Annotated in this window: 50 protein-coding genes (1 of these 50 only partly in view); 27 read left to right on the top strand and 23 right to left on the bottom strand. The window is 64.1% G+C overall.

Annotated elements, in window-relative coordinates; translation table 11 throughout:
* Positions 1-648, bottom strand: partial view of a translation elongation factor 4 gene (gene lepA / locus V3C85_RS04080; RefSeq protein ID WP_331793799.1) — the 5' end (the start) only. The gene continues 1,152 nt to the left of window position 1, outside the view; the window shows 648 of its 1,800 coding nt (coding positions 1-648); the start codon lies at positions 646-648; its stop codon lies off the left edge, out of view.
* A gap of 250 nt (positions 649-898) precedes the next feature.
* Here lepA and V3C85_RS04085 point away from each other — a divergent pair, with 250 nt between their 5' ends.
* Both V3C85_RS04085 and V3C85_RS04090 read left to right on the top strand, forming a co-directional pair.
* Complete coding sequence (locus tag V3C85_RS04085) at positions 899-1,210, top strand: hypothetical protein (protein WP_331793800.1); 312 nt, start codon at positions 899-901, stop codon at positions 1,208-1,210.
* A 106-nt stretch (positions 1,211-1,316) separates the two neighbouring features.
* Positions 1,317-2,021: an NAD-dependent deacylase gene (locus V3C85_RS04090; protein ID WP_331793801.1), complete on the top strand. Its 705-nt coding sequence runs from the start codon at positions 1,317-1,319 to the stop codon at positions 2,019-2,021.
* Between the two features lie 129 nt (positions 2,022-2,150).
* Here V3C85_RS04090 and V3C85_RS04095 read toward each other — a convergent pair whose 3' ends face one another.
* From V3C85_RS04095 to V3C85_RS04115, 5 genes are all read right to left on the bottom strand, one after another.
* Positions 2,151-2,675 (bottom strand): copper chaperone PCu(A)C, encoded by a 525-nt coding sequence (locus V3C85_RS04095; protein ID WP_445941975.1) that lies wholly within the window; start codon positions 2,673-2,675, stop codon positions 2,151-2,153.
* 42 nt (positions 2,676-2,717) lie between these two features.
* On the bottom strand, positions 2,718-3,071 hold the full coding sequence (locus tag V3C85_RS04100; protein WP_331793802.1) for a hypothetical protein: 354 nt from the start codon (positions 3,069-3,071) through the stop codon (positions 2,718-2,720).
* Positions 3,072-3,181: 110 nt separating this feature from the next.
* The gene (rpmB, locus tag V3C85_RS04105; RefSeq protein WP_331793803.1) at positions 3,182-3,469 is read right to left on the bottom strand and encodes a 50S ribosomal protein L28; all 288 of its coding nucleotides are present in this window, start codon (positions 3,467-3,469) and stop codon (positions 3,182-3,184) included.
* A 156-nt stretch (positions 3,470-3,625) separates the two neighbouring features.
* Positions 3,626-6,046 (bottom strand): ATP-dependent helicase HrpB, encoded by a 2,421-nt coding sequence (hrpB, locus tag V3C85_RS04110; protein ID WP_445941976.1) that lies wholly within the window; start codon positions 6,044-6,046, stop codon positions 3,626-3,628.
* A gap of 55 nt (positions 6,047-6,101) precedes the next feature.
* Positions 6,102-6,848, bottom strand: coding sequence for a DUF3108 domain-containing protein (locus V3C85_RS04115; RefSeq protein WP_331793804.1), 747 nt, complete (start codon positions 6,846-6,848; stop codon positions 6,102-6,104).
* A 119-nt stretch (positions 6,849-6,967) separates the two neighbouring features.
* On the opposite strand from V3C85_RS04115, the gene meaB reads away from it, so the two are divergent.
* The 3 genes from meaB to V3C85_RS04130 all read left to right on the top strand — a co-directional run bounded on the left by meaB (position 6,968) and on the right by V3C85_RS04130 (position 9,844).
* Complete coding sequence (gene meaB / locus V3C85_RS04120) at positions 6,968-7,945, top strand: methylmalonyl Co-A mutase-associated GTPase MeaB (protein WP_331793805.1); 978 nt, start codon at positions 6,968-6,970, stop codon at positions 7,943-7,945.
* A gap of 264 nt (positions 7,946-8,209) precedes the next feature.
* Entirely contained in the window at positions 8,210-8,425 is a 216-nt protein-coding gene (locus tag V3C85_RS04125; protein ID WP_331793806.1) for a DUF1127 domain-containing protein, read from the top strand.
* Between the two features lie 213 nt (positions 8,426-8,638).
* Complete coding sequence (locus V3C85_RS04130) at positions 8,639-9,844, top strand: MFS transporter (RefSeq protein WP_331793807.1); 1,206 nt, start codon at positions 8,639-8,641, stop codon at positions 9,842-9,844.
* Here the strand turns inward: V3C85_RS04130 and V3C85_RS04135 are convergent.
* The 3 genes from V3C85_RS04135 to V3C85_RS04145 form a co-directional block, all read right to left on the bottom strand.
* On the bottom strand, positions 9,841-10,332 hold the full coding sequence (locus tag V3C85_RS04135; protein ID WP_331793808.1) for a DUF1993 domain-containing protein: 492 nt from the start codon (positions 10,330-10,332) through the stop codon (positions 9,841-9,843). The genes V3C85_RS04130 and V3C85_RS04135 overlap by 4 nt on opposite strands.
* Before the next feature lie 133 nt (positions 10,333-10,465).
* Entirely contained in the window at positions 10,466-11,392 is a 927-nt protein-coding gene (gene argF / locus V3C85_RS04140) for an ornithine carbamoyltransferase (RefSeq protein ID WP_331793809.1), read from the bottom strand.
* Between the two features lie 75 nt (positions 11,393-11,467).
* Positions 11,468-12,658, bottom strand: a complete 1,191-nt coding sequence (locus V3C85_RS04145; RefSeq protein ID WP_331793810.1) for an aspartate aminotransferase family protein — start codon at positions 12,656-12,658, stop codon at positions 11,468-11,470.
* 334 nt (positions 12,659-12,992) lie between these two features.
* Between V3C85_RS04145 and V3C85_RS04150 the strand changes: the two genes are divergently transcribed.
* Together V3C85_RS04150 and V3C85_RS04155 are read left to right on the top strand one after the other, a co-directional pair.
* Positions 12,993-13,616: a GcrA family cell cycle regulator gene (locus V3C85_RS04150; RefSeq protein WP_331793811.1), complete on the top strand. Its 624-nt coding sequence runs from the start codon at positions 12,993-12,995 to the stop codon at positions 13,614-13,616.
* 230 nt (positions 13,617-13,846) lie between these two features.
* Entirely contained in the window at positions 13,847-14,845 is a 999-nt protein-coding gene (locus tag V3C85_RS04155) for a cytochrome-c peroxidase (protein ID WP_331793812.1), read from the top strand.
* 51 nt (positions 14,846-14,896) lie between these two features.
* On the opposite strand, the gene V3C85_RS04160 is transcribed toward V3C85_RS04155, so the two are convergent.
* Positions 14,897-16,900 (bottom strand): AsmA family protein, encoded by a 2,004-nt coding sequence (locus tag V3C85_RS04160; protein WP_331793813.1) that lies wholly within the window; start codon positions 16,898-16,900, stop codon positions 14,897-14,899.
* Between the two features lie 196 nt (positions 16,901-17,096).
* Here V3C85_RS04160 and rimO point away from each other — a divergent pair, with 196 nt between their 5' ends.
* Positions 17,097-18,485 carry a 30S ribosomal protein S12 methylthiotransferase RimO gene (gene rimO / locus V3C85_RS04165; RefSeq protein ID WP_331793814.1) on the top strand — a complete coding sequence of 463 codons (1,389 nt, stop codon included), beginning with the start codon at positions 17,097-17,099 and terminating at the stop codon, positions 18,483-18,485.
* Between the two features lie 31 nt (positions 18,486-18,516).
* Here the strand turns inward: rimO and V3C85_RS04170 are convergent, their stop codons facing one another.
* Positions 18,517-20,688: a primosomal protein N' gene (locus tag V3C85_RS04170; RefSeq protein ID WP_445941977.1), complete on the bottom strand. Its 2,172-nt coding sequence runs from the start codon at positions 20,686-20,688 to the stop codon at positions 18,517-18,519.
* Between the two features lie 131 nt (positions 20,689-20,819).
* On the opposite strand from V3C85_RS04170, the gene fsa reads away from it, so the two are divergent.
* Positions 20,820-21,473, top strand: coding sequence for a fructose-6-phosphate aldolase (gene fsa, locus V3C85_RS04175; RefSeq protein ID WP_331793815.1), 654 nt, complete (start codon positions 20,820-20,822; stop codon positions 21,471-21,473).
* Positions 21,474-21,525: 52 nt separating this feature from the next.
* Here the strand turns inward: fsa and V3C85_RS04180 are convergent, their stop codons facing one another.
* Entirely contained in the window at positions 21,526-22,374 is an 849-nt protein-coding gene (locus V3C85_RS04180) for an asparaginase domain-containing protein (RefSeq protein WP_331793816.1), read from the bottom strand.
* A 152-nt stretch (positions 22,375-22,526) separates the two neighbouring features.
* Between V3C85_RS04180 and V3C85_RS04185 the strand changes: the two genes are divergently transcribed.
* Genes V3C85_RS04185 through V3C85_RS04195 form a run of 3 tightly spaced genes read left to right on the top strand, consistent with a single transcriptional unit; the run spans position 22,527 to position 24,877 of the window.
* Positions 22,527-23,219, top strand: coding sequence for a DUF484 family protein (locus V3C85_RS04185; RefSeq protein ID WP_331793817.1), 693 nt, complete (start codon positions 22,527-22,529; stop codon positions 23,217-23,219).
* Entirely contained in the window at positions 23,216-24,136 is a 921-nt protein-coding gene (locus V3C85_RS04190; RefSeq protein WP_331793818.1) for a tyrosine recombinase XerC, read from the top strand. Before V3C85_RS04185 ends, V3C85_RS04190 begins: the two co-directional genes overlap by 4 nt.
* A 39-nt stretch (positions 24,137-24,175) precedes the next feature.
* Positions 24,176-24,877 carry a CDP-alcohol phosphatidyltransferase family protein gene (locus V3C85_RS04195; RefSeq protein ID WP_331793819.1) on the top strand — a complete coding sequence of 234 codons (702 nt, stop codon included), beginning with the start codon at positions 24,176-24,178 and terminating at the stop codon, positions 24,875-24,877.
* Here the strand turns inward: V3C85_RS04195 and V3C85_RS04200 are convergent.
* Both V3C85_RS04200 and V3C85_RS04205 read right to left on the bottom strand, forming a co-directional pair.
* Positions 24,874-25,710: a DMT family transporter gene (locus V3C85_RS04200; protein WP_331793820.1), complete on the bottom strand. Its 837-nt coding sequence runs from the start codon at positions 25,708-25,710 to the stop codon at positions 24,874-24,876. The genes V3C85_RS04195 and V3C85_RS04200 overlap by 4 nt on opposite strands.
* Before the next feature lie 124 nt (positions 25,711-25,834).
* Positions 25,835-27,337 (bottom strand): bifunctional metallophosphatase/5'-nucleotidase, encoded by a 1,503-nt coding sequence (locus V3C85_RS04205; protein WP_331793821.1) that lies wholly within the window; start codon positions 27,335-27,337, stop codon positions 25,835-25,837.
* A gap of 166 nt (positions 27,338-27,503) precedes the next feature.
* Between V3C85_RS04205 and V3C85_RS04210 the strand changes: the two genes are divergently transcribed.
* The 4 genes from V3C85_RS04210 to V3C85_RS04225 all read left to right on the top strand — a co-directional run bounded on the left by V3C85_RS04210 (position 27,504) and on the right by V3C85_RS04225 (position 31,867).
* Positions 27,504-27,842, top strand: coding sequence for a DUF952 domain-containing protein (locus tag V3C85_RS04210; RefSeq protein ID WP_331793822.1), 339 nt, complete (start codon positions 27,504-27,506; stop codon positions 27,840-27,842).
* Positions 27,839-28,897: a quinone-dependent dihydroorotate dehydrogenase gene (locus V3C85_RS04215; protein ID WP_331793823.1), complete on the top strand. Its 1,059-nt coding sequence runs from the start codon at positions 27,839-27,841 to the stop codon at positions 28,895-28,897. The genes V3C85_RS04210 and V3C85_RS04215 overlap by 4 nt, the downstream gene beginning before the upstream one ends.
* A gap of 165 nt (positions 28,898-29,062) precedes the next feature.
* Complete coding sequence (locus V3C85_RS04220; protein WP_331793824.1) at positions 29,063-30,448, top strand: aspartate aminotransferase family protein; 1,386 nt, start codon at positions 29,063-29,065, stop codon at positions 30,446-30,448.
* Positions 30,449-30,472: 24 nt separating this feature from the next.
* Entirely contained in the window at positions 30,473-31,867 is a 1,395-nt protein-coding gene (locus tag V3C85_RS04225; protein ID WP_331793825.1) for a glutamine synthetase family protein, read from the top strand.
* A 20-nt stretch (positions 31,868-31,887) separates the two neighbouring features.
* Here the strand turns inward: V3C85_RS04225 and V3C85_RS04230 are convergent, their stop codons facing one another.
* On the bottom strand, positions 31,888-32,505 hold the full coding sequence (locus V3C85_RS04230; RefSeq protein WP_331793886.1) for a response regulator transcription factor: 618 nt from the start codon (positions 32,503-32,505) through the stop codon (positions 31,888-31,890).
* Positions 32,506-32,621: 116 nt separating this feature from the next.
* Here V3C85_RS04230 and V3C85_RS04235 point away from each other — a divergent pair, with 116 nt between their 5' ends.
* On the top strand, positions 32,622-35,273 hold the full coding sequence (locus tag V3C85_RS04235; protein WP_331793826.1) for a hybrid sensor histidine kinase/response regulator: 2,652 nt from the start codon (positions 32,622-32,624) through the stop codon (positions 35,271-35,273).
* Here the strand turns inward: V3C85_RS04235 and V3C85_RS04240 are convergent.
* From V3C85_RS04240 to ade, 4 genes are all read right to left on the bottom strand, one after another.
* Positions 35,233-35,952 (bottom strand): sirohydrochlorin chelatase, encoded by a 720-nt coding sequence (locus V3C85_RS04240; protein WP_331793827.1) that lies wholly within the window; start codon positions 35,950-35,952, stop codon positions 35,233-35,235. The two genes, V3C85_RS04235 and V3C85_RS04240, sit on opposite strands and share 41 nt — an antisense overlap.
* A 41-nt stretch (positions 35,953-35,993) precedes the next feature.
* Positions 35,994-37,130 carry an aromatic ring-hydroxylating oxygenase subunit alpha gene (locus V3C85_RS04245; protein ID WP_331793828.1) on the bottom strand — a complete coding sequence of 379 codons (1,137 nt, stop codon included), beginning with the start codon at positions 37,128-37,130 and terminating at the stop codon, positions 35,994-35,996.
* Positions 37,131-37,222: 92 nt separating this feature from the next.
* Complete coding sequence (locus V3C85_RS04250; protein WP_331793829.1) at positions 37,223-37,987, bottom strand: SDR family NAD(P)-dependent oxidoreductase; 765 nt, start codon at positions 37,985-37,987, stop codon at positions 37,223-37,225.
* Positions 37,988-38,076: 89 nt separating this feature from the next.
* Positions 38,077-39,789, bottom strand: coding sequence for an adenine deaminase (gene ade / locus V3C85_RS04255; RefSeq protein WP_331793830.1), 1,713 nt, complete (start codon positions 39,787-39,789; stop codon positions 38,077-38,079).
* Positions 39,790-39,929: 140 nt separating this feature from the next.
* On the opposite strand from ade, the gene V3C85_RS04260 reads away from it, so the two are divergent.
* The gene (locus tag V3C85_RS04260) at positions 39,930-40,850 is read left to right on the top strand and encodes a DMT family transporter (RefSeq protein WP_331793831.1); all 921 of its coding nucleotides are present in this window, start codon (positions 39,930-39,932) and stop codon (positions 40,848-40,850) included.
* Positions 40,851-40,860: 10 nt separating this feature from the next.
* Here V3C85_RS04260 and V3C85_RS04265 read toward each other — a convergent pair whose 3' ends face one another.
* Entirely contained in the window at positions 40,861-41,469 is a 609-nt protein-coding gene (locus tag V3C85_RS04265; protein ID WP_331793832.1) for a nucleoside triphosphate hydrolase, read from the bottom strand.
* A gap of 361 nt (positions 41,470-41,830) precedes the next feature.
* On the opposite strand from V3C85_RS04265, the gene V3C85_RS04270 reads away from it, so the two are divergent.
* The 8 genes from V3C85_RS04270 (at position 41,831) to V3C85_RS04305 (ending at position 51,195) form a co-directional block, all read left to right on the top strand.
* Positions 41,831-44,704, top strand: coding sequence for a monovalent cation/H+ antiporter subunit A (locus V3C85_RS04270; protein WP_331793833.1), 2,874 nt, complete (start codon positions 41,831-41,833; stop codon positions 44,702-44,704).
* Positions 44,704-45,057, top strand: coding sequence for a Na+/H+ antiporter subunit C (locus V3C85_RS04275; RefSeq protein WP_331793834.1), 354 nt, complete (start codon positions 44,704-44,706; stop codon positions 45,055-45,057). The genes V3C85_RS04270 and V3C85_RS04275 overlap by 1 nt, the downstream gene beginning before the upstream one ends.
* A complete protein-coding gene (locus V3C85_RS04280) occupies positions 45,057-46,565 on the top strand; it encodes a monovalent cation/H+ antiporter subunit D (protein ID WP_331793835.1) in 1,509 nt (502 codons plus the stop codon). The genes V3C85_RS04275 and V3C85_RS04280 overlap by 1 nt, the downstream gene beginning before the upstream one ends.
* A 1-nt stretch (position 46,566) precedes the next feature.
* Positions 46,567-47,058, top strand: coding sequence for a Na+/H+ antiporter subunit E (locus tag V3C85_RS04285; protein WP_331793836.1), 492 nt, complete (start codon positions 46,567-46,569; stop codon positions 47,056-47,058).
* Positions 47,058-47,327 carry a K+/H+ antiporter subunit F gene (locus V3C85_RS04290; protein WP_331793887.1) on the top strand — a complete coding sequence of 90 codons (270 nt, stop codon included), beginning with the start codon at positions 47,058-47,060 and terminating at the stop codon, positions 47,325-47,327. Before V3C85_RS04285 ends, V3C85_RS04290 begins: the two co-directional genes overlap by 1 nt.
* Positions 47,328-47,333: 6 nt before the next feature.
* The gene (locus tag V3C85_RS04295) at positions 47,334-47,756 is read left to right on the top strand and encodes a Na+/H+ antiporter subunit G (protein ID WP_331793837.1); all 423 of its coding nucleotides are present in this window, start codon (positions 47,334-47,336) and stop codon (positions 47,754-47,756) included.
* Positions 47,757-47,861: 105 nt separating this feature from the next.
* Entirely contained in the window at positions 47,862-48,851 is a 990-nt protein-coding gene (gene deoC, locus V3C85_RS04300; protein ID WP_445941978.1) for a deoxyribose-phosphate aldolase, read from the top strand.
* A gap of 4 nt (positions 48,852-48,855) precedes the next feature.
* Positions 48,856-51,195 (top strand): aldehyde dehydrogenase family protein, encoded by a 2,340-nt coding sequence (locus tag V3C85_RS04305; RefSeq protein ID WP_331793839.1) that lies wholly within the window; start codon positions 48,856-48,858, stop codon positions 51,193-51,195.
* Between the two features lie 72 nt (positions 51,196-51,267).
* On the opposite strand, the gene V3C85_RS04310 is transcribed toward V3C85_RS04305, so the two are convergent.
* Complete coding sequence (locus V3C85_RS04310) at positions 51,268-51,861, bottom strand: YqgE/AlgH family protein (RefSeq protein WP_331793840.1); 594 nt, start codon at positions 51,859-51,861, stop codon at positions 51,268-51,270.
* Between the two features lie 95 nt (positions 51,862-51,956).
* On the opposite strand from V3C85_RS04310, the gene V3C85_RS04315 reads away from it, so the two are divergent.
* Positions 51,957-52,757, top strand: coding sequence for a protein-disulfide reductase DsbD domain-containing protein (locus V3C85_RS04315; protein ID WP_331793841.1), 801 nt, complete (start codon positions 51,957-51,959; stop codon positions 52,755-52,757).
* A 39-nt stretch (positions 52,758-52,796) separates the two neighbouring features.
* Here the strand turns inward: V3C85_RS04315 and V3C85_RS04320 are convergent, their stop codons facing one another.
* Both V3C85_RS04320 and V3C85_RS04325 read right to left on the bottom strand, forming a co-directional pair.
* The gene (locus V3C85_RS04320; protein WP_331793842.1) at positions 52,797-56,144 is read right to left on the bottom strand and encodes an efflux RND transporter permease subunit; all 3,348 of its coding nucleotides are present in this window, start codon (positions 56,142-56,144) and stop codon (positions 52,797-52,799) included.
* Positions 56,145-56,157: 13 nt separating this feature from the next.
* Positions 56,158-57,621 carry an efflux RND transporter periplasmic adaptor subunit gene (locus tag V3C85_RS04325; protein WP_331793843.1) on the bottom strand — a complete coding sequence of 488 codons (1,464 nt, stop codon included), beginning with the start codon at positions 57,619-57,621 and terminating at the stop codon, positions 56,158-56,160.
* Between the last annotated feature and the right edge of the window lie 50 nt (positions 57,622-57,671).

Raw genomic sequence — 57,671 nt, forward strand, 5'->3', positions numbered from 1 at the left:
GATGACGCGGATCATGACGACAACGCCAAGATAGGGGTCATACCAGCTGTCCACCAGCATCGCCTTGAGCGGGGCATCGCGGTCGCCCTTGGGCGGGGGCAGACGGGTAACGATGGCCTCAAGCACATCGGGGATGCCAAGGCCGCTTTTGGCGGAAATGGCGATGGCCTGACTGGCGTCGATGCCGATCACGTCTTCGATGTTTTCCTTGACGCGCTCGGGGTCGGCGGCGGGCAGGTCGATCTTGTTCAGGACCGGCACGATTTCATGGCCCGCATCAATCGCCTGATAGACATTGGCCAGCGTCTGCGCCTCGACGCCCTGCGAGGCATCGACCACCAGAAGCGAGCCTTCCACGGCGCGCATCGAGCGGGAGACTTCGTAGGCGAAATCGACGTGACCGGGGGTGTCGATCAGGTTCAGGATGTATTTGTGCCCATCCTTGGCCGGATATTCGATCCGCACCGTGTTGGCCTTGATCGTGATGCCACGCTCACGCTCGATATCCATCGAGTCGAGAAGCTGTGCCTTCATATCGCGTTCGGCCACCGTGCCTGTCATCTGGATCAGACGATCAGCGAGGGTGGATTTTCCGTGGTCGATATGGGCCACGATGGCGAAGTTGCGGATGCGATCAAGCTGGGTCATGGGGCGCATATAGCCCGGAAAACACAGGCCGGAAAGGGGGCATGACACAAGGTGCAACGCTGCGCTGTGTTGGGCACGGGGGCGCATGTTGTTGGGGTGGGCTGACCGGCCCACAAGCTGTGGACAGGATTGGCAAATTCTTGCCGGAATGGCGGTATTGATTGATAATTGTCTCTCGAATCGGCACAATGTGTGACAGAAAAACGACCAGCGGCAGAGGGAAACCCTGCCCCCGGCAATGAGGCAGATGATGAAGAAATCCCTGAGCTTGGCCGTTTCGGCCGCCCTTTTCATGGCCGTGGCTGCCCCGTCTTTTGCAGGCCCTGTCGAAAGCGCCTGCCTGCGGTCTGATCGCAAGCAAGCCAGCCGCGCCCTGTGTGGCTGCATTCAGCAGGTGGCCGACATGACGCTGCGCGGATCTGACCAGCGCAAGGTGGCGCGGTTCTTCCGCGACCCCGATCAGGCACAAAAGGTGAAGATGTCGAAAACCGCGTCGGATGATGCGTTCTGGGAACGCTATCAGGCCTTTGGCGCGCAGGCCGAGGCGTATTGCGCCCGCTGATCCCCTGCGCCCCGGCGGCATGGGTGTGACGCGTCGGTGATCTGTTTGCCGTAATCTGGCACCTTCGCGCAGCAACTGGCGACGGCTCAGGTGGGTGGGGGCGCGGATGACCACGATTGTGATCTTGACCGGGGCCGGCATTTCTGCGGAAAGCGGCCTTGGCACCTTTCGCGACAAGGATGGCGTCTGGATGCGCCACGACCTTGCCGATCTTGCCACGCCCGAAGGCTTTGCCCGCAATCCGGCGCTGGTGCATGAATTTTATAACGCACGACGCGCGGCGGCCGCAGCGGCCCGCCCCAATGCCGCCCATCTGGCACTGACGCAGTTGCAGCGCGGCTATGCCGGGCGGGTGGTATTGATCACGCAGAATGTGGATGATCTGCACACACGCGCGGGCACCGCCGGGGTGATACAGATGCATGGCAGCCTGATGCGGGCGCTGTGCCATGGCTGCGGGCACCGCTGGCCCGCCCCTGCCCGGATGGCCCCGCAAGACCCCTGCCCTGCCTGCGGCGCGGCGCAGACACGGCCCGATGTCGTGTGGTTTGGGGAAATGCCCTATCGGATGGAGGAGATCTATCGCGCCCTTGCCGAAGCCGATCTGTTCGTGGCCATCGGCACGTCGGGCACGGTCTATCCGGCCGCGGGTTTTGTGGCCGAGGCCGCGCAGGCCGGGGCCGAGACGCTGGAGATCAACCTTGCGCCGTCGGGTGCGATGTTTGACCGGGTGCTGACCGGCCCCGCCGCGCAGGTGGTGCCGGACTGGGTGGCGGGCCTGTTGGGTGAACCGCCAGACAGCGGGGCCTAGGCCGCCAACGCCCGGCCCCTGTGCCGGGGCCGCATGGTGGGATGCGAAAAGGGGCGCGGACTATGGCATCCGCGCCCCATCTCTGTAGGCAATTGCCCGGCTTCAGGCCAGAGCGTTCAAGTGCTGGCGTCAGTTGCTGGGGGCCATCCCGTTGCCCATGCCGTGACCAGTGCCGTGGCCATGCTGCATCATCATGCCGCCAGGCTCTCCCTGACGGTCATTGTCAACGGTCACGTCCAGCGTGATTTCACCCGCCTTTTCAAAGACAAGCGTCAGCGGGAACTGGTCGCCGTTCTTAAGATCGGCGGTCAGGCCCATCAGCATGACATGGTCGCCGCCACGCGCCAAAGCATGCATGCCACCGGCAGGCACGGCAAAGCCTTCGGGCACATGCATCATCTTCATGACGCCATCGCCCATATCCTTGTGGGTGTGCAGCTCTACCTTTTTCGCCACATCGGCGCGGGCGTCGATCAGGCGGTCGTCGGCATCGGTCATGTTGTGCAGCATGAAGAACACGGCGCCCGATTTGCCCATGCCAGCGGCGCGGGCATAGGCATCATCAACCGTGATGCTGTCGGTTTGGGCTGCCAGCGGCAGGGCAAGGGTCAGGGTGGCGGCAGCCGCCGCAAGCAGGGTGCGAAACGCGATCATGGCGTTGGTCCTTGTGTAAGTGATCGGAATGGAAAAAGGGGATCAGATCACAATGGGGGGGCCGCGCGCCCGCGGGGCAAGGCTGGCATGGCCGCTGGGGGCGACAATCGCCACGGGCCAGACAGGCTGGGCCGGGGTGGCCGGGCGGCTGACCTGCGGCTGCACCGGCAGGGGGCCAAGCGTCAGCCCGGCCATGCAATCGGGGCACAGATGGACGGGCACCAGCGGGGTGCCAACCGGGCTGCCCGAGGCATCGATCGCAACGGTGACAACGCCGTAACCCGAGCAGATGGTGATCTGACCCACCGTGCGCGCCTGTGTGCGCGCCACAGCCATCGACACCGAGGCAAGCCCCAGTGCCACCGACAGGAACAGGATCAGCAATCTGCGCATCATGCCCACAGACTTAGGCTATGCCATGACAAAGGGAAAGAGGGCGAAAGCGCGCAAGCAAAAAGCCCCGATGGGGGGTTCCCACGGGGCTTTGCATCCGATGTGCGGAAAGATCAGGCGGCAGCCTGAGCCTTGGCAATCTCTTTCTTGATCTTCAGAGCGTTGGACGACAGTTCGTCATCCTTGGCCTTGGCAAGATAGCCGTCCAGCCCGCCACGGTGATCGACCGACCGCAGGGCCGCCGCCGAAATGCGCAGCTTGAACGATTGGCCCAGCGCGTCCGACATCAGCGTAACCTCATTCAGGTTCGGCAGAAAGCGGCGGCGGGTTTTGTTGTTGGCATGGCTGATGGTATTGCCGGACATCGGGCCCTTGCCCGTCAGTTCGCAGACGCGCGACATCGTCGTGATCCTTCAAAGTGAACGCCGGGTCAGGCGCAAATGTAAACGGAAGAGACCCCACCCCCAGGCGCGGCCCCGAATTCGATGGCTGCGTTTACGCGCATGCAGGCGGGCCGTCAAGCGATTCACCCAAGGTTGGCCGAAAAAAGCCGCCGGTCAGGTGCCGCGCGGCTTGGCGCGCAGGGTTGGGTCGGCCTCGGTCGGGTCTTCGGGCCAAGGGTGGCGCGGGTATTGGCCGCGCATGTCTTTGCGCACATCGGCGTAAGAGCTGGCCCAGAAGCGCGGCAGATCAAGCGTCACCTGCACCGGGCGCTGTGCGGGCGACAATAGCGTGATTCGCAGCGGCAGGCGGTTCGTGCCCACGGTCGGGTGGGTCTTGACCCCGAACATCTCTTGCAGGCGCAGTTCGATGGCGGGGTGATCGCCATCATAGTCGATGGGAATCCGGCGGCCCAGCGGGGTTTCGAAATGCGCGGGCGCCAGACGATCCAGCACCTGCTGCTGATCCCAGTCCAGCAGGTTGCGCAGGGCCTCGGTCAGATCCAGCGCGCGCAGGTCGGCGTCGGTCTTGCGGTTTGCAAGATGCGGCAGCAGCCAGTCTTCGGCGCGGGCCAGCAGGGCCTCGTCACTGACATCGGGCCAGGCGTCGGTTGCCACCAGCCGGATGCGGGCGCGCAGGCGGCGGGCGGGGGCGGCCCAGGGCAGGCCCAGTTGGCGCAGACCGTCCAGCGCGGCGCGGGCCACTGCCTCGGGCGGGGCATCGGGCCAAGGCCGGTCGGCCAGCACCAGCGCGCCCAGCCGTTCCTGCCGCCGGGCCAGAACCTTGCCGTCGCGGCGCGACCATTCGCACAGGTCAACCCAGTGGATGCGGTCGGCAAACAGGGCGCGAACTTCGGCTTCGCTGATGGCCACGGCCTGACGCACCTGCGCCTCGCGCAGATCGCCATCCAGATCGGTGGCCACAATCATCCGCGCCCCCGACAGTGGCAGGCCCGCCGCCATGGCCGCGCCCTTGCCGCCCGACAGCACCCAGCGCGGCGCATCCCCTGCCCGGCGCAAACCGATGCGATCAGGATAGGCCAGCGCCGCCATCTGGGCCGGGGACAGATCGGGCAGGCGCGGGGCCTTGACCTGCGCGGCCAGCCGCCTGGCCTCGGACCTGATCCGTTCGATCGTGGCGCGGTGGGCATCGGCGCCAGGGCGGGCGATCGCCTTCAGCCGCGCGACCAGATCGGGCGGGGTGCCGCGCAGCGGGTCACGCTCGGCCAGCAGGGCGGCAAGGGGCGCGGCCGCCGGGCCTGCCATCAGCAGCATGTGGCCAAGGCGCGGATGCAGCGGCAGGGCCGCCAGTTCGCGGCCATGGGCGGTGATGCCCCCCTCTGGCCCCAACGCGCCCAGATCGGCCAGCAAGGCCCGCGCTTCGGCCAGAACGCCGGGATGGGGCGGGGTCAGGAACGGCAGATCTGACGCCCCCCACAGCGCCAGTTCCAGCGCAAGGCCCGTCAGGTCGGCGGCCTCGATCTCGGCAGGGGGGAAGGCCTGCATCCCGCCCTCTTCACCGCGTGTCCACAGCCGATAGCAAATCCCCTCGGCCACCCGGCCCGCCCTGCCCCGGCGCTGTTCCGCCTCGGCCCGCGTGACCCGTTCGGTCACCAACCGCGACATGCCCGAAGGCGCATCAAACCGCGCCCGCCGCGCCCGGCCGCCATCCACCACCACCCGGATGTCGGGAATGGTCAGCGAGGTTTCGGCGATAGAGGTCGCCAGCACGATCTTGCGCTGATCGGCGGGGGCAAGGGCCAGACGCTGCGCGGCGAAATCCATCGCGCCAAACAGGGGGCGCAGGGTGCAGCCAAGCAGGCCTTGCAGCAGGTTTTCAACGCGGCGAATCTCGCCCTCGCCCGGCAGGAACACCAAGATGCCGCCCGACGTTTCCTGAACCGCCTGGCGCACCAGCGCGGCGACCGCCGCTTCGAACCGCAGCGAGGCATCGGGGGGACGGGGCAGCCAGCGGGTTTCAACGGGAAAGGCGCGCCCCTGCGAGGTGATCATGGGCGCATCGCCCATCAGCGCGGCCACCGGGGCTGCATCCAGCGTGGCCGACATCACCAAAAGCTGAAGGTCGTCCCGCAGGGCGCCACGAATTTCAAGGCAGAGCGCAAGGCCCAGATCGGCATTCAGGCTGCGTTCGTGAAATTCGTCAAAGATCACCAGACCGATGCCGGGCAGTTCGGGGTCAGACTGGATCATCCGGGTCAGGATGCCTTCGGTCACCACCTCGATCCGGGTCTGGCGGCTGACCTTGGCCTCGCCGCGAATGCGATAGCCGACGGTCTGGCCCACCGCCTCGCCCAGCGTTTCGGCCATCCGCTCGGCGGCGGCGCGGGCGGCCAGTCGGCGCGGCTCAAGCATCAGGATGCGGCCCGTGACCTGCCCCAACAGTGCCAGTGGCACGCGCGTGGTCTTGCCGGCACCCGGCGGGGCCTGCAACACCGCTTGCCCCGCGCGGGCCAGGGCGGCGCGCAGGTCGGGCAGCGCATCATCAATGGGCAAAGGGCTGGGCACGGGGCTTGTCATGGGCCGGGGTTAGGGCCTGCGGGCCGCACGATCAAGCCCCTGCGGCGGGGCAGTGTCACTGGTCGCGGGTCAGCCGGGCGGTGCCGTAAAGGCTGTCCAGCACCAGTTCGACCGGACGCAAGCGGCCATCGGGCAGCGCGGCATAGGTGATGGTAAAGGGAAATTCCCGCCGCTCGGCCAGATCTTCGGGCGGGTAACCATCGACGCGGCGATAGACGCCCTGACACACCAGCCCGTCGCCCTGGGGCCGGGGTTGGCCCAATGTCACACGCGTGGCGCGGTGGCCATCGAACACGTCAAGTTGCAAAGTGCAGGCGCTGTCGCGGTCGGTATCGCGCAGCAGGGCATAGGTCATGGTCAGCGGATCAACCTTGCCCGCCTGACTGGCCGGATCCAGAACCGGGGCGCCGGGGCGGGCCTCGGCCTCCATCTTCACCACCTCGGGCACGCCGGCGCGATAGACGATTTCAGCCCCCCGCCCGCGCCGCTCGCCCTCGGCCTGGGCTTCGTAGCGGTCGGGGCGAAACGTGCCGTTGCGTTCGGTGCCGCGCACCCGGCTTGTCACCTTGAACGAAGAAAACAGGCCCCCCAACCCCGCCGAGGCTGTCTGGCCGGTGACGGCATAGGCCGCGCCATCGCGGTTGACGGCCAAAGTGGTGCGACCTGCGGTGACACCAAGGATCGAGGCGGTAAAGCGCATCGTCTCGGATGTCTGGGCAAGGGCCGGGGCGCTGGTCATCGCCAGCGCAAAAGACAGGGCAAAGGCCGCGTTACGGGCGGGGCTGCGACGAATTGCTATCATAACCACTGGTCCTTGCGCGGCGATCGGGGTTTGCCGGGCTGGCATCAGCCCGCCCCTTACGTCTATGTAGGCACCGTGGCACCATATCAAGCCTTCGGACAGACAGGGGAATTTGCCGCATGGATGCGCAAGAGCTTGCCAACGCCGTGATTGCCGGGGATCGTCGGGCGCTGGCCCGGTCGATCACGCTGGTTGAAAGTGCGCGGGCCGATCACCGGGCCAAGGCGATTGAACTGGTTGCACTGGCCCGCGCCCATGGCCGTCAGGCATTGCGCATCGGGCTGTCGGGCACGCCGGGGGTGGGCAAATCCACCTTTATCGAAGCCTTTGGCATGCAGCTTTTGGCGCGGGGCCTGCGGGTGGCGGTGCTGGCTGTTGATCCGTCCTCGGCCCGGTCTGGCGGGTCTATTCTGGGCGACAAGACGCGGATGGATCGGCTGAGCCGGGAACCCGCGGCCTTTATCCGGCCCTCGCCCAGTCAGGCCCAGATGGGGGGCGTGGCGCGCCGCACGCGGGAGGCCGTGGCGCTGTGCGAGGCGGCGGGCTTTGACGTGGTGCTGGTTGAAACGGTGGGCGTGGGCCAGTCGGAAACCGTGGTGGCCGAGATCTGCGACCTGTTCTTGCTGCTGCTGGCCCCGGCGGGCGGCGATGAATTGCAGGGTGTCAAGCGTGGCATCATGGAAATGGCCGACATGATTCTGGTCAACAAGGCCGATGGCGATCTGAAGGCCGCAGCCACCCGCACCTGCGCCGATTATGCCGGGGCCTTGCGTCTGTTGCGCCACCGCCCGCAAGATCCCGAAGGCTTTCCCAAGGCCATGATGGTGTCGGCCGTGGCCGAAACCGGGATGGCCGAGGCCTGGGCCGAGATGAGCGCGCTGGCCGACTGGCGGCGGGCCAATGGCCACTGGGACAGCCGCCGCGCCACCCAAGCCCAGCATTGGTTCCGCGAGGAAGTGCGCCAGGGGCTGCTGGCGGTGCTGGACCGTGAACCCGCCAAGGGCAGCATGACCGCGCTTGGCGCCAAGGTATTGGCGGGCACCCTGTCACCCGAGGCGGCAGCGGCCGAAATGCTGGCGCTGCTGGGGCGCAGCTAACGCTAACGCCGCAGCGCAGAGGCGCGGCGCAGCGGGCCCCGATGGCGCGGATTGCGACGAAAAGGCTAACAAATCCTCACCAAGCTGTGAATTTTCGGCATAAGCCATGCGAGAAATGCATGGCGGCTTTCCCTTTTTCCGGGATTGTCGCCGCAGTGCAGCAAGCCCATGTTGTTGGCAACGGAAACGACGGATGGGCCGCCGTTTTCAAGGAAGGGGCGGATGGGCCGCCCAGACCACTACGAACAAGATGAGGATCGAGACATGGCATTTGTGAACTCCCACCGCGCTACTGGTCTGACCGCGACCGCATGGGTCGGGGACGTTCTGGCCAAATGGAACGAAGCCCGCGAGCGTCGCGCTGTCTATCTGAAGACGCTGGAAGAGCTGTCGTCGATGACCGACCGCGATCTGGCTGACATCAACCTGTCGCGCGTGCAGATCCGCGACGTGGCGCGTGAAGCGGCTTACGGCAAGTAAGATCAACTTTCCCTTTCGGCCCCCTCCTCCTCCCTGGGGTCGGAACACAGGCGGCGTCGGGTCCTCCCCCCGACGCCGCTATTTTTTTCACCTGCGTTACAATCCGTGAAACGGGGCCGCCTTCGGGGGGCTTCTGCCTGCGGGCCAAGCGGGATAAGGCTGGGCCCGTATGGCTTGGGCCCGTATGGCTTGGGCGCAGTGAGGCGGGGGCAGATGAACCAGATCGAGGCACGTCGCGGACGTTGGGCTGTTGCCGCCATGTTTGGGGCCAACGGGTTTGTCATGGGGGCCTGGGCCCCGCAGATTCCGCTGCTGCTGCCGCGCCATCAGATCACCGAGGCGATGCTGGGGCTGTTGATTCTTGTTCTAGGGCTGGGCGCAGTTGGCGCGATGCTGTTTGCCGGACGGTTGATTGCGCGCTTTGGGGCCGTGGCCATGCTGCGGGCCTTTGCCTTGTCGGCCTCGGCCGCGCTGCCGATGGTTGTCTTTGCGCCATCGCTGACGGTGCTGGCCCCGGCCATGGCGCTGCTGGGCGCGCTGATCGGCTGTATGGATGTGGCGATGAATGCCAATGCGGTTGAGGTCGAGCGCCGTCTGGGCCGGGCCATCATGTCATCATCGCATGGGTTCTGGAGCCTTGGGGGCTTTGTCGGGGGTGCATCGGGGGCTTGGGTCATTGCGCATTGGGGCGCGGCACCGCAGGCGGTGCTGGTGGCGCTGGTGTCGGCTGTGATCGTGCTGGCCGCGATGCCGTTTCTGCGTGGCGAGCCGCCCGAGCGCAGTGCTGCGCAAACCGATCTGCCACGCATGGGGCTGCTGCCACGCGCGCCGGGATTGTGGCTGTTGGGTCTGATGGCGCTGCTGTCAATGGTGCCCGAAGGCGCCGTGCTGGATTGGGCGGCGCTGTATCTGCAAAAAGAGCTGGGGTCTGATGTGTTTCGATCGGGCCTTGCCTTTGCGTTTTTTGCCGGGGCCATGGCGATCATGCGGTTTGCGGGCGATGGGTTGCGCAATCGCTTTGGCGCGGTGCGCACGCTGCGTGTTTCGGGCCTGGTGGCGGCGGCGGGCTTGTGCGGTGCGGCCGTGGCGCCAGATGATCTGACCGCCGTGGTCTGCTTTGCCCTGGCCGGGCTGGGCGTGGCCAATATGGTGCCGATCATGTTTTCAGCCGCGGGCAATTACCCCGGCATGGCATCGGGCACGGCCATTTCGGCGGTGACGATGGTGGGCTATGCCGGGATTCTGGTGGCCCCGGCCAGCATCGGCTTTGTGGCCGAGCATGTGGGGTTCCGGATCACCTATGCCGCCCTGTCGGGGTTGCTGGTGATCGTGGCGCTGCTGGCGGGCCGGGTGGCCGGGGCAGATGAGGTGCGCCCTATCACCGCCGACGCCCAGACCCACGGCAAAAGCCCGGCCTAGCCGCCCATGTAATCGCCCTTGCCCAAGGGCACCCCATTGTGACGCAGGATATTATAGGCCGTGGCAATGTGGAAATAGAACTGCGGCAGGGAATAGAGGTTCAGGAAATCCTCGCCCGTCATGGTGACATCCTGCCCACGGATCTTGATTGTGATCTGCCGGCTTTCGGCCCCGTCATAGCGGGCCTTGTCAAAGCCCGCCATGTAACCGCGCGCGGCCTTGATGCGGTCTTGCAGCTCGGCAAAACTGGTTTCGGTATCGGGAAAGGGCTTTGGCTCTTCGCCCGCCAGCCGCGCCGCAGCACGCGCCGCAAAATCGCAGGACAATTGCACCTGCCGGATGAACGGAAACATGTCGGGAAACAGGCGAAAGGTCAGCATCGCCTCGGGCGGGATCGCGCGCGCCGCGCAATGCGACTCTGCCTTGGCCACAAGCTGAGACAGGTTGTTCAGGAAACGATCATAGACGGCGACAGACCGGTGATACATGGCAGGCTTCCTTGGCTGATGCTTGCCAAGTGGTCGGCCTTTCGGGCCGTCGCGTCAAGGCCGTTGACGCAAGGGAAGTTACACCCGCCAAAGGGGCCGCAGGCCATGCCACAATGGCAAGGCCTGCCGCGGTTCATTTGCCCAGACACCAGCGCATGATCGCCTTTTGCGCGTGCAGGCGGTTTTCGGCCTCGTCAAAGATAACCGAATGCGGGCCATCCATCACGGCGCTGGTTGCCTCATCGTTGCGATGGGCGGGCAGGCAATGCATGAACAGGCTGTCGGGCTTGGCCCGCGCCATCAGTTCTTCGTTCACCTGATAGGCGCGCAACTGGTTGTGGCGGCGTTCCTTGGCCGATTCCGGATCATGCATGCTGACCCAAGTGTCGGTCACCACCAGATCGGCCCCCACAATGGCCTTGTGCGGATCACGCTCGATCGTCACCGGATGGCCGTTCTGCGCCGCAAAGTCGAGCCAGGCCCGTTCCGGATCAAGCGTTTCCGGGCCGGTGAAGGTAAGGTCAAAGCCAAAGCGGCCCGCCGCATGGGCAAAGCTGGCAAACACATTGTTGCCATCGCCGCACCAGACCACCTTTTTGCCGGTGATCGGGCCGCGATGTTCTTCATAAGTCATGACATCGGCCATGATCTGGCAGGGATGGGTGCGGTTGGTCAGGCCATTGATCACCGGCACGGTGGCATGTTCGGCCATCTCGTGCAGCGTTGCCTCTTCAAAGGTGCGGATCATGATCAGATCGACATAGCGCGACAGGACGCGGGCCGTATCGGCAATGGTTTCGCCGTGGCCAAGCTGCATCTCGCGGCCCGAAAGCACCATGGTTTCGCCGCCCAACTGGCGCACCCCCACATCAAAGGACACGCGCGTGCGGGTTGACGGCTTTTCAAAAATCAGCGCGACCATATGGCCCTTGAGCGGTTGATCATCGTCGGGCGAGCCTTTGGGCCGCCCCAGACGTGCCGTTTTCATGGCCCGGCCCAGTTCGATCATCTGCCGCAGATCGGCGGCCTGGGTGGTGTGGATATCGAGAAAATGTTTCATATCGTTTCGCTTTTCGGACCCTTTGGCCGGGGGCGCTGCCCCCGGACCCCCGGGATATTTATCAACAGATGAAGATCAGGCGGCCTGTTCCAGGGCCGTGGCGGCAGCATCGAGACGGCGCAGAGCCTCGGCGATGTCAGCCTCGGGGATGTTCAGGGCGGGCAAAAGGCGCAGCACGTTGTCGGCCGCCGCCACGGTCAGGATATGCTGGGCATAGCCGGCCTTGACCACATCGGTGTTGGGCACCTTGCATTTCAGGCCCAGCATCAGGCCCTGGCCACGCACAGAGTCAAACACCGTGGGGTGGCTGGCGACGAGGCCTTCAAGCCCTTGGCGGAACTGGGCCGATTTGGCCGAAACCGCATCAAGGAAGGCCGGGTCAGACACGATTTCGGTGACCTTGGCCCCGATGGCACAGCCCAAGGGATTGCCGCCATAGGTTGAACCATGGGTGCCCGCCACCATGCCCGACGCCGCCGTTTCGGTGGCCAGCACCGCGCCCAGCGGGAAGCCGCCGCCGATGCCCTTGGCCACCATCATGATATCGGGCGAGATGCCTGACCATTCATGGGCAAAGAGCTTGCCCGACCGGCCCATGCCGCATTGCACCTCATCAAAGATCAGCAGGGCGCCGGTCTGGTCGCACAGATCGCGCAGGCCCTTGAGGCATTGATCGGGCACCGGGCGGATGCCGCCTTCGCCCTGGATCGGTTCAATCATGACAGCAGCCGTCTTGTCGGTGATCGCGGCGCGGATGGCATCGTGATCGGCGGTGCAGGTTGGCCATTTCAAATGGGTAAAGCCCGGCATCAAGGGGCCAAAGCCCTTGACCATCTTTTCCGACCCTGCGGCCGCGATGGCGCCCGTTGAACGGCCATGAAAGGCGCCTTCGAACGCGATGATCTGAATGCGGTCGGGCTGGCCTTTGTCTGACCAGTATTTGCGGGCCATCTTGATGGCCAGTTCTGCCGCCTCGGTGCCCGAGTTGGTGAAAAAGACGGTATCGGCAAAGGTGCGGTCCACCAGCATCTCGGCCAGCTTTTGCTGTTCGGGAATGGTATAGACATTCGACACATGCCACAGCTTTTGCGCCTGATCGGTCAGGGCCTGCACCAGCGCGGGGTTGGCATGACCCAGCGCGTTCACCGCGATGCCCGAGCCAAGGTCGAGATATCGGCTGCCATCCTCGGCCATCAGCCAGCTGCCTTCGCCTTTGACGAAGGCGATGGGGGCACGATTATAGGTGGGCAGAACGGCAGAAATCATGGCAGGTGCCTTTCAATACGGGCGGCCGGGCGGAAGGGGTGATCACGAAAGCCCCAAAGGGAACCAACGGGATGCCTAAGCCGTAGCGGCTGGCCAAGGGGGGTGTCAAGGAAAGGGGTGTCCGGAGGATCGCCAGACAAGGGTGACCATGCGCCTAGCGGCGTCGGATACGTCGGATCTGATCGTATGAAATGGTCATTTCGATGGTTTAGGTCAGATTCCTGCCCCTGTAAATGCGAATCTTGCCGCTGCTTCCTTGATCTTGGCGACGGGCGCTTGTATCCCGTGCTGTCGCAGTTAGAATGCACCACAAGCCGGAAAAGCGGAGTTTGCCATGTCCTGGACGGATGAGCGTGTCGAGACGCTTAAGCGCATGTGGGCCGAGGGCCAGTCGGCCAGCCAGATTGCCAAAGAGCTGGGTGGAGTGACCCGCAATGCCGTGATCGGCAAAGTGCACCGCTTGGGCCTGTCGAACCGCGTGGGTGGCAAGGATGACGCCGAGGCCGAAGCCCCGGTGGCCGCAGCCCCGCCCAAGGCCGAGCCCAAACCCGCGCCCGAACCACGGCCCGAGCCGGTGGCCGCCAAGCCGGCTGTCGAGCGCCCTGCCCCGGCGGCCAGCCCGGCTGCGGCGGCCGCGCCTGCGGCACCTGCATCCAATGTGATGCCCCTGCCGGTGCGCAAAGCGATTATCCCCGCAGGTCAGCCGCTGCCCCCGCAGCCTTCGGCCAATGAAATCTCGCCCGAGGCGCTGGCCTCGGTGCGCGAGGTGGAAAAGCGCGCGCGCAAACTGACGCTGATGGAATTGACCGAGCGGACCTGCAAATGGCCGATTGGCGACCCGGCGACTGATGATTTCTGGTTTTGCGGTCTGCCCAGCACACCGGGCAAACCCTATTGCGAGGCCCATGTCGGCGTCGCCTTCCAACCAATGAGCACGCGGCGCGACCGCCGCCGCTGATCGGCCAGCCAAAGGATCTGTGCGGATGGGGGGCCTTGCCCCCCATTTTCATTCCGGGGCACGCCCGGAGTGCTGACAAATTCTACATCCTGCATGTCATAATTAGAATTGATCTAAGTCATGGTCTTTGCCCATGGCCGGGGCAAGCTGTCTGCGCGCGAACGTCAGACAGTGAATCGGAGACTTAGATGAAACGGCTATCAGCCTTCCTTATTGTCGCAAGCGCAGCAATGACCGGACCTGCCATGGCGGATGATCTGCGAGAGCGGGCCTTGGGCGAGTTTCGCCCCCTGCCCTCGACCCTTCCCGCCGTCAAGGATAACCCGCTGACCCCGGAAAAGATCGCCTTGGGCAAAGCGCTGTTCTTTGATCCGCGGCTGTCGGCCTCGGGCGTGTTTTCCTGCGCCTCGTGCCACAATCTGGCGACGGGTGGCGATGACAACATGGAAACCTCGGTCGGCCATGGCTGGCAAAAGGGGCCGCGCAATGCGCCAACGGCCTTGAATGCGGTGCTGAACGAAGCGCAGTTCTGGGATGGCAGGGCGGCAGATCTGGCCGAACAGGCCAAAGGGCCGGTCGAGGCCGGGGTCGAGATGGCCAACACCGCCGATAACTTGGTGGCCACGCTGGAATCGATGCCGCAATATGTGGAATGGTTTGCCGAGTCTTTCCCCGGTGAAGATGCGCCTGTCAGCTTTGACAACATGGCCAAGGCGATCGAGGCCTTTGAGGCCACGTTGCTGACGCCCGCCCCCTTTGATGCGTGGCTGAATGGCGATGATGATGCCCTGAGCGATGAGGCCAAGGCCGGGCTGGCGCTGTTCATCGACAAGGGCTGTTCATCGTGCCATTCGGGCGTGAATGTCGGCGGCCATGGCTATTACCCCTTTGGCCTGATCGAAAAGCCCGGATCGGAAATTCTGCCCCCCAATGACAAGGGCCGCTTTGCCGTGACCGGCACAGCGGATGAGGAATATGTGTTCCGCGCCGCGCCTTTGCGCAACATCGCGCTGACGGCGCCCTATTTCCATTCGGGCAAGGTGTGGGATCTGTCGGTGGCGGTGGAAATCATGGCCGAAAGCCAGTTGGGCGAGGCCTTTGCCCCGGAAGAAACCGCGCAAATGGTGGCCTTTCTTGACAGCCTGACCGGCACGCTGCCCGAGGTGACCCTGCCGGTGCTGCCGCCCGAAACGGCCAGCACGCCGCGCCCGACCTCGTTGATCGAATAGGGGCCGACCAACGGGGGGGCGCAGGTTGGCTGCGCCCCCTTTTTCATCCGATCAGGGCTGGCCCAGCAGATTGCGCAGGGCGCGGGCGGCCTCATCCTCCAGGGCCTCTTGGGCGCGGCGGCGCGCGGCATCTTCAAAGCTTTCGCCCTCGGCGCGCTCGATCCCCAGCTCTTCCTTGGCCTTTGCCTCAAGTTGCGCCTTGGCCTGCGCTTCGGCCGCCTTGGCCTCGGCCTTTGCCCGTGCCTCAAGCTCTTTGGCCTGTTCTTCCAGACGTTCCTTGGCCAGGCTTTCCAGATCAAGCCGGAATCTCGGATTGGCCCAAGTGCCCGTCACCAGCAAGGGCACCATCACCCCGCCGCTGCCATCGGTCGAGGCAAGGGCCGTGGGGCGCAGGCGGTAATCAATGGTGCGCGCACCAAGGCCTACTTTGCCCGCCCCGGTGGCGGTGACATAGGGGGCCTTCAGCGACAGATCGTCATTCTGCAACACCCCGCCATCCATGGTGAACGAGGCGGTGATGCCGTCGAAAATGGTCTTTTGCCCCTCGCCCACATAGGATGGGTCAAGGTTGCGCAGCATGCCTGCGATATCAAGGCCGCGCAATTCGCCCTTGCCAAAGGCAACCTGACCCGACCCAGAGAGCGAGCGCATGATCGCATCGACCGAATTGCCAACGCCCAGAAACTTGAGCGTCATGTCAGTGGTGCCGATCAACCGGTCATAGCCGCCCAGATCGGTCAGCAGGGGCTGGATCGCCAACCCCGCCAGCCGCAGGTCGCCCCCAACCGACAGCCCCCCCCGGCCATTGACGACGAATTGCCCGGTGACATTGCCCTGATAGGCCGCAATCTGGCGCAACTCGAACACGGCCCGTGCCCGGTCAACCGTGGCCATGATGCGGGTCGGCCCCAGCTTGGCAACGCCCAGATCAATCTGGTCTGCCGAAACGGCCACTGCGGCATCCATCAGCCCCAGGGCCGAAACATCGATCTGGTCGGTCGGCCAGCCCTCGGCCTTGACGCCACCACCGGCGCCGCCGCCCTCGCCCCCCGACAGCGCGGCAAGGTTCAGCGCCCCGGCCCCAACCTGCGCCGAGAGTTTGGGCCGGGCACCCGCTGTTGTCAGATCGGCCTCGACCGTCAGGCGGTTGCCATCCAACGCCACCATGCCGCCCCGCAGATGCAGACTGGCCTTGTCGGTCAGCGTGATATTGCCCGCCACCGAAACCGACTTGGCCCCAAGCCCATCCGGCAGGGCGGGCCGCGCAATGCCCGCCAGCCGCGACAGCGCCGACAGATCGCCCAGATCCGCCGTCACATCACCCGCTGCGGCCACCGGGTTCCAACCGCCGCGCCCGGCAAAAACCACCCGCGCCCCGCCGGTGGTCAGCGTCACATCAACCCCGCCCAGTTTGCCTTCCAGAAAACCCGCGAATTCGGCTAGGCGCAGATCGGCGGCAAAAGCCTGCCCGTTCATCTGGGCCGTCATCTCCACTTGGGCCGGGCCGGTGAACGACGGGATGCTGACAGTGGCATCAACGGCCGTCAGGGCCACACGCTGGCCCGTGCCATGGTCGGTAAAGCTGAGTGCGCCATCGCTGATTTCAGCAATATCCAGCGTGAACGGCGTGCCCTCGCCCGCCATGCCCGCCGCTGCCGTGCCGCCATTGCTGCCGCCAAACACCCAGTTTTCGCGCCCGTCACGCGCGCGTTCCAGAATGATGCGGGGGCTGTCGGCGCGGATGCCCGTGATGCGCACCGCCCCGCCCCAAAGGGCCGACATATCAACCCCGATTTCCAACCCGTTGGCGGTGATCATCGGGCCCGCATCGGACCAACTGGCATTGGCGATGGTGATCGGCCCGGTCTTGACGCCAAGCGTCGGCCAAAAGGTCGGGCGCACCGCACCAGAGATGGTCAGGTTGCGCCCGGTGATCTGCTCAAACCTTTGGGTCGCCACCCCGGCCACCTTTTCAGCCGGGATCAGAAAGACCGCGGCAATCACCAGAAACGCCAAAAGACACAGGGCAAGAAGGGAACGGATCAAAAAGCGCATCGGAACGGCCTGCCTTAAGGTTGTTTTTCCAAAGTCTAGGGGGCAACAGGGCAGTGCTGCAACGCCTACGCTGACCTTTGCCTGTTTTTCTGCCCCATATCGGCGCCCAGATGCCCAAGCGGCGCGGCGCTGCATCTGCCAGCCTGCACTTGCAAGCCCCTTTCGCCAACCGCAAAGGGGCGCTATATGCGCTGCCATGTCAGAAAATCCGCCAAACCTCCGCCCTGATCTTGCGCGCGCGCATGTTCCCGATGTGGCCCGCCCCGGCCAGCCGACCATTGGCATGGTCAGCCTTGGCTGCCCCAAGGCGCTGGTTGACAGCGAACGCATCCTGACGCGGCTGCGCGCCGAAGGCTATGCCATCAGCCCCGATTACAAGGGTGCGGATGCGGTGATCGTGAACACCTGCGGCTTTCTGGACAGCGCCAAGGCCGAAAGCCTAGAAGCGATTGGCGAAGCCTTACAGGAAAACGGCCGGGTGATCGTGACCGGCTGCCTGGGCGCAGAGCCCGAGTATATCACCGGGGCGCATCCGAAGGTGCTGGCCGTCACGGGCCCCCATCAATATGAGGCGGTTCTGGATGCCGTGCATGGCGCGGTGCCCCCCAGCCCCGACCCGTTCATTGACCTGCTGCCCGCCAGTGGCGTCAGCCTGACGCCCCGGCATTACAGCTATCTGAAGATTTCCGAAGGCTGTAACCACAAGTGCAAATTCTGCATCATCCCCGACATGCGCGGCAAATTGGTCAGCCGCCCCGCCCATGCCGTGCTGCGTGAGGCGGAAAAGCTGGTCGAGGCCGGGGTGCGCGAATTGCTGGTGATCAGTCAGGATACGTCAGCCTATGGCGTGGATCGCAAGCATGACCTGTCGCCCTGGAAGGGCGGCGAAGTGCGCGCCCATATCACCGATCTGGCGCGCGAGATGGGCAAGCTGGGCGCCTGGGTGCGGCTGCATTATGTTTACCCCTATCCGCATGTGCGCGATCTGATTCCGCTGATGGCCGAAGGCTTGGTGCTGCCTTACCTCGACATCCCGTTTCAACATGCCCACCCCGACACGCTGCGTCGCATGGCCCGGCCCGCCGCCGCCGCCAAGACGCTGGATGAGATCGCCGCCTGGCGTGCGGCCTGCCCCGACATCACCCTGCGGTCCACGTTTATCGTCGGCTATCCCGGCGAAACCGAGGCCGAGTTCCAGACCTTGCTGGATTGGATGGACGAAGCGCAGTTGGACCGCGTGGGCTGTTTTCAGTATGAAAACGTGGCGGGCGCGCGCAGCAATGCCCTGCCCGACCATGTTCCAGCCGAGGTCAAGCAAGACCGCTGGGAACGCTTCATGCAAAAGGCGCAAGCCATTTCCGAGGCGAAACTGGCCGCCAAACTGGGCCAGACCATTCAGGTGATCGTGGACAGCGTCGATCAAGACGGTGCCACCTGCCGCACCAAGGCCGATGCCCCGGAAATCGACGGCAACCTGTTCATCGACGAAGATTTCGACGACTTGGCCCCCGGCGATATTGTCAGTGTCACGGTGGATGAAGCCGGGGAATACGACCTGTGGGGCACGCGCACTAAGGCCCCCTGACCTCGCCATCCTACGAAAGCCGAGGTCAGGCTTACAGAAAACTCTGCGGGTCGATGTCGATGGCAAGGCGCAGATTTGAGGGAAGTTTGAATTGCGCCACCCATTCGGCAAGGGCCGCTTGCAAGGGGGCAGACTTCTCGGCCTTGACCAGCAGCCGCACCCGATGCCGCCCGCGCACCCGCGAAATCGGGGCCGGGGCTGGCCCATAGACCTGCGCCCCAATGCGGCGCAAAGGACCATCACGCCGCGCCAGTTCTGCGCCAAAGTCAAAGGCCTGCGCCACATCGGGGCTGGAAATCACAATGCCCGCCATCCGGCCATAGGGCGGCACGCCAGCAGCCCGGCGCTCGGCGGCTTCGGCGGACCAGAAGGCCTCTTCATCGCCGCCCAGAATCGCGCGGATCACGGGATGATCGGGCTGATGGGTCTGCAACAGCGCCACACCCTTCTTGCCCTCGGCCCGCCCGGCCCGGCCCGCCACCTGCCGCATCAGTTGAAACGTGCGCTCGGCTGCCCGCAGGTCTGACCCTTGCAGGCCAAGATCGGCGTCTATCACGCCCACCAAGGTAAGATGCGGAAAATTATGGCCCTTTGCGACGATCTGGGTGCCGATGATGATATCGGCCCCGCCGTCGGCAATGGTCGCGATCTGCTCTTTCAACGCCCGAGCCGACCCAAAGAGATCAGAGGACAATACCGCCACCCGTGCCTGCGGAAAGCGGGCCGAAACCTCTTCTGCCAATCGTTCCACCCCCGGCCCGACGGCCGCCATCCGCCCCTCTACCCCGCATGACGGGCAGGCAACGGGCACCGGCTTGGTGGCCCCGCATTGATGGCACACCAACCGCTTGAGAAACCTGTGCTCGACCATCCGCGCATCGCAATCATCGCAGCCCACCTGTTGCCCACAGGCCCGGCACAGGGTGACCGGCGCATAGCCGCGGCGGTTAAGAAACAGCAGCGCCTGCTCTCCCTTTTCGACGCGCGCCATGACTTCGGCGGCCAGCTTTTGCGAAATCCACTGATTTGCGGGCAGCTGTTCGGCCCGCATGTCGATGGATCGCATCTCGGGCATTTCAGCCGCGCCAAAGCGCGCGCCCAGATCAAGGCGGGCATATTTACCAGACTCGACATTGGCCCAACTTTCCAGACTGGGGGTGGCACTGGCCAAAACCACTGCTGCCCCACAAATCGCGCCGCGCAGCACCGCCATATCGCGCGCATTGTATAGAACGCCCTCATCCTGCTTGTATGAGGTGTCGTGCTCCTCATCCACCACGATCAGGCCCAGATCCTGAAACGGCAGGAAAAGCGCTGACCGCGCCCCCACCACGAAAGAGGCCCCGCCCTCGGCCACCATGCGCCAGACACGGCGGCGTTCGGTCATCGTGACGCCCGAATGCCATTCGGCGGGGCGCGCGCCAAAGCGATCTTGCACGCGCGCCAGAAAATCGGCTGTCAGCGCGATTTCAGGCAGCAGAACAAGGGCTTGTCGGCCCATCCGCAGGCATTCGGCCACGGCCTCAAGGTAAACTTCGGTCTTGCCTGACCCTGTTACCCCTTTCAGCAGGGTGCAGGAGTAGCCGCCCTGCACAACCGCCGCCACCAAGGCATCGCCCGCCGCGATCTGGTCGCCCTGCAAAGACCGCAAGCCAGACGGATCAAGCAGGGGAAAGGGCGTGTCCTTGGGCGCGTCTTCTTCGGCAAGCACCCCCAGCTTGACCAATCCCTTGACGACCGAGGCTCCACATCCCGCCGCCTCGGTCAGTTCCGCCAAAGTCACCGCCGCCCCGCCGAAGGCCCGCAGCGCCTCGACCACGCGAAAGCGCGCATCGGTCAACTGGTTCGGCACCGCCCCCGCCAACCGATAGACGCGCCGCGTCGCGGCCCCCTCCATCAAGCCGGGGGATCGGGTGGCCAGCCGCAGCATGGCCGGCAGCGGCGTCAGCGTGTAATCGGCCGCCCGTGTCAGAAAGGCGCGCAGTTCGGCCCGCATCGGCCGGGCATCCAGCACACGGGTCACGGGGCGCAACTTGGCACGGTCAAAGCGCCCTTCTCCTGGCCCCCAAACCACCCCCAACACCCGGCGCGGCCCCAAAGGCACCTCGACGAAATCACCATCGCCACAGCCGCCCTCGGGCGCCCGGTAATCCAGCACACCCAGACCCGACCGCCCCAGCGGTTCGGTGGTCAAGACGCCCACGCAGTCCCCTTCGGCATAAACCCGGTCCGCCACTGACAGCGTTCTCACCACTCTTTTGTTTGGCCTGCACTTGGGGTAAACCTCGCCCGAACCCCCTGCAACCCCTACCCACCGAACCAAAGGACGTGCCAATGAAATTCTTTGTGGATACTGCTGATGTCGCAGCGATTTCCGAACTTAACGACCTTGGCATGGTGGATGGCGTGACGACCAACCCGTCGCTGATCCTGAAATCGGGGCGCGACATTCTGGAGGTCACCAAGGAAATCTGCTCTATCGTCTCGGGCCCGGTTTCAGCCGAAGTTGTGGCGCTGAAAGCCGACGAAATGATTGCCGAGGGCCGCAAACTGGCCGCCATCGCGCCGAATATCGCCGTGAAAGTGCCGCTGACATGGGATGGTCTGAAAACCTGCAAGGTGCTGTCGGGCGAAGGCTTCATGGTCAACGTGACCCTGTGCTTCTCGGCCAATCAGGCGCTGCTGGCCGCCAAGGCCGGGGCGACGTTCATCTCGCCCTTCATTGGCCGCTTGGACGATATCAACCTTGATGGCCTTGATCTGATCAATGACATCCGCACCATCTATGACAATTACGACTTTGACACGCAGATCCTGGCCGCCTCGATCCGCACGGTGAACCATGCCAAGGATTGCGCACTGATCGGCGCCGATGTGATGACCGCGCCGCCCAGCGTGATCAAGCAGATGGCCAATCACATTCTGACGGACAAGGGGCTGGAACAGTTCATGGCCGACTGGGCCAAGACCGGGCAAAAGATCCTGTAATCTGCCGCCACAGACTGACCGAACGCCCGCCCCTGTGGCGGGCGTTTTGCTGTCAGGACAGGCCCAGCCACAGCCGGGCAAGCGCCAGTTCTGGCGTCTCGGTGCCGCCGTTTTCAACACCCGCAGCCCAGAGGCCCGCCCCCGCCGCATAGGCCGCAGGCTCCAGCCCGCCCGCCTCGCATTGGCTGACGGCCCGCAGGCGGCATCCGCGCGCCACGGCAGCGTGCAAAACCGCCCCAAGCGCCGGGTTCGCCATCATCGTGCCCGCGCCAAACACCCGCAGCACCGCCCCGTCCAGCGTCGCCAGCATCGCCTCGATTGCCTGTGCCGAAACCCCCGGTGTCAGCGTCAGCACCGCCAGACGCCTGTCAGCAAACCGGCGGGCCGGGGTGCGGAACGGCCCCTGCGGGTGCGATCGAAAGGCATCGGCGGCATGGCTGTCATGTTTGACCAGCCCCGCCGCGGGCATCACCTTGCCCGCAAAGGCCAGCCAAACGCCCGGCGCCCCTTGGGCCGCCGACAGCGCAAGATCCAGATTACCCTCGGCATCGCCCCCCTGCCCCAACGGCACCATCGCGCCGCACAGCACCACCGGCACCGCCAGGTCAGGCAGCGCCGATGACAGCGCCGCGCCGGTATAGGCCATGGTATCGGTGCCATGCACCACGATCACGCCGGTGCAATCAGCGGCCTCGATCAGGTCAAGCATTCGGTTCCAATCGGCTGGGCCGATGTTGGCGCTGTCAACCAGCGGATCAAAGCGTTCGACCCTGACCCGCTGCCCGGCAGGCAGGCGCGGGGCCAATGCTGCCTCAAGAACGCCCTGACCGGGCTGCAATCCCGTGGGGCCCGGCACCATGCCGATGGTTCCCCCGGTATAGATGATCAACAGTTCTGCCATGCCCCACCTCTGGTCTGATCGCGGCATATCAGATACATTCGCCCCGCCAAATCCCCTTTTGCCCCCCTGTCAGCCGAGGATTTGCTTTTCTGCCCTTGCCCTTTTCCGATATACTGGCGGGCAAATGACAGAAAAAACCGGGCAGTGTTTAGATGATCGAACAAGACATGCGCGACCGCATCCTTGCGGAACCAGAACGGATTCTGGAAGACCGCGACCTGATGGAAGCGCTGATCGGCGCCAATGAGAGGGCGATGGGGTCGAATATCGTCGATCTGCGCGGCATTGCCATGGAACGTCTGGGCAGTCGGCTTGACCGGCTGGAAGACACCCATCGCACGGTGATTGCAGCCGCGTATGAAAATCTGGCGGGCACCAATCAGGTGCACCGGGCCATCATGCAGATGCTGGACCCGCTGTCGTTTGAGGATTTCCTGAAAACTCTTGCCAGCGATGTGGCGGCGACACTGCGCGTCGATTGCATCCGTCTGGTGCTGGAATCGGTCCAGAATGCCGAAGACCCGGCCCTGCGCAAACTGGGCGATGTGCTGTTCGTTGCAGAACCCGGCTTTGTTGCCGATTATCTGACCAATGGCCGCAACATCCCGCTGCGCCCAGTGACCCTGCGCCAGACCATTCCGGCCTCGGACATGATCTATGGCGACCGTTCAGGCTGGATCCGGTCAGAGGCGCTGATGAAACTTGATTTCGGCAAGGGCCGTTTGCCCGGCATGTTGGTGATGGGGGCCGAAGACCCGCACCAGTTCAAGCCCACCCACGGCACCGATCTGCTGACGTTTTTCGCGGGCGTGTTTGAACGCACGATGCGCCGCTGGCTGTCATGACGGCGATTTCGCCCCAGATGCGCGATGCGCTGGCCACATGGGGCCAGCAGCTTTCCGCCGTGCATGGGGCGGCGGCGAATACGGTCAAGGCCTATACCGCGGATGTAGCGGGATTTCTTGCCTTTCTTACCCTGCATCGCGGGGGCACCGAAGGGTTGGCCGCCCTGGCCAGCCTGCCACAAACCGACCTGCGCGCCTGGATGGCCCAGGAACGCGCGCGCGGCGTTTCGGCCCGCAGCCTTGCCCGCAGCCTGTCGGCCGTCAAGAACTTTACCGCCTGGGTGGCGGATCGTTCGGGCGCGGATGCAACCACGGTGCTGTCGGCCCGATCCCCCAAATACAAACGCAAACTGCCCCGCCCGCTGTCAGAAGATGCCGCGCATCAGATGATAGAAACCGTCGCGGCACAATCAGACGAAGACTGGATCGCCGCGCGTGACCGTGCGGTGATCACCCTGCTTTACGGCTGCGGGTTGCGGATCTCTGAGGCACTGGGGCTGACTGGCGCGGCCCATCCGCTGCCCGAGATTCTGCGCATCACCGGCAAGGGCGGCAAGACGCGGTTGGTGCCCGTGGTGCCCGTGGCGCGTGACGCGGTGGCCGACTACGCGCGGCTTTGCCCCTATGACCTTGCACCCGATCAGGCGCTGTTTCGCGGCCTGCGCGGCGGGCCACTGAACCCGCGCCTGATTGCGCTGGTGATGGAAAAAGCCCGGCTGCACCTGGGCCTGCCCGCCACCGCCACCCCCCATGCCCTGCGCCACAGCTTTGCCACCCATCTGCTGACAGCGGGCGGCGATCTGCGCGCGATACAGGAATTGCTGGGCCATGCCTCTCTTTCAACCACGCAGGCCTATACGGCGGTCGATGCCGCGCGCCTGATGGAAGTCTATGAAAAAGCCCATCCGCGCGCCTAGGCGGTTGCACCCAAGGCCGGTTTGGGCCATCAAACGCAGATGCAACTTCGGTACAAAGCCCTTTCCGTCCATCTGCTGACAGCCACTGGCGCCGTCTTGTCGATGTTTGCCATGCTGGCCGCCGTCGAACAGAACTGGAGCCTGATGTTCCTTTGGCTGGTCTTTGCGCTGTTCGTCGATGGCATCGACGGCCCACTGGCGCGCCGCTATGAGGTGGACAAGAACTGGCCCACCTATGATGGCGTGCTGCTTGATCTGATCATCGACTTTTTGACATACGTCTTCATCCCCGCCTTTGCCCTGTTCAAATCGGGGCTTCTTGCGGGTTGGACGGGCTGGTTTGCCATCATCGCCATCACCTATGGCAGCGTGATCTACTTTGCCGACACCAGAATGAAGACCAAGGACAAAAGCTTTGCAGGCTTTCCCGCCTGCTGGAACATGGTGATCCTTGTGCTGTTTGCCGTCACCCCGCCACAGGGGCTGATCCTGGCCATTGTCGTGGCCTTGACCGTGGCGATGTTCACCAATCTGAAGTTCATTCACCCCACCCGCACCAAACGCTGGCGCAATTTGTCATTGCCGATCTCGATTCTGTGGGTGGTGTTTGCCGGTTGGGCGGCCTGGGCCGATTTTCAAAGCCCGATGATCGTGCATTGGGGCCTGATCCTCACGTCGCTCTACCTGATCTTTGCTGGCATCGCACAGCAGATCGTGCCCCCCCGGCCCGGGCGCCTCTAGACCCGCGTCAGCAAAACCCCGGCCACGATCACAGCCGACGCGATCACCTTGCTGCGCGACATCCTTTCACCAAAGGCCAGCCAGCCAATCAGCACCGCAAACAGGATCGAGGTTTCGCGCAGCGCGGCCACCACCGCAATCGGCGCCAGCGTCATGGCCCAGATCGAAACCGCATAGGCCCCATAACTGGCCAGCGAGGCGACAGAGCCAAGCGCCCAGGCCCGGCCATCGCGCGGCAAGACATCCCACCCCCGCAGCGCCAGCATGCCACAGGTAAAGATCAACCCATCCGCCACGAAGACCCAAGCCACATAGGCCCCCGGCGCGCCCGACACCCGCGCGCCCAAACCATCAATCAGCGTATAGGTCGCCGTGGCGCAGGCAGACCCAAAGGCAAAGGGCAAAAGACGCCGGTCTTCGCCCTGCTCAAACACCCCGCGCGCCATCAGCAAGATGCCCAGACCCAACACGACAATCGCCAGATATTGCCGGGCGCTGATCGCATCGACCACGAATAATCCCCCCACCAACGCCACGATCATCGGGGCGGCCCCGCGTGCAATCGGGTAAACCCGGCTTAGATCGCCACGGTCATAGGCATAGGTCAGAAAGAACTTATAGGCGAAATGGGTGCAGCCCGCAGCCATCACCCAAGGCAGCGCCGCCGGATCAATCGGGGGGGAAACTGCCACCACCGCCAGACCGATGGGCACTTCGACGACCGACAGGATCACCATGGTGCCAACCTTAGACGTGCCCAGCTTGATCAGCGCATTCCACAGCGCATGCAGAAAGGCGGCCCCCAGAACGGCCAGAAAAACCCCAAGGCTCATGCCTGCCCCCTTTTTGCGACAGCGTTACGCAGAACCGGGCCACGGCACAAGCGGGGCATGAAAACGGGCGCAGGGTTTCCCCCGCGCCCGATCAGCTGGTCAAAGGATCAAACGGTTACAGGGCTTACTGACCCAGCTTGTTGATCCGCCCCTCTACGGCAACAGAGATGGTGCCCATCTTTTCGACATAGGCCATGACATCATTGGCCACCAGATTGCCCGAGCCATTGTTGGTCACGATGCGCCCGCCCCCCAAGGCCGTATAGCCATCGCCACCGCCCAGGATGTAGTCATTCACCGCAACGGTATAAAGCTTGTCAGCCTCCAGCGGGGCACCGCCAACCATCACCTCAGACAGGCGGCTGCCGGGCTGGGCCGATGGGTCCAGCGTAAAGGTCACGCCCGACACCTGCGGAAAGCGGCCAGCCCCGTTTTCCACCTGGCTGACCCCGTTTTCCAGCGCCGCCAGCACCTGGCTGCCCGGAAGCTCGGTCACCACAGTGGTATTGCCAAAGGGCAGTTCCGTCAGAATATCGCGGCGTGTCAATTTCGCCCCGGCATCATAGGTGCGGTCCGCGCGAATACCGCCACCGTTCATGATGGCCAGATCCGCCCCGGTCTGCGCCCGCATGGCATCGGCAATCAGATTGCCCATGGTCGTCTCTTCGGCCCGCACCATGTTGCGGCGGCTGTCCAGCGGCCCTTGGGTGGTGCCGATCTCGACATTCAGCTTTTCATCCAGCTCGGCCGTGTATTTGTCGGTCAGCGCCTGGCTTTCCGGGTCGGGCGTGACTGTGGCGGTATCGATAAAGCGGAACGACGGCGTCCAGCTGACCGTGCGTTTCCCGTCATTCTCCTCGACCGTCACCGTCAGATCGACAGGGTTCAGAAATTGCCCATCCACACTGGTTTCCACATAGGCGGTGATGCCGTCATAGGCCGTTGCATAGGAATGGTCATCCCCTGACAAGATGACGTCAAAGGCATGGCTGGCCATCAGCAACCGGTCATTGGCCATATTGGTCTGCACCACGCCCACCACCAGATCTGCCCCATCGTCGCGCGCTTGCTTGGCAGCGGCAATGCCGCCCTCAACCGTCGGCAGAAACTTCAGATCCCCGGTCGAACTTACCTCGGGCGAGGTATCCTGGGCCACCGGCACCAGGGCCACTTTCAGCCCCGCCACCTCTTTCATCATCACCCCACCCAAGCCCTCGATCGGGCTGCCATCGGCATTGGTGATGTTGATCGCAGCCCAAGGATATGCGCTGGCCTTCATCTTCTCGTAAAAGTTTTCCGGCCCGAAATCGAATTCATGGTTGCCGGGAACGGCAATGTCAAAAGGCACCAGATTGGTGAAGTCGATGGTATTCTGCCCCTTGTCAAACCCCGATTGCAGCGAGGGCGACAGCATATCGCCGTTGAACACATACAGTGTATTCGGATTCGCCGCGCGCTCTGCCTTGGCCACGGCATTCAGGCGGGCAAAGCCACCACGGCCGTCGCTCTCGGCATAATTATACACATCCCCCACGCCCAACAGCGTCAGCTTGATCTCTTCGGCCGAAACCGGACCATTGGCCAAAAGCGCAATCAGGGCGGCAGTGCCCAGCAAACGATGCTTCATTGGAAAGACTCCCTTGTTGGTTATGGCCACAGCGTGACTCCACCATGCCCCGCTTGTCAAATCACCGGATCGTCTGACCTAACGTCAGCACTGAAACAGCAGCATGACAGCCTGCATGACGGCCTGCCCATTGACCAAAGCCTTCCGCTTGTGCATGGAAGACGCCATGCTCATCTACAAGATCCTTCGCCGCCCCGAATGGGATGCCTTCAAAGCCGCTGGCGAAACCGCCGGCGCTCCGGTCGATCTGGCCGATGGCTTCATCCATTTCTCAACCGCCGCCCAAGTTGCCGAAACCGCCGCGAAATGGTTCGGCACGGAAAGCGATCTGGTTCTGGTCGCCTTCAACAGCACCAAACTGGGCGATGCGTTGAAATGGGAACCCTCGCGCGGGGGGGCCTTGTTCCCGCATCTTTACCGCAAATTGCTGCTGTCCGAGGTGGTCTGGGACAAATCCCTGCCACTGGGGGCCACCGGCCATATCTTCCCCGAGGGCGTGTTTTGAACCTGATCGAACGCGCAGGCCTGATGGCCCTGCACCGGCTTGACCCGGAATTGGCCCATGGCCTGTCGCTGCGCGCTTTGAATGCGGGCCTCGTGCCGCTGCCCGGCCCCGTCACCTCGCCGCGCCTGAAAACCCGGCTCGCTGGGCTCGATCTGGCCAACCCGGTGGGTCTTGCAGCAGGGTTTGACAAGAATGCCACGGCCCTTTCCCCCTTGGCCCGCGCAGGCTTTGGCTTTCTCGAAGTCGGCGCCGCCACCCCCCTGCCGCAGCCCGGCAACCCCAAGCCGCGCCTGTTTCGCCTGGCGCAAGATCAGGCGGCCATCAACCGCTTCGGCTTCAACAATGACGGCATGCAGGCCATCGCCACCCGGCTGGCCAGCCGCCCCCGCAGCCTGCCCATCGGCCTGAACCTGGGCGCCAACAAAACCTCGCCCGACCGCGCCGCCGATTTTGCCCATGTTCTGGCCGCTTGCGGCCCGCATGTCGATTTCGCCACGGTCAATGTCTCCAGCCCCAATACCGAAAAACTGCGTGACCTGCAGGGGGCCGCCGCCTTGACCGCCCTGCTCGACCGGGTGATGGAAACCCGCGACTCCCTGTCCCGCCGCATTCCGGTCTTTCTCAAGATCGCCCCAGATCTGTCCGCCACCGAACTGGCTGAAATCGCACAGGTCGCCATGGCGGCTGGCCTTGATGCGATCATCGCCACCAACACCACCTTGGCGCGGGATGGTTTGAAAAGTGCAGATCGAAGCCAAACCGGCGGCCTTTCGGGCGCACCATTGTTCGAAAAGTCCACGCGCGTTCTGGCCCAGCTTTCGCAGCTGACCGATGGCAAACTGCCGCTGATCGGTGTGGGCGGCATCGCCACCCCTGAACAGGCCTATCAGAAAATCCGCGCAGGCGCCTCGGCGGTGCAGCTTTACACCGCCATGGTCTATCACGGCATCGGCCTTGCCGCCCGCATCGCCACCGGCCTTGATGCGCTGTTGGAACGCGATGGCTTTGCCAATCTGGCCGATGCAACCGGCACGGGCCGTGCCGACTGGCTCTGACCCACCCTTCATCTTGGCCGAAATACTCCGGGGGTGAATGGGCCGCAGGCCCAGAGGGGGCAGCGCCCCCTGCCTTTCCTTGCCTGACGCGCTGCCCGTTGGCTGACTCTGCGCTTGAATTTGATCAAATTTTCAGGCAGAACCAGATCAAGTCAAGAGGCCAACATGACCGACAGATCCCCTCAGCCCCCCTCCCCTATTGCCGGGATCGACCCAGCCCGTCTTGCCGATTTCGCCCGGCGTGAAGCCAGTCGCTATACAGCTGCCCGCCCCAAGGCGGCGCAGGCTTTGGACCAGGGTGCCCAGCATTTCCTGAATGGTGTGCCGATGCACTGGATGCGCGACTGGCCGATGCCGCATCTGCCGCTGGTCGCCAAGGCCAAGGGGGCAAGGCTGACCGATATCGACGGCTATGGCATCGACGATTTCTGCCTCGGCGATACCGGCAGCATGTTCGGGCATTCTCCTGACGCGGTGGCCACGGCCATCCGCCAGCAGGCCCGCCGCGGCCTGACCTATATGCTGCCCACCAAAGCCGCCCTTCAGGCAGGCGCCCTGCTGACTGAACGGTTTGGCCCGTTCAAATGGCAGATCGCCACCACGGCGACCGATGCCAACCGCTTTGCCCTGCGCGTGGCGCGCGCGGTGACGGGCAGGCCCAAGGTGCTGGTGTTCAACGGCTGCTATCACGGCACGCTGGATGACACGATGGTCGAACTGGTGAACGACCAACCGGCCAACCGCCCCGGCCTTGTCGGGCAGGTGCAGGATCTGACCCGCGCGGCGACTGTGGCGGAATTCAACGATCTGGCGGGGGTCGAGACGTTGCTGAAACAGGGCGATATCGCGGCCATCCTGACCGAGCCGGTGATGACAAATTCCTGCATGGTCCTGCCCCATGCCGGCTTTCACGATGGCCTGCGCCAACTCAGCCGCCAATATGGTGCGCTGCTGATCATTGACGAAACCCATACCATTTCAACGGGGTTGGGCGGCTATACCCGCGTGCATTCGTTGTCGCCCGACATGTTCGTTGTGGGCAAATGCGTGGCGGGGGGGATGCCCACTGCCGTTTGGGGCATGACGGCCGAAGTGGCCGAACGGTTCAACGCCTATGATGCCACTCGCCCACCCGGCCATTCGGGCATGGGCACGACCCTGTCGGCCAATCCAATGCAATTCGCCTGCCTTGCGGCCACGCTGGCGCAGGTGATGACACCCGAAAACTATGACCATATGGAACGCGGCGCCGAGCGGTTGGCCGCCGGTCTGGCCAAATCCATCCGCACCCATGGGGCGCCGTGGCATGTCGTGCGCGTCGGCGCGCGGGTCGAGTTCATCTGCGCCCCCGGCCCCCTGAACAATGGCACCGAGGCCGCTGCCGCCCATCAGCCACAGGTCGAGGCGGCCATTCACACCGCGCTGCTGAACCGCGGCACACTGATCGCGCCGTTTCACAACATGATGCTGGTCAGCCCCGCCACCAAGACCCGCCAGATTGACCGCCTGATCGCGGCTTTCGACGAAATCCTGACCGCCCTTTTTGCCTGACCGCCCCTTTTGATTGAAGCCGCCATGACCCAGACCCCCAGCCCCTCAGGCTCGACCCTTGCCGAAGCCGAAGCCTTTCTTGCCGCCCACCCGGATGTCGAGGCGTTTGACATTGTCTTGCACGACGCCAATGGCATCGGGCGCGGCAAGATCATCCGGCGCCATGAATTGCTGTCGTTCTACAAATCCGGGCGCCACCTGCCGATCTCGATCCTTGGATTGGATATTTGTGGCGAGGATGTGCATGAGACCGGCCTGATCTGGGATCAGGGCGACGGGGATTTGCGGGCCTGGCCCATTCCCGGCACGCTCAAGCGCCTGCACAACACCCAGCCCCCACGGGGCGAGGTGTTCATGTCGATGTATGAACTGGATGGCCGCCCGATGACATCCGACCCGCGCCATGCCCTGCGCGCCCAGGTCGATGCGCTGGCGGCCCAAGGCTTGCATCCTGTCGGTGCGTTCGAGCTGGAATTCTTCCTGTTGGCCAACGAACGCGATGGCAATGGCCGCGTTCAGCCGGCCCGCGACGTGCTGGATGGCCGCAAATCCAACAAGACCGAGGTCTATTCCGTCGATCACCTGCACGGGATGCTGCCCCTGTTTTCTGACATCTACAAAGGCGCAGAGCTGGCGGGCATTCAGGCCGAAACCATGATCAGCGAATATGCCCCCGGCCAATATGAACTGACGCTGCACTACCGCACCGATGTGATGCAGGCCGCGGATGATCTGATGCGGCTGAAACGGATCGTGCGCGCACAGGCCCGCGCCCATGGCGTCACCGCCTGTTTCATGGCCAAACCGAACGAAGATTACGCAGGCTCGGGCATGCATTTTCACGTCTCGATGCTGGATGATGCAGGCACCAATATCTTTGTCGAACAGACCGAGGGCCAGTGGGCCCCAACCATTCTGCACGCGCTTGGCGGATTGCGCGCCACAATGGGCGAGTCGATGCTGGTGTTCGCCCCGCATGCCAATTCGTGGCGCCGTTTTGCCAGCCAAAGCTATGCGCCGGTCAGCCCGACATGGGGGGTGAACAACCGTTCTGTCGCGCTGCGCATTCCGGCGGGCGATATCAAGGCCCGGCGCATCGAGCACCGGCCTGCGGGTGTCGATGCCAACCCCTATCTGGTCGCGGCCACCGTGCTGGCAGGTATTCGGCATGGCTTGCAGCACAAGATCGACCCCGGCCCGGAAACCACCGGCAACGGCTATGAAGATGGGGCCGATGCGCCCTCGATCCCGGTCGATTGGCGGCAGGCGATCGAGGCCGCCAAGTCATCGGCCTTCCTGAAGGGCGCACTTGGGGCCGATATGCACCGCACCTTTACCGCCATCAAGGCCGCCGAATATGCCCGCGTCATGCGCACGGTGTCCGAGGTGGATTACGATCTTTACCTTTACACCGTCTGACGCCCACTCGCGCTTGGCGCTTAGCCCCGGTGCGGGCCGGGCGCCAAACCGGCGGCTTGGGCAATCATCGCGGCATGGGTGCGGTTCTTTGCGCCCAGCTTGCGGCTTAGCGTCTTGACGTGCAGCTTGACCGTCACCTCCTGCACATCCAGATCGCGGGCGATTTCCTTGTTGGCCTTGCCGTCGCAAATGCCGCGCAGCACTTCGGTTTCGCGGCGGGTCAGGCTGGCCAGCACGCCACCGGGCGGCGGGCCTTCGTCCAGCATCGACAACGGCGCGAAACTTTCGCCCGCGGCCATGTGCTTGACGGCGGCAATCATCGCCTTGACGCCAATGGTCTTGGGCACAAAGCCAATCGCCCCGCGCGCCAAGGCCGCCTCGGCCAGATCGCGCCGGTTGGTGCCAGACAGCAATGCCACCGGGGTTTCGGGGGCCTTCTGGCGCACCAGATCCAGCCCTTCCAACCCGTTCATGCCTGGCATTTCGTAATCCAGCAGAACCAGATCAAAGCGTTCTGCCGCCAAATGCTCTAACACCTGCTGAACATTGGCAACAGCCGCAACAGACAACGCCCCATCAGCCCCAACCATCGCGGCGATCGCTTCGCGAAACAGGTCGTGGTCATCTGCCAAAAGCATGCGCAAGGTGGGTTCAGTCCTTTTCCTTCGGCTTGCCCGTCGTGCGGCAAGGGATTACCTTAGCCCCCGGTCCCTTCTTTATAACCCGCATCCTCGGTGCAGAGACAAGCCATAGAATGACAAACGCACCGCCCAAGGGTAACAAAAGCCTGCCTTCGCCCAGTTTGTGGCCATGGTGGGTCAGCGTTCTGGCCGCCATTGCCGTGCTGGTCGGGGTGGTGCTGATCGTGGTGCTTGGGCTGCGCCAACAGCAAGGGGCCGATCAGGCACTGCAACTGGATCGGGCGCTGTCCGACATCATTCAGGTCGAGGTCGAAAGCCAAGCCCTGCAATTGTCGATCGACACGGCGATCGAACTGCCCGAAAACCCAACGGCGCTGCGCAATCTGCGGCGGGATTTCGACGTGCTGTTCAGCCATCTTTCCTTGCTGGAAACCAGTGCCGTCACCGCCCCGTTGATGAGCGCCCCGGAAAACCGGGCCCTTGTCGCACGGATGCGCGCCTATCTTGATGCGTGGGAGCCGTTGATTGACGGCAACAACGCCCGCCTGACCACAGCCTTGCCCCGGATCGAACGCGAGGTGATCACCCTGCACGGGCTAAGCCACGATCTTGGCCGTTCGGCGCAACGGCATATCGACGCGCTGATGCAGGCAAGACGTGATCACATTGCCCGGCTGGTCTCGTGGCTTGGGCTTGTGGCGGTGGCTTTGGTGCTGCTGCTTGGGCTTTTGGCCGTGATGCTGACCCGCGGCTACCGGGCCGAGCGGGCCAATGCACACGAAAATCTGGCCCTGCGCACGCGCCTTGAACTGATCATCGCAGACTCGCCCGAGGCGATTGTGGTGACCAACCGCGGGGGCTGGACAGTTGAATTCAACCCCGCCGCCGAAGTGATGTTTGGCCTGCCGCGCGAAGCGGTGCTGAACCGTCAGGCTGTGCCCTTGCTGTTCGCGCCCCAGGACGTGCCCGCCTATCAGGCCCAGATTTCGACAGCCATCGCTCAGGCCATCAGCAGGGGGGCCCAACGGTTTGAATTGCAAGGGCGGCGCGCCGATGGCACGGCGTTCCCGCTTGAGGTGTCGTTGGCCAGCCGCGCCATTGGTCAAGGAACGCTGATTGTCGCCTTCATGCGCGATATATCGGCCCGCAAAACGGCCGAAACCTTGCTGCGTGAGGCCCTGGAAAAGGCCCGCGCGGGCGAAAAGGCCAAAGCTGATTTCGTTGCCGTAATGAGCCATGAAATCCGCACCCCGCTGAACGGGTTGCTGGGTGCCGTCAATCTGTTGCAAGACACCACACTGACACCAGATCAGACGCGCCTTACCGATGTGATCGCCTCGACCGGACAGGTGCTGCTTGATCAGGTGAATTCCGTGCTGGACATCGCACAGGGCGAAGCCGGACAGTTCCGCAGCGTTGTGCGGCCCTTTGACCTTGACCGCCTGATTACCGAATGCATCGAAAATCAGCGCGGCCTTGCCCTTCAGAACAAGACTGCAATCCAGCATCACCCGCTGTCGGGCGCACTTTCGCAGGTTGAAGGCGACCCGAACCGTCTGCGCCAGATTTTGCTGAACCTGATCGGAAATGCGGTCAAGTTTACCCATAACGGCACCATCACCGTCGAAACCGAACGGCATGACCCAAAGGCCTTTGGGGGCACCTCTGATATCGTTGAATTCCGGATCATCGACACCGGCCCCGGCATTGCCGAACAGGATCAAAAGCGCATCTTCGATGATTTCGAGATGGTTGAGGCGGATCAGCCCCGGCAAACCAAAGGGACGGGCCTTGGGCTGGGCATCGTGCGCAAACTGGCGCGCGCCATGGGGGGCGAGACTGGGCTGGAAAGCGAATTGGGCATCGGCAGCGTCTTTTGGGTGCGCCTGCCCCTGCGCCCCGTCGCCGCCCCGCCCGCCCTTGACCCGCCGCCAACGCCCTTGCCGCCAGCATCGGCCAAGGCCCCGGATGCCGCCCCGGATACAGCCGGACCGGCGCCGGCCCCATCGGCTGGCCGCAAGATTTTGGTGATCGAAGACAATGACATCAACCGTTTCATCCTGCGCCGCATTCTAGAGGAAGACGGACACCAGATCATTGAAACCCGCGATGGCATTGAGGGCCTTGCCGCCGCCGAGGCGCAAGGCTTTGATGTCATCCTGACCGATATTTCAATGCCACGGATGGACGGGGTTGAAACGGCGCGCCGGATCAGGGCAGGATCAGGGCCTTGTGCCAAGACCCCGATCATTGCCCTTACCGCCCATGCCTTGCCCGCCGATATTGACCGGTTTCTGGCCGCCGGCATCGACGCCTGCCTGACCAAGCCCGTCAACCGTGACAAGCTGGCAGCCCTGTTGGCACAGCCTGCCGCCGCCTCTGCACCACCGCAAAACGCCCTGCCTTTGCTGGATTCAAAAACCTTGGCAGATCTGCATCAAACCCTGGGCAACCTGCCCCTGACCAGCCTGATTGACCGCCTGACCACCGAGGCCACGACCGTTACGGCCGCTTTGGCCACAGCCCAGATGCCGCCCGAACAGATGGCACAACAGGCGCATCAACTGGCAGGCGGCTGTGCCACCTTTGGCGTCCTGCGCCTGCGTGCGGTGTTGTCTGGTGTTGAAACCGATATCAAGACGGGCAACGTGGACGCGGCCCGCGCCGCCGCCGCCACCTTGCCCGCGCTTTGGGGCCAGACAAGCGACGCGCTGCAAACCGAACTCAGGCGGCTTGCAGCCCCGCAACAACCGCCCTCAGCCTAGCCGCCACCAGCCCCGGCACCCGTGGGTCCAGCCCCAAAGGCTCTAGCACCCGGCCGGTGAACCCGGCTTCGGCCAAAGCCTGCGGAATATCGTCGATCACATGTCCCCCCTTGGCGGCGAAAAACGGCAGACACACCGCATCATCTCCAAAGCCCCGCACCTCGGCCAAGCGCGGGCTCTGGTCGATGAACGCAGCCTCAGACCGGGCCAACCCAAGCGCATCTTTGATCATCAGCGCCACGGCATTGGCCACGTCGGACGGGGCGGCGCTGCGAAATGACCCATGGGCCGCCAGCAACAGATTGCCCCCGGCGCCCAAACCGGCCTCACGCACCAGATCCACAGCCAAGGCCTGCACTTCGGGCACCGTTCCAAACGGCTCTAGCACTTGCCAATCGGTCCCACCCGCCTCGGCCAGACGTTTGGGCAGGTTCACCGATGTGAACCACCCCCCGGCCATGAACATCGGAAACACCAGACCGCCCGGCCCCAGTCGCGCCACCGCTGCCGCCAAGGCCCCGTCTTCGGCCAAGGTCACCGACCCAACCTGGCAACCCGGCACATGCTGCGCCACCTGCGCGGCAAAGGCGGCCATTTCTGCCGCAGCAGGGGCCGGGTCAGAGGGCTGGCCGTGCGAGACGATCAGAACAGGCGGGGGGGCTGGCATGAAATCGGTCATGCCACCAAACCTAGCGCATCACCCCGCCACCGCAAGGGCGGCTAGGCCGGCATCTTGCTGGCGATATACTGGGCGAATTCAAAATTCGGCCGCTCCAGGTGGCTCAGCGCCCCCGGTTCCGACAAATCGGCGCACAGACCCCGATAGACCTTTTCGACACAGCCCTTGTCTTCGACATTCACATCATCCAGCAACGCCCGCAGCGCGGCAAAATGCTTGTCGGCCTCGGGGTCGGCGGCCCAATCAGCGGCCAAGCCGCCGCCGAACAAAACATTCACCCGCCCCGGCCCATCCGGCGTCAGGCTGAGATACCAGAAATACCCCGGCGTCAGCGTGATCATCAGCGCCGGATAGATCGAGATCAGCCAGGTGATGCGCCGCTCATCGCCTTGCAGCACTGTGTTCGACGGATGCGCCAGCGACAGTGGCAAGGTGTCATTCTTGATGATGTAATGGTAGTTAAAGGCGGGAAAGCCCTCGGGGCAGGTCATCTTCATCAGATCGACGGTGCCACCGATTGTGCCCGCATGGCAGACCGGCAGGTGATAGCTTTCCATGAAGTTTTCCGCCAACACCTTCCAGTTGGTGTTCCAGTGAAACTCCTCACGGAAGGCCTCGACATAGGCCCCCATATCCAGATAGCCGACCAGCTTTTCCACATCGGCCAGGGCCTGTTGCGGCGGCGGGGCATCGGGGTTCAGCGTGACCATGATCCAGCCAAGCCAGTTTTCCACGCGCACCGCGGGCAGCTTGATGTCTTCCTTGCAAAAGCTTTCGTTCAGGGCCATTGCCGGGGCGCCGCGCAGGGTGCCGTCCAGATTATACGTCCAGGCATGATAGGGGCAAACAATCGACCGCACATTGCCCCGGCCTTCCAACAGCGTGCTCATGCGGTGGCGACAGACATTCGACATGCCCCGCAACGCCCCATCGCGATCGCGCAGAATGATGATCGGCTCGCCCGAGATTTCCATCGTCAGATAATCGCCGATATTGGGCAAAGCCTCGGCCCGCCCGGCACAGAGCCATTCCTTGGCAAAGATATGCGTCTCTTCCATCGCGGCGAATTCGGGCGAGGTGTAAACCGACTTTGGCATGGCCTTGGCCTGCTCAAAGGGCACCGAAACATTGGCCCGCAGTTCAGAGACAGCGGCAAGGGCAGGATCGTGGCGTGTCATCCGGGTCTCCACCAAAACAGAATTGCGAAAGCTAAGCACGTTGATCGGCCTGCGTCACTCAAATTTAGCCTAACTCACGCTTAGGGTCAGCGTCACGCGCCATCCAGATCATAGGGCCAGGGGGCCTGCGAAAAGACGCCCCCATCCACCCAGATCGTCTGCCCGGTGATGAAACCTGCCGCAGCGCTGCACAAAAAGACGACAGGCCCGACAACATCCTGCGGCACCCCCACGCGGCGCAGGGGCGTAACCTTGGCCCAGGTGCCGGCGTAATCCCCGGCCTCGGCGGCGGTGCGTTCTGTTGCAATCGCGCCCGGTGCCACGCAATTGACGCGAATGCAATGCGGGCCCAATTCCACTGCGGCCGCTTTGGTGAACTGCTCGATCCCGCCCTTGCTGGCCGTGTAATCGACCAGACGCGGGAAAGCCAATTTGTTGCAGCCCGACCCCAGATTGACGATCGACCCGCCCTTTCCCGCCGCAATCATCGCCCGCGCCGCCGCTTGGGTGTTCAGAAAACACCCCTTCAGATTGGTCCGCATCACCGCATCCCACTGGTCGGCCCGCAATTCCAGCAAGGATGCCCAAGTCTGAATGCCCGCATTGTTCACCAGCACATCCGGCGCGCCGGCCCAGTCGGCCAACTCGGCCCACAGGGCGGCAACGGCCTCCTCATCGCCGACATCAGACGGCCAGGCCCGCGCGCGCCGCCCCATGGCCGCAACCTCTGCCACCAGATCTGCGGCTGCCGCATCGGCGCCCAGATGGGTCAGGGCCACATCATGGCCAGCCTGTGCCAGCCCCCGCACCAGATCGCGGCCAATGGCCGATACACCCGCCGTCACAACTGCGAACATCGCCCCTCCCTTCGTTTCATCTCAACACCGCAGACAAGGGCATTGCGCCGCGCAAAGCCCCCCCCCGGCACCCCGCCCCCGAAAAACCGCTATGGAATGATCTCGAACCGATCCACATCGACCATGCCCATATCCGTGATCTTCAGATGCGGAATCACCGGCAGCGCCAGAAACGCCAGTTGCAGAAACGGCTCTTCCAGAACCACCCCCAACCCGGCCGCCGCCGCCCGCAGGGCCACCAGATCGTCGCGCACCCGCTCGAACGGTTCAAGGCTCATCAACCCTGCCACCGGCAAGGCCAGCTCGGCCAGCACGCGCCCGCCCTCAACCACCACAAACCCGCCCTCGATCTGGCCCAACCGGTTCGCGGCCAGGGCCATATCGGCGTAATCCACGCCCACAACGGCAATATTGTGATGGTCATGACACACGGTCGAGGCAATCGCCCCCCGCTGCAAGCCAAAGCCCTGCACAAACCCGGTGGCGCGGTTGCCGTTCTTGCCGTGCCGCTCGATCACCGCGATCTTGACCAGATCGCGCGACAGGTCGGGCCGTTTGTCGCCATCGACGGGCGGGATGTCATAGGTCAGGTGCCGGGTGATGATCTTGCCGGGCAGAATGCCGATCACCGGCGTTTCGGCCCGATTGCCCCCGGTGCGAAAATCTTGCGCCGTCACCGGGGCGGCCTTGACCGAATGCCGCGCCACCGGCTCTGTCACCTGCCGCGCGGCAAAGGCAGCCGCATCGGCCACCACCCCCCCCGCCAGCACCAAGCTGGCATGACAGCCCTCCAGACTGTCGATCACCGCTATATCGGCCCGCTTGCCCGGCGCGATCAGCCCCCGGTCCTTCAGCCCGAACGCCTCGGCCCCCGACAGCGATGCAGCGCGATAGACAGCCAGCGGCGGGCACCCCAGGGCAATCAGCGTGCGGATCATATAATCCAGATGCCCGTGTTCGGCGATATCCAGCGGGTTGCGGTCATCGGTGCACAGACACAGATAGGGGGCATGCTGTTCGGTCAGCAGCGGGGCAAGGGCGTGCATGTCTTTCGACACCGACCCTTCACGGATCAGCACCCGCATCCCCTTGCGCAGCTTTTCCAAACCCTCTTCGGCGGTTGTCGCTTCATGCTCGGTGCGGATTCCCGCTGCGATATAGCCGTTCAGATCATGGCCACGCAGCAAGGGCGCATGGCCGTCGATATGCCGCCCCTGCCACGCCTCCAGCTTGGCCATCACGCCGGCATCCTGCATCAGCACACCGGGAAAATTCATGAACTCGGCCAGCCCGATGCCATGCGGATGGTCGCGCAACGGGATCAGATCAGCCGCCTCCAGCCGTGCGCCCGCCGTTTCCATATGGGTCGAGGGCACGCAGGAAGAAATCTGCACCCGAATATCCATCAACGTGTGATCCGCCGCGCTCAGGAAATACTCGATCCCCGGCACACCGCAGACATTGGCAATTTCATGCGGGTCGCAAATGGCCGTGGTCACGCCACGCGGCGTCACGCAACGGTCAAATTCAAACGGGGTGACAAGGCTGCTTTCAATATGCAGATGCGTGTCGATGAACCCCGGCACCAACACGCGGCCCGTAACATCAATCTCGCGCGTTCCGTGATAGGTGCCAAAGACACCCACGATCGTATCGCCGCAAATCGCCACATCCGTTTCCACCAGATCGCCGGTGATCAGGTCAAACACCCGGCCGCCCTTGAGCACCAGATCGGCAGGCACAGCCCCCCGACCTTGGGCGATGCGGGCCGACAGCGGGGCTTTTGGGGCGTTGTGAACCATGGGCGTCTCCTTTCGACCCAGCAAAGCAGAGCCGTGTTCCGGGGGAAAGCTGTATTGCACACCCGATATTGTGACCCGAACAAAACACGCCTTGAACCCCCACGTCAAAGCATGTGACCTGACACGACAGGAGCCAGCCCATGCGCCCCCTTCGCGGCATTGCCTACAAACTTGTATCCGTCCTGATCTTCATCGTGATGAGTGCGGTGATCAAATCCACCGCCGACCATGTCCCGGCAGGTCAGGCGGTGTTCTTCCGGTCGTTATTTGCGATTCCCGTTATTGTGGCCTGGTTGGCCCTGCGGCGCGAATTGAAAACCGGCCTGCGCACCAAATCGCCCATGGGCCATGTCTGGCGCGGTTTCGCGGGCACCTGCGCCATGGGGCTTGGCTTTGCCGGGCTGGGCTATCTGCCACTGCCCGAAGTGACCGCCATCGGCTATGCCGCCCCGCTGCTGACCGTGATCTTTGCCGCCATGTTTCTGGGCGAGGATGTGCGGCTGTTCCGTCTGTCTTGCGTCTTTCTGGGCATGGCGGGGGTGATGATCGTGCTGTGGCCGCGCCTGACCTTTCTGGAAGGCAGCGCCGGCCACCGCGAGGCCCTTGGCGCCATGCTGGTCTTGGGCGGCGCGGTCTTTGCGGCCCTTGCCCAGGTCTTTGTGCGCAAGATGGTGGCCACGGAACAAACCGCCGCCATCGTCTTTTGGTTCTCTGTCACCGCCACGGGGCTGTCGCTCTTGACCCTGCCCTTTGGCTGGGTGGTCCCCACGGCGTCAGAGGCTGCCTTGCTGGTGCTGGCCGGGGTGTTGGGGGGCTTTGGCCAGATTTTCCTGACCTCCAGCTACCGCGAGGCCGATGCCTCGCTGGTCGCGCCCTTTGATTATGCCTCGATGATCTTTGCGCTTGGCATCGGCTGGTTCGTCTTTGCCGAGATGCCCACGATCACCATGCTGATCGGTGCTGCCATCGTGATCACCGCTGGCGTGCTGATCATCTGGCGCGAACGGCAACTGGGCCTGCAACGCGCGCGTCAACGCAAGGCCATGACACCACAGGGCTAGGGTCGGGCGATCAGGGCGTGATCACCACATCGGCGGGGCGCGAGGTTTCGATGCAGCGGCGGATATTGGGCATGTCGTTGCCGTCAATCCACGCCCGTGCCTCGGCAGGCGATTTGCCATGCTGCGCCCAGCGTGCAACCAGCCTGCGGTCCAATTCCTCGATCCCGACGTCTATCCAGATCGTCAGATCAAACAGGCTGGCCAGCTCGGCCCATTTGCCTTCGTTCAGCAACAGCCAATTGCCTTCAATGATCAGAAAACGATCTTCGAGCAACACAACATCGGCCGCGGCCCGCGACAACTCGATCGACCGGTCAAAGACCGGGATGGCCACTTCGCCCCCTGCCCGCAACCGGGTGATCAGGTGAACAAAACCATCCAGATCAAAGGTTTCGGGCGCCCCCTTGCGCGACCGCAGGCCGCGCGCCGTCAGAACCGCGTCGTCATAGTGAAAGCCATCCATCGGCACCACCCGCGCCCCGGTGCCAAGTGCGGCCACCAAGGCAGCCGAAAGCGTGGATTTGCCCGCCCCCGGCGGCCCGGCCAGGGCGGCCAGATACCGCCCCCGGCCTGTGCCGGCCTTTTCGCGGATCAATTCGGCAAGGGCAGTCGGGGTCATCTCAGCTTCCACAATGTCACACAGCCTGGGCCCGGGTGGCAAAGGCCGCGCCCAAACCCTGCTTATACCCCGCGGTCATAATGCCGCACAACCGGCTTTGCAGGGGCCAACCCGCCGCTTCCATCGCGCAGAGCCCGCCCCCTTTTGCACTGCCAAATCGGCAAGACGGCCTTTCTTTTGGCGCTGACATCTGATTTCTGTGTCCTGTTAGCGCCAAAGGTGAATTTCTGTCCTTTGGCAACCATTGACTTGCGCGCAGCCTCTTGAAAATCGTTGTATCAAGGCTCAGTTGGGGTCCAACCCGCCGCGACGTTTACGACGCAAAAGAACGCCACCGCCACGACGAGGGAATACCCGCTTCATGTCTTTAGCCCTGATTGCAGCGCTGCCATTCATCGGTGCGCTTCTGCCCGGCCTCATGATCCGCGCAGGCAAGAACGCCTGTGCCTTTGTCACCGGGTCGGTCACCGCACTTGCACTGTTGCTGTTGGGCTTGAATGCCCCGGCGGTCTTGCGCGGAGAGGTGGTGCAAACCCGCATCGACTGGCTTCCCTCGCTTGGCCTGAACGCCAATTTCTTTCTGGATGGGCTTGGCCTGCTGTTTGCCGGGCTGATCCTTGGCATCGGGCTGTTGATTATCATCTACGCGCGGTTCTATCTGTCGAAATCCGATCCGATGGGCCAGTTCTACAGCTATCTCTTGCTGTTTCAGGGCGCGATGGTGGGCATTGTCCTGTCGGACAACATCCTGCTTTTGCTGGTGTTCTGGGAATTGACGTCGCTCTCCTCGTTCCTGCTGATCGGCTATTGGAAGCACAATCCCGAAGGCCGCCAAGGCGCACGGATGGCCCTGACCGTCACCGGCGGCGGGGGCCTTGCGATGATCGCGGGCATGCTGATCCTTGGCAATATCGTCGGCAGCTATGATCTGACGGTGATCTTGCAGAACAAGGAATTGATCCAGGCCAGCGACTGGTATCTGCCCGCGCTGATCCTGATCCTGCTGGGCGCCTTTACCAAATCGGCGCAGTTCCCCTTTCACTTCTGGTTGCCCCATGCAATGGCCGCCCCCACCCCGGTGTCGGCCTATCTGCACTCGGCTACCATGGTAAAGGCGGGGCTGTTCCTGATGGCGCGGCTGTGGCCGGTTCTGGCGGGCACGCCCGAATGGTTCTACATCGTCGCCACCACGGGCCTGATCACCATGGTGATGGCCGCCAAGATTGCGCTGTTCAAGGATGATCTCAAGGCGCTCTTGGCCTTTTCCACCGTCAGCCATCTTGGCCTGATCACCATGCTGCTGGGCTTTGGCACGGCCGAGGCTGCGACCGTGGCGATTTTCCACATCATCAACCATGCCACCTTCAAAGCCGCCCTGTTCATGAGTGTGGGGATCATCGACCACGAAACCCACACCCGCGATCTTAAACGTCTGGGCGGTTTGCGCACCCTGATGCCGATCACCTTTGCCTTTGCCACCGTTGCGGCCCTGTCGATGGCCGGCATCCCGCCCCTGAACGGCTTTTTGTCCAAGGAACTGATGCTGGAGGAGGCCTATCACACCACCTGGGCAGGCAGCGCCTGGCTGATGCCCGTGCTGGCCACCATCGGCGCGATGTTCTCGGTCGCTTATTCCTTCCGCTTCATCGCCCATGCCTTCCTTGGCCCGGTGCGGGATGATTACCCGTCAAAACCGCACGATCCGGGCTTTGGCCTGTGGGCGGCCCCGGCGTTTCTGGCGCTGCTGGTGGTGATCATCGGCTTCATGCCCATGACATCGGCAGCCTGGCTGGTGAATACCGCCGCCAGCGCCACGACGGGCGAACCGGTGCAGGCCTATATCAAGCACTGGCACGGTCTGGGCTCGCCTGCCCTGTGGATGTCGGTGGCCGCCGTTGCGGCGGGCCTGATCCTGCTGGGCGCGCACAAGCGGCTGATGGCCCTGTGGAACGCCACCCCCCGCCCCGAGGCGAAGGCGATGTTCGACGGCCTGATCGAACCCTTTGCCCATCTGTCGCGCCGCCTGACCGACCGGCTGCATGACGGCGCGCTGACGCGCTATATCGCCATCGGCATCCTGACCATCGCTGCCACGGCCTATTACGGCTTTAGCACTGGCACCCATACGCCGGGCACCCGCGCCTTGCTGGATGTGCATCCGGTTCCGGCCCTTGGCTGGTTCGCCCTGGCGCTGGCCACGATTGCCATCGTGATCTTCCATCGCAACCGCCTGCTGACACTGGTTCTGGTGGGCATCATCGGCCTGATGATCTCGGTCGGCTTTGCCTATTTCTCGGCACCTGACCTTGCCCTGACACAAATCTCGGTCGAGGTGGTGACGGTGATCCTGATGCTGCTGGCGCTGAACTTCCTGCCCAAGCAAACGCCCGCCGAAAGCACCGACAGCCGTCGGGCGCTGGATATGGGTGTGGCAGGCATCGCCGGTCTGGCCATTGCGGGCCTGTCCTATGCGCTGATGACGCGCGATCCCGCCTTTGCCCCGATCGCCGATTATCACATCGCCAATTCCAAACCCGGCGGCGGTGGCACGAATATCGTCAACGTAATTCTGGTCGATTTCCGGGGCTATGATACCTTTGGCGAAATCATCGTGCTGGGGATTGCCGCCATGGTGATCTACGCCCTGACCGAAGCGCTGTTGCGCAGCGGCCCGGCCAATGACCGTCTGGTGGCCTGGACCCCCGATCTCAAGCGGGCGGGCGACCGGCACCCGATGATGCTGGTGGTCGCCACCCGCCTGATCCTGCCGATTGCACTGATGGTGGGCGTGTTCATCTTCCTGCGTGGCCATAACCTGCCGGGCGGCGGCTTTATCGCCGGTCTGGTCGTGTCGATCGCGCTGGTCATGCAATACATGGCGTCGGGCTTTGCCTGGGCGCAGATCCGCCAAAAGGTGGATTACCACGCGCTGATCGCCTGCGGGGTGCTGATCGCGGCCGCCACGGGCATCGGCTCCTGGTTCGGCGGCCTGCCCTTCATGACCACCGGCTTTGACTATTTCCACATCCCACCGCTGGAGGAATTCGAACTGGCCACCGCCGCCATCTTTGACCTTGGCGTCTTCCTGACGGTTCTTGGCGCGGTGATGCTGTCCCTGGCCTCGCTGTCGCGCATCGCCCTGCGGGCCGGTGAAACCATCAACGTCGAGCCTTTCGACATCGACCCATCCGAGGGCCGCAGCCTCGATGATCTTGACCCGCAGGAGGCACGCTGATGGAACTTCTTGTGGCCTCTGCGCTTGGCCTGCTGACGTCGGCTGGTGTCTATCTGATGCTGCGCCAGCGCACCTTTCCGGTGATCGTCGGGCTGACCCTGCTGTCCTACGCGGTCAACGTGTTCATCTTCACCGCCGGGCGGTTGACGGTGAACCTGCCGCCGATCATCGACAAATATGCCAATGGCTATACCGACCCGCTGCCTCAGGCGCTGGTGCTGACCGCCATCGTGATCTCGTTCGGCATGACAGCCGTTCTGGTGATGATGGCTTTGGGCGCCTATCTAGAGGCCGGGCATGACAAGGTGGATATGAACGACACCGACGAAACCCCGAAAGGGGGTGCGAAATGATGAGCCACTGGATCATCGCCCCCGTCATTCTGCCCGCACTTGTGGGCGCGGCGATCATGCTGTTCATGCGCAATGACCTGCTGTTGCAGCGCGTCTTTTCGCTGGCCTCGACTCTGGCCCTGACGGCCATTGCGGCGGCGCTGCTGTGGGCTGCCACGCTGCACCCGCCCGAGGTGTATTTCCTTGGCAACTGGCCCGCCCCCTTTGGGATCGTGCTGGTGCTTGACCGGCTGTCGGCGCTGATGGTGATGCTGACCGCGCTGTTGGCCGTTGCGATCCAGCTTTATGCCATCGGGTCAGACTGGGATGCCCGCGGCCGCCATTTTCACGCGTTGTTCCAGTTCCAGCTGATGGGCATCAGCGGTGCCTTCCTGACGGGTGACGCGTTCAACCTGTTCGTCTTTTTCGAAGTGTTGCTGATCGCCTCTTATGGTCTGATGATCCACGGCGGCGGCAAAGACCGTCTGCGCGCAGGCGTGCAATATGTGGCCTTCAACCTTGTCGGCTCGTCGCTGTTCCTGTTTGCGCTGGCCACGATCTACGCAGTAACCGGCACGCTGAACATCGCCGATCTGGCCGTCAAGGCGCAAACCCTGCCCGAGGGTGATGACGCCCTGTTCCGCGTGGCTGCGGTGATGCTGATGCTGGTCTTTGCCGTCAAGGGGGCGCTGGTGCCGCTGCAATTCTGGTTGCCGGCCACCTATGCCAATGCGCCCGGCCCGGTTGCCGCCCTGTTCGCGGTGATGACCAAGATCGGCGCCTATGCCGCCATCCGCTTTGGCGTGATGGTGATCCCGCCCAGCACACCCGCCACTGGCACGCTGATTGCCGATCTGATGATGCCAGCCGCGATTGCCACGCTGATCATCGGGGCCATCGGTGTGCTGGGGGCGTCCACCCTTGGTCGCCTGGCCGCCTTTGCCGCCATCGCCTCGATGGGCACGGCCTTTATCGCGATTTCGGCCTTTACCCCCGCCGCCACTGCGGCTGCGCTGTATTACATTGTGCATTCCACATTGGCCGGGGCGGCCCTGTTTCTGATCGCCGATCTGGTGGCCGACCGCCGCGCCCATGACCGGCTGGATCAGGCCTTGCCGCCGATCCAGAACTCGGGGCTGATTGCCGGGCTGTTCATGGCCTCGGCCATTGCCACGGCGGGCATGCCACCGCTGTCGGGCTTTTTCGGCAAGCTTCTGGTGATGGATGCCTTGCGCGATCAGGCGGCGCTGGTCTGGTCGGTGATCCTGATCACCTCGCTGGTGGTGATCCTGGGCTTTGCCCGCGCCGGATCGACCCTGTTCTGGAAGGCACATGCCGCCGCCCCGCTAGAGGGGCCAAGGCATGAACCGCAGGGCCTTGCCTTTACGGCCACCTTTGGCCTGCTGGCAGGGCTGGTGGCGCTGACCGTCTTTGCAGGCCCCGTCATGGCCTGGATGGAGGCGACGGCCCTGTCGCTGCATGACCCCGCCGCCTATATCGCCGCCAACCAACTGCCGCAGGTGAAGTGACATGCTCAAACGCCTCTTCCCCCACCCGCTGTTGTCGCTGCTGCTGTTCGTCACCTGGATGCTCTTGGTCAACCAGTTCAAGCTGGGCAGCCTTGTGCTGGCGCTGTTCCTGGCCATCGTCATTCCCATCCTGACCGGCCCCTATTGGGAAGATCGCCCGCGCATCCGCAACATCCCGGCCTTTGCCGCCTATTGCCTGCTGGTGATGTGGGACATCGTGGTGGCCAATATTCAGGTCGCGCGGATCATCCTGTTCATGCGCAACGAAGATATCAAATCGGCGTGGATTCCGGTGCCTATCTCGCTGAAAACGCCCGAGGCGGTCACCATGCTGGCCGGCACCATCACCATGACACCGGGCACAGTCACGGCCGATATGTCGTCTTGCGGGCGGGTTTTGCTGATCCATTCGCTGCACGCACCCGACCCCGACGCGATCCGCGCCGACATCCTGACCCGCTATGAGGCCCGCCTGAAAAGGATCTTTGAATGATGCTGGATTATGCCCTGATCTTCGCCTTTCTCTGCTTTGGCCTTGGCCTTGCGATGAATGTCTATCGCGTCTTCAAGGCCCCCGGCGTGCCGGATCGGATTCTGGCGCTGGATACGATGGTGGTCAACGTCATCGCCCTGATCGTGCTCTATGGCATCCGCACCAAATCGGGCATCAACTTTGAGGCAGCCCTGCTGTTCGCCATGACTGGCTTTGTCTCAACCGTGGCCTATTGCAAGTTCATCTTGCGCGGCGACATCATCGAGTGAGGGACAATGGAACAAATCGCTGAAATCCTGATCTCGGCCCTGCTGGTCATCGGTGGCATCTTTGCCGTGGTGGGCAGCTATGGCCTGCTGAAACTGCGCGACACGATGCAACGGCTGCATGCGCCCACCAAGGCCTCTACCGTGGGCGTCGGCTCGGCGCTGATTGCCTCGATGGCCTATTTTCTGGTGTTCGAGGGCAAGATCAGCTGGCACGAATTGATGATCACCCTGTTCCTGTTCCTGACCGCGCCGATCACCGCCAATTTCATCGCCAAAGCCCAGATGCACCGGGCCCTGCGCGAGGAAGACATGCCGAAAACCGGTGTGGGCAGTGATTGGGCCACCTTTGACCCGGAACTGACCATGGTGCAGCCAAGCCCGACCGATGATGCAGCGCCCGCCGTGGCCGAGGCCCCGCGCCGCGCGTAAAATCTGACCAACCGGTCAAATACGCGCAGCGTCACCCTTGCCGCCCGGCCCCGCGTCATGCCACATTGCGCGGGTATTTCATCGGGGGGCACATCGGTGCAGACGCTGACCTCAGAACCCGCGACCCGCGGCCAGACCTTGCCACAGGTGGCGCACGCCCGAAATCCGGGCATGGCGCTTGATCTGGATTGGGTCGCCGCCGTGCAGGCCAACACCTCGGCCATCGAGCGCCGCTGCGCCACCCTTGGCGGCCGCCGCAGTGTCAAGAAAGACCATCAGGCCGCTTGGCTGCTGAAGGCGATCAGCCTGATCGACCTGACCACCCTGTCCGGCGATGACACCAAGGGCCGTGTGCAGCGACTTTGCGCCAAGGCCCGCCAACCCGTGCACCCCGACATTCTGGCCGCCCTTGGCATGCCGGGCCTGACCGTGGGCGCGGTCTGCGTCTATCACGATATGGTCGAAACCGCCGTGCGCGCGCTTGAAGGCAGCCACATCCCCGTTGCCGCTGTCTCTACCGGATTTCCGGCGGGCCTGTCGCCCTGGCACCTGCGCCTTCAGGAAATCCGCGAAAGCGTGGCGGCCGGGGCGCGCGAAATCGACATCGTGATTTCCCGCCGCCATGTGCTGACGCAAAACTGGCAGGCCCTGTATGACGAGATGCGCGAGATGCGCGAGGCCTGCGGCGAGGCGCATGTCAAGGCGATCCTCGCCACGGGCGAACTGGGCACCCTGCGCAACGTCGCCCGCGCCAGCCTGATCTGCATGATGGCCGGGGCCGATTTCATCAAGACCTCAACCGGGAAAGAGGGCGTGAATGCCACCCTGCCCGTCAGCCTGACCATGATCCGCGCCATCCGCGACTATCAGGACCGCACCGGCCACAAGGTGGGGTATAAACCCGCAGGCGGCATTTCAAAGGCCAAGGATGCGCTGTTGTATCTGGCCCTGATGAAAGACGAATTGGGCTACCCGTGGCTGCAACCCGATCTGTTCCGCTTTGGCGCCTCCAGCCTGTTGGGCGATATCGAGCGGCAACTGGAACACCACCTGACCGGCCATTATTCAGCCGCCAACCGCCACGCGATGGGGTAACGACATGACGATCAAGGAAATCTTCGACAGCATGTCCTATGGCCCCGCCCCCGAAAGCAATGCCGAGGCTTTGGCCTGGTTGGCCAAGCATGGCGGTGAATTCGGCCATTTCATCAACGGCAGCTTCACCACGCCCGAGGCTTTGTTTGAAACCAAAAGCCCCGGCACCGGCACCCTGCTGGCCAAAGTCAGCCAGGGCAGCGCGGCCAGCGTGGGCGCCGCCGTGGATGCGGCCCGCCGCGCCCAACCGAAATGGGCCAGACTGCCCGGCCCGCAGCGCGCCCGACATCTCTATGCCCTTGCCCGCTTGGTGCAAAAACATGCCCGCCTGCTGGCGGTGCTGGAAACCATGGACAATGGCAAACCCATCCGCGAAAGCCGCGACATCGACATTCCCCTTGTCGCGCGGCATTTCTACTATCACGCGGGCCTAGCCCAACTGATCGACAGCGAACTGCCCGATCAGGAACCGCTGGGCGTGTGCGGGGCCATCATTCCGTGGAACTTTCCGCTGCTGATGCTGGCGTGGAAAGTCGCTCCTGCCTTGGCGGCGGGCAATACCGTGGTTCTGAAACCCGCCGAATACACCCCGCTGACCGCCCTTCTCTTCGCCGAACTCTGCCGCGAGGCAGGGCTGCCCAAAGGGGTGCTGAACATCGTCACCGGTGATGGCGAAACCGGCGCGGCCCTTGTGGCCCATCCCGATGTGGCGAAAATCGCCTTCACCGGCTCCACCTCGGTGGGCAAGAAAATCCGTCAGGCAACGGCGGGCACCGGCAAGGCCCTGACGCTCGAACTGGGGGGCAAGTCACCCTATATCGTCTTTGACGATGCCGATCTCGACTCGGCGGTCGAAGGTCTGGTCGATGCGATCTGGTTCAATCAGGGGCAGGTCTGCTGCGCGGGCTCGCGCCTGTTGGTTCAGGAAGGCGTCGCCGACCGCTTTCACACCAAGCTGAAACGCCGGATGGACGGGCTGCGCATTGGCGACCCGCTGGACAAATGCATCGACATGGGCGCGATTGCCGATGACGTGCAGTTGCAGACGATCCGCGCGCTGGTCGATGGGTCGGATGGCGAGAAGTATGTGGCCAACACCCCCCTGCCGCAGGGCTGCTATTACCCGCCCACGCTGATCACCGGGCTGGGCAGCGCCAGCCGCCTGATGCAGGAAGAAATCTTCGGCCCGGTGCTGGTGTCGATGACCTTCCGCACCCCGGCCGAGGCGGTGGATCTGGCCAACAACACCCGCTATGGCCTTGCCGCCAGCATCTGGACCGAGAATATCAACCTCGCGCTCGACATGGCGCCAAAGGTCAAGGCCGGTGTCGTCTGGGTCAATGCCACCAACCTGTTCGACGCCGCTGCTGGGTTCGGCGGTGTCCGCGAAAGCGGTTTCGGGCGTGAGGGCGGCTGGGAAGGCCTGCTGGCCTATCTGCGCCCCCGCGGCAAGACCTCCCCGCTCAAACCCGTTCCCGCCATCGCCGCCCCCAAAGAGCCTGCGGTTTCGGGCCTTGATCGCACCGCCAAACTGTTCATCGGCGGCAAGCAGGCCCGGCCCGATGGCGGCTATAGCCAATCGATCTACAGCCCGCGCGGGCAAGTGCTGGGTCAGGTCGGCATCGCCAACCGCAAAGACATCCGCAACGCGGTAGAGGCCGCCCATGCCGCCAAGGGCTGGGGCAAGGCCACCGGGCATAACCGCGCGCAGATCCTGTATTACATCGCCGAGAACCTGTCGGCCCGCGCCGATGAATTCGCAAACCGGATCAAGGACATGACCGGCAAGTCCGGGCGAGATGAGGTCGATTGCGCCATCACCCGCCTGTTCACCTACGCGGCATGGGCCGACAAGTTCGACGGCACGGCGAAATCGGTGCCCCTGCGCGGCATTGCCCTTGCGATGAACGAACCCTCTGGCGTGATCGGCGCGCTGTGCCCGGATGAGGCCCCGCTGCTGGGGCTGATCTCGGTCATGGCCCCAGCCATTGCCATGGGCAACACCTGCGTTCTGGTGGCCTCTGAACCCTTCCCGCTGTCGGCCACCGATTTTTATCAGGTGCTGGAAACCTCTGACCTGCCCGCAGGCGTGGTGAATATCCTGACCGGCCCCCATGCTGACCTCGCCAAACCCTTGGCGGGGCATCTTGATGTGGATGCAGTCTGGTCGTTCTCCTCGGCCCCGGTTTCGGGCCTGATCGAGGCCGAGGCCGCAGGCAATGTCAAACGAACATGGGTAAACCACGCACAGGCCCGTGACTGGTTTGGCCCCCAGGGCGAAGGCCGGGCTTTTCTGCGTCAGGCGACCGAGGTCAAGACCATCTGGGTGCCCTACGGCGAATAAGGCCGCGCGCAAAGGGGTGCTGCCCTCTTTGCGCCCGGCCCCGTGCGTTTCTGCCCGGACCCGTGGTGCGGCTCAGGCCCGCCCGGCCACCGGCGACAGCGTCAGCGGATCAATACCCATCGACCGCAACGCCCCCCGCCATTTGCCGCTGTCATCAGCCGCATAAACCAGATCGGGCGCGGCGTCGCAGATCAGCCAATCGTTGCGCAAGATCTCGGCCTCAAGCTGGCCGGGGCCCCAGCCGGAATAGCCCAGGGCCAGCAGGGCCGTGTCCGGCCCCTCGCCACGGGCAAGCGCCTCAAGGATGTCCAGCGTGGCGGTCATGCGAAAACCACCCGCCACCTGCATCGTCCCCGCCCCCATCATGCCCTGACCGGAATGCAGCACAAAGCCCCGCCCGCGTTCGACAGGGCCGCCGAAATGCACGCGAATGTCGCGCCCCGAAGGCACATGCGAAATGTCCAGATGGTCAAGCAAGGCGGTGAAATCAAGGTCGCGGTTGGGTTTGTTCACGATCAGCCCCATCGCCCCATCCTCCGAATGGGCGCAGACCAGAATCACGCTGTGGTCAAACCTTGGGTCGCTCATCCCCGGCATGGCCACCAAAAGCTTACCTTCCAGATCCATCTGCGCCTCCTGTTGCGCAAGGGTGCCTGCCCCTACCATGACGCTGATGCAGCCCCGCCTCAAGGGGCAACTGCTCGCGCCCGCTTCCCGTGTTTGTGACTTTTCATTCCCCGCGGCCTTTCTATGTTGGCACCATGATCAAGATGTTCCTCCTCGCCACCGCCGTGGCCACACCCGCCCTTTCCCAAGGCCTGACCCAGGACGATGTGGTGCAGGGCCAGTTTCGCGCAGGCTGGCAAACGGCCCCCGGCGCCCATATCAGTGCGCTGCATCTGGAACTGGCGCAGGGGTGGAAAACCTATTGGCGCGCGCCGGGCGATGCGGGCATTCCGCCCAGCTTTGACTGGTCGGGGTCATCCAATCTGAAATCCGTGCGCTTTCACTGGCCCGCGCCCGAGGTGTTTCACACCGCCGGAATGCAGACCGTGGGCTATCACCACCGGCTGGTCCTGCCCATCGAGGTCGAGGCGCTGGACCCCGCCAAACCCGTGACACTGCGGGCCACAGTCGATCTGGGGGTGTGCAAAGACATCTGCATGCCGGCGTCGCTGGCGCTTTCGGCAGATCTGACCATTCCGGGCAAGGCCGATCAGGTGATCAGCGCCGCCTTGCAGGCGCGTCCGGCCACCGCGAAAGAGGCTGGTCTGCGCGCCATCGCCTGCGCCGTCGAGCCGATCCGCGACGGGCTGCGCGTCACCGCCCGCATGACCCTGCCGCAACAGGGCCGCAGCGAAGTGGTGATGATAGAGCCGGGCCAACCCGGCGTCTGGGTGTCAGAGGCCGTGGTGCAGCGCAGCGGCGGCGATCTGGTGGCCACGGTCGATATGGTGCCGCCCTCGGGCCAGCCCTTTGCCCTGACCCGCAGTCAGGTCAGGATCACCGTCATCGGCCAACCGGGCCGCGCCGTCGATATTCTGGGCTGCCCGGCAGGCTGACGCCAGGGGCACAGGGTCACGCCGGGGGCGGGCCCGCCCTCAGGCCCGCGCCTGTGCCAGCCGCGCCGCCGCCAAGGCCAGCCCCGCCACCAGCGCCGCCGCCGCGATGAACGCCGCCACGCCTGCGCCCACAGTCTCCAGCCCCGGCACCAGCACCGGCACCCGGCCCGCCGACAGCGCAGGCACAACCAACACCCCGAACAGCAGCGCCATGCCAGCCGCCGCAGGCATCAGCACCCGCCGCGCGCCCCGCTGCAAACCGCGCCGCAGCGACCGCACCATGCGCCCGACATCTGACTGCACCGCCATCAGCGCAGGCACCAAGACCAGCACCAGCACCATGCCAAAGGCCAGCCCATAAACCAGCGTCACCACCGTCGGCTTCAGGAACGAGGCCTGCGAACTGGTTTCATACATCAGCGGCGCCAGCCCCAGCACGGTTGTGGCCGTGGTCAACAGCACCGGGCGGAACCTGTCGGCCACGCCATCCACAATCGCCGGAAACAGCCCGCGCTTTTCGGAATATTCGTCGATGGTCGAAACCAGAACGATGGAATCGTTGATGATGATCCCCGACATCCCGATCAACCCCACAACCGAGAACAGCGACATCGGCACATCCCAGACATAATGGCCCCAGATCGCCCCGATCAGCCCAAAGGGAATGACCGACATCACCACCAGCGGCCGCGACCAGCTGGCAAAGATCCAGGCAAGGCAGATGTAGATGCCGATCAGGCACAGGATCATCCCCATCGTGGCATCACCCAGAAACTCGCGTTCTTGCTGCACAAGCCCGCCTTGCCGGGTTTCCACCCCGAAATCCTGCGCGATCTGGGGCAAGACCACCTCGGCAATCTCGGCCTGAATTTCGGCCGCACGGGCCGGGTTGTCCTCGGCCAGATCGCCCGAAACGGTCACGATGCGCAGCCCGTTTTCGCGCCGGATGGTCGAAAAGCCCGCCATCCGGTCAACCGTCACGATATCGGCCAGCGGCACATAGGTGGCCGCCCCGGTGCGGATCAGCGTGCGTTCCAGAAAATCGGCCGTCAATTCACGCGCCGGCAACTCTACCCGCAGCGTCGCACTGCGCGGCCCGTCGGGATAGGTGGCCGCCTCGATCCCGCCCAGACGTTCGCGCAACACCCGGCCAAGGCTGTCGATCGACAGCCCCATCGACTGGCCCAGGGGCGTCAGGCTCAGGATCAGCTCATCCTTGTCATAGGCCAGCGAATCCTCTAACGCCGAAGCCTCGGGAAAGGCCGCCAGACGGGTTTTCAGCGCCTCGGCCGCGGCCTTCAATTCGGTGGTGCTGGCCCCGTAAAGATCAATCGACAGCGCATCGCCACCGGGGCCGAACCGCCCGCCCCGGAACGACAGTTCCTCCATCAACGGATGCGCCCGCACCTCTTCCTGCAGGGCCTGCACAAAGGCATTGCCGGAATAGGGGCGCTCATCGGGGTTGATCAACTCGATGCTGATCGACCCCAGCAGATCGGCATCCTTGCTGTCGGCGCTGGCAAGGCCACGCCCGCCAGACCCGCCCACTTCGGCCATGGCAAAGGTGATCGGATTGGTGCCGTGCTCGGCCTCTAGCCGGGTGGCCACGGCATCGGCAGCCCGCTGCAATTCGCGCATCATTTCAAGGCTGTCGTCGCGATCGGCCCCCGGCAGCATCGAGAAATTGCCGGTGACGCTGTTTTGCTCGGGCGCGTTAAAGAACCGGAACGGCACGTCGCCGCGAATATACAGCGCCACCTGAAAGGCCAGCAACACCACCGCCGCCGCCATCACCGGGTATCGCGCGGTGATCAGCACCCGCATCAGCGGCTTGATCGCACGTTCCTGAAACCACGCCATCCCCCGGTTCACCTGACGCGACGGCCAGTCATACCATTTTTCTTCGCGCGCCTTGGCAATCGCATGGGCCATATGGTTGGGCAAAATCAGGAAACACTCGACCAACGATGCCAGCAAAACGGCAATCACGGTGAACGGAATATCCTTGATCAGATCGCCAAAGCGCCCGCCAATCGCCACCAGCCCGAAAAACGCAATCACCGTGGTCAGGGTCGAGGCCACCACCGGCTGCGCCATGCGCCGCGCGCCCATTTCCGCCGCTGTCACCGGATCTTCGCCCAAGGTGCGCGCCCGGAAATCGGCATGTTCGCCCACCACGATGGCATCATCGACCACGATCCCCAGCATGATGATCAACGCGAACAGCGAAATCATGTTGATCGTCAGCCCGCTGGCATACATCGCCGCCACCGCCGCCAGCATCGACACCGGAATCCCCGCCGCCACCCACAGCGCCGTGCGCGCATTCAGGAACAAGAACAGCATCAGCACCACCAGCGCCAGACCCGTCAGGCCATTGTCCAGCAGCAGATACAGCCGTTCGGTGATCTGCTCGGCCCGCGCCCGCACCAGCTCTACGCTGACACCGGGCGGCAAGATCAGCCGCATGTCGGCGGCCACATCCTCAACCGCGGCCTGCATCCGAATGGCATCGCCCTCGGCACTGCGCTCGATCCGAATGGTCATCGCCGGGTTGGTGCCGACATAGGACGCCCGCCCCCGATCGGCACTTTCCACCCGCACCACGGCCAGATCGCCGACCGTCAGCTTGGTGCCATCCGGCTGGCTACGCAGCACCACCGCCGCAATATCAGCCGCCGACCGCTTTTCCGTTCCGGTCCGCACCCGCGCCGACCCGTCGCCCACCTCGCCTGCCGGGGTGCTTTGCACGGCCACGGCCACGGCATCGGCAATCTCGCGCATCGTCACATCATGACGGATCAGCGCCACCGACGGCACTTCGATCACCGTTTGCGGATCCGCCAGCCCCCGGATCGTGGCCCGCGTGATCCCGGCCTGAAACAGCCGCGCCACGAATTCATCGGCAAAGCGGCCCAACTGATCCAGCCCCACCGGCCCGGTGATCACCACATCGGTGACAGAATCGCGCCACTGGCTGCGCCGCACCACCGGATCTTCGGCATCTTCGGGCAGGGTGTTGATCTGATCGACAGCCGCCTGCACATCCTCGGCGGCCTGCATCAGATCGGTGCCCGGCTCAAATTCCAGATCCACCCGCGCGCTGCCCTCGGTGGCAACCGAGGTGACATCGGCCACCCCGTCCACCGCCAACAGCGCAGGCTCCAGCACCTGCACCACAGCGCTGTCCACGTCTTCCGCGCCCGCCCCGTCCCAAGTGACCGTGACATTGACCTCGGCCACCACCACATCGGGGAAATATTGCGCCCTGATCCGGCTGGCCGCCGCAATCCCGGCAATGATCATGATCACCAGCAGGATATTCGCCACAGTCCGGTGGCGGGTGAAATAGCTGATGATCCCCCCCGCCGCAGGCAGCTTGCGCATCGACGCCATCGCCTCAGCCCCCCATCCGCTGTTCCAGCCGCTCGATCACCTGCGCGGGCACGCGCTCTTGCGCCAGTTGTTCCAGCATCCTTGCCTTGGCATCATCGGGCATCCGGGTGTTGGCCTCGACAAAGGCAATCAACTGCGCCCGCCGCTCGGGCGTCAACTCTACATCTTCGGGGGCCGCCGCCTCGGTCTGGCCCGCGCCTTGGGCGCGGATCGGCTTGATCTTGATCCCCGCCCCCAACAGGGGCGAGCGTTCGGCCACCACCTCGCGCCCGGCCAGCGCGCCCACCTCGACCAGAACATCATCGCCCTGTCGGCGCAGCACCGGGGCCGGCGTTTCTTCCAGCCGCTCGCCCTCGGCCAACACCAGAACCTCGCCATCGCCATCCACGGCCGTCGCAGGCAGGCGCGCCACGCCGTCCAAGGCCGGTTCGGCAATCGTCACCGTCACGAAATCACCGGGCCGAAAGCCGCGCGCCCCGGTCAGCGCGGCATAAACCACCCGCCCCGAGGCCCCCGCCTCGACCGATGCGCCAACCCGCTCGACGACGCCCGTGGCCACGATCTCGGCGCCCATCACATCCAGCGCCACCCGCACCGGGGCCACCACCAGATCACCCCCCGCATCCACCAGCCGCGAAAACTGGGCCGTTGACAGGCGAAAGGCCACTTCCAGCGCCGCCGGATCAATGATCTGGCCAAGGCTTTCATTGGCACTGACCAGCCGCCCCGACACCACCGAAACGCCGCTCAGCCGCCCGTCAAAGCTGGCGCGGATTTCCGTATCGGCCAAGGCACGCTCTGCCTCGGCCAGCGCGATCCGGGCGCGGTTCAGGCTGGACGCCGCCTGATCAACCCGCGCCTCAACCGTCGCAAGGGCCGAGCGCCGCGACACAACCGCCTGATCCGCCGACGACAAGGCCAGCGCCGCGGTTTCCACCGCCGCCGCCGACCCGACACCCCGGCTGGCCAGATCTTCCTGCCGGGTCAGGGCCTGCCGGCGCAAATCGGCCTGCGCCACCGCCGCCGCCAGATCATCGCGCGCCAGATCCAGCGCCCGCGCCGCATCGCGGCCATCGGCTTCGGCCTCGGCCACCCCGGCCAAGGCCAGATCGCGGGCCGAAATCGCATCGGCCGGGTCAAGCCGCAGCAACAACTGCCCCGCCGTCACCGCCGCACCATCCTGAAACCCCGGCGCAATCTCGATGATCCGCCCCGCCCGCGCGCTGCGCAATTCCAGCGTCCGGCTGGACCGGATCTCGCCAAAGGCCACCATCTCGGGCACGATCCTCTCGGGCACCACTGTCAGCACATTGGCCGAAAACACCCGCTCACGCGCCGGGGCCCCCGGCCCGCCCGCACCCATCCGATCCGCCACCGCGCCCACAATCAGGCTGCCCGCAAAGGCCAACAGGCCCAAGGTCGCCGCCACAAGGAAAAGCCCGGTCAGGGATCGTGCCAAAAACCGCATGGATGCTCCATCAAAAGGGTCACGCGCAAAGATAGATCACGCACAAGGCA

This window comes from Pseudotabrizicola sp. L79, from assembly GCF_036553525.1.
GTDB lineage: Bacteria > Pseudomonadota > Alphaproteobacteria > Rhodobacterales > Rhodobacteraceae > Pseudotabrizicola.

Coding starts and splice junctions, on each gene's coding strand:
- V3C85_RS04085 (WP_331793800.1), top strand. CDS start 899: ATGAAGAAATCCCTGAGCTTGGCCGTTTCGGCCGCCCTTTTCATGGCC.
- V3C85_RS04090 (WP_331793801.1), top strand. CDS start 1,317: ATGACCACGATTGTGATCTTGACCGGGGCCGGCATTTCTGCGGAAAGC.
- V3C85_RS04095 (WP_445941975.1), bottom strand. CDS start 2,675: ATGATCGCGTTTCGCACCCTGCTTGCGGCGGCTGCCGCCACCCTGACC.
- V3C85_RS04100 (WP_331793802.1), bottom strand. CDS start 3,071: ATGATGCGCAGATTGCTGATCCTGTTCCTGTCGGTGGCACTGGGGCTT.
- rpmB (WP_331793803.1), bottom strand. CDS start 3,469: ATGTCGCGCGTCTGCGAACTGACGGGCAAGGGCCCGATGTCCGGCAAT.
- hrpB (WP_445941976.1), bottom strand. CDS start 6,046: ATGACAAGCCCCGTGCCCAGCCCTTTGCCCATTGATGATGCGCTGCCC.
- V3C85_RS04115 (WP_331793804.1), bottom strand. CDS start 6,848: ATGATAGCAATTCGTCGCAGCCCCGCCCGTAACGCGGCCTTTGCCCTG.
- meaB (WP_331793805.1), top strand. CDS start 6,968: ATGGATGCGCAAGAGCTTGCCAACGCCGTGATTGCCGGGGATCGTCGG.
- V3C85_RS04125 (WP_331793806.1), top strand. CDS start 8,210: ATGGCATTTGTGAACTCCCACCGCGCTACTGGTCTGACCGCGACCGCA.
- V3C85_RS04130 (WP_331793807.1), top strand. CDS start 8,639: ATGAACCAGATCGAGGCACGTCGCGGACGTTGGGCTGTTGCCGCCATG.
- V3C85_RS04135 (WP_331793808.1), bottom strand. CDS start 10,332: ATGTATCACCGGTCTGTCGCCGTCTATGATCGTTTCCTGAACAACCTG.
- argF (WP_331793809.1), bottom strand. CDS start 11,392: ATGAAACATTTTCTCGATATCCACACCACCCAGGCCGCCGATCTGCGG.
- V3C85_RS04145 (WP_331793810.1), bottom strand. CDS start 12,658: ATGATTTCTGCCGTTCTGCCCACCTATAATCGTGCCCCCATCGCCTTC.
- V3C85_RS04150 (WP_331793811.1), top strand. CDS start 12,993: ATGTCCTGGACGGATGAGCGTGTCGAGACGCTTAAGCGCATGTGGGCC.
- V3C85_RS04155 (WP_331793812.1), top strand. CDS start 13,847: ATGACCGGACCTGCCATGGCGGATGATCTGCGAGAGCGGGCCTTGGGC.
- V3C85_RS04160 (WP_331793813.1), bottom strand. CDS start 16,900: ATGCGCTTTTTGATCCGTTCCCTTCTTGCCCTGTGTCTTTTGGCGTTT.
- rimO (WP_331793814.1), top strand. CDS start 17,097: ATGTCAGAAAATCCGCCAAACCTCCGCCCTGATCTTGCGCGCGCGCAT.
- fsa (WP_331793815.1), top strand. CDS start 20,820: ATGAAATTCTTTGTGGATACTGCTGATGTCGCAGCGATTTCCGAACTT.
- V3C85_RS04180 (WP_331793816.1), bottom strand. CDS start 22,374: ATGGCAGAACTGTTGATCATCTATACCGGGGGAACCATCGGCATGGTG.
- V3C85_RS04185 (WP_331793817.1), top strand. CDS start 22,527: ATGATCGAACAAGACATGCGCGACCGCATCCTTGCGGAACCAGAACGG.
- V3C85_RS04190 (WP_331793818.1), top strand. CDS start 23,216: ATGACGGCGATTTCGCCCCAGATGCGCGATGCGCTGGCCACATGGGGC.
- V3C85_RS04195 (WP_331793819.1), top strand. CDS start 24,176: ATGCAACTTCGGTACAAAGCCCTTTCCGTCCATCTGCTGACAGCCACT.
- V3C85_RS04200 (WP_331793820.1), bottom strand. CDS start 25,710: ATGAGCCTTGGGGTTTTTCTGGCCGTTCTGGGGGCCGCCTTTCTGCAT.
- V3C85_RS04205 (WP_331793821.1), bottom strand. CDS start 27,337: ATGAAGCATCGTTTGCTGGGCACTGCCGCCCTGATTGCGCTTTTGGCC.
- V3C85_RS04210 (WP_331793822.1), top strand. CDS start 27,504: ATGCTCATCTACAAGATCCTTCGCCGCCCCGAATGGGATGCCTTCAAA.
- V3C85_RS04220 (WP_331793824.1), top strand. CDS start 29,063: ATGACCGACAGATCCCCTCAGCCCCCCTCCCCTATTGCCGGGATCGAC.
- V3C85_RS04225 (WP_331793825.1), top strand. CDS start 30,473: ATGACCCAGACCCCCAGCCCCTCAGGCTCGACCCTTGCCGAAGCCGAA.
- V3C85_RS04230 (WP_331793886.1), bottom strand. CDS start 32,505: ATGCTTTTGGCAGATGACCACGACCTGTTTCGCGAAGCGATCGCCGCG.
- V3C85_RS04235 (WP_331793826.1), top strand. CDS start 32,622: ATGACAAACGCACCGCCCAAGGGTAACAAAAGCCTGCCTTCGCCCAGT.
- V3C85_RS04240 (WP_331793827.1), bottom strand. CDS start 35,952: ATGACCGATTTCATGCCAGCCCCCCCGCCTGTTCTGATCGTCTCGCAC.
- V3C85_RS04245 (WP_331793828.1), bottom strand. CDS start 37,130: ATGACACGCCACGATCCTGCCCTTGCCGCTGTCTCTGAACTGCGGGCC.
- V3C85_RS04250 (WP_331793829.1), bottom strand. CDS start 37,987: ATGTTCGCAGTTGTGACGGCGGGTGTATCGGCCATTGGCCGCGATCTG.
- ade (WP_331793830.1), bottom strand. CDS start 39,789: ATGGTTCACAACGCCCCAAAAGCCCCGCTGTCGGCCCGCATCGCCCAA.
- V3C85_RS04260 (WP_331793831.1), top strand. CDS start 39,930: ATGCGCCCCCTTCGCGGCATTGCCTACAAACTTGTATCCGTCCTGATC.
- V3C85_RS04265 (WP_331793832.1), bottom strand. CDS start 41,469: ATGACCCCGACTGCCCTTGCCGAATTGATCCGCGAAAAGGCCGGCACA.
- V3C85_RS04270 (WP_331793833.1), top strand. CDS start 41,831: ATGTCTTTAGCCCTGATTGCAGCGCTGCCATTCATCGGTGCGCTTCTG.
- V3C85_RS04275 (WP_331793834.1), top strand. CDS start 44,704: ATGGAACTTCTTGTGGCCTCTGCGCTTGGCCTGCTGACGTCGGCTGGT.
- V3C85_RS04280 (WP_331793835.1), top strand. CDS start 45,057: ATGAGCCACTGGATCATCGCCCCCGTCATTCTGCCCGCACTTGTGGGC.
- V3C85_RS04285 (WP_331793836.1), top strand. CDS start 46,567: ATGCTCAAACGCCTCTTCCCCCACCCGCTGTTGTCGCTGCTGCTGTTC.
- V3C85_RS04290 (WP_331793887.1), top strand. CDS start 47,058: ATGCTGGATTATGCCCTGATCTTCGCCTTTCTCTGCTTTGGCCTTGGC.
- V3C85_RS04295 (WP_331793837.1), top strand. CDS start 47,334: ATGGAACAAATCGCTGAAATCCTGATCTCGGCCCTGCTGGTCATCGGT.
- V3C85_RS04305 (WP_331793839.1), top strand. CDS start 48,856: ATGACGATCAAGGAAATCTTCGACAGCATGTCCTATGGCCCCGCCCCC.
- V3C85_RS04310 (WP_331793840.1), bottom strand. CDS start 51,861: ATGGTAGGGGCAGGCACCCTTGCGCAACAGGAGGCGCAGATGGATCTG.
- V3C85_RS04315 (WP_331793841.1), top strand. CDS start 51,957: ATGATCAAGATGTTCCTCCTCGCCACCGCCGTGGCCACACCCGCCCTT.
- V3C85_RS04320 (WP_331793842.1), bottom strand. CDS start 56,144: ATGCGCAAGCTGCCTGCGGCGGGGGGGATCATCAGCTATTTCACCCGC.
- V3C85_RS04325 (WP_331793843.1), bottom strand. CDS start 57,621: ATGCGGTTTTTGGCACGATCCCTGACCGGGCTTTTCCTTGTGGCGGCG.